The organism is Pseudoalteromonas porphyrae (assembly GCF_001298125.1).
Lineage (GTDB): Bacteria > Pseudomonadota > Gammaproteobacteria > Enterobacterales > Alteromonadaceae > Pseudoalteromonas > Pseudoalteromonas neustonica.
This window is the reverse complement of the sequence record NZ_LHPH01000026.1, coordinates 1-57,671: the sequence shown is the minus strand read 5'-3', so window position 1 is coordinate 57,671 and position 57,671 is coordinate 1. Positions and strand designations below refer to the sequence as shown.

Below are 57,671 nucleotides of genomic sequence, written 5' to 3'. Positions count from 1 at the left end.
TATCAAACTTCATAATACTTACTTCATGGTGACGGTGACTAAGCAAGTATTTGCAACTTTCAGACCAAACTGAAACTTAATTTAAGCTCATGATATTATTGGTTTAAATTTAAATGGCTAGTTTTTAACTCGTTAAATAAAACGAAAAACGTTAAATATCACGAATCCCTTTCTATTCCCAATTTTCTCATTTTAGATCGTAACGTACTTTCATGTAGCCCAAGCTTAGTAGCTGCTCCGTGTGCACCTGATATCTTCCAATTTGATAGTTCAAGTACAGACACTATATGACTCTTTTGTGCCTCATCGAGGGTTAAGCTGATGTTAAATGCCGTGTTCGGTGGCATGCTCAAAGGTTGACTTAAATGTAAAATAGGCTGTTTGCTAAGAATAGCTTCACGTTCGAGTACATTTTGTAGCTCACGAATATTACCTGGCCAATCATAAGCTTGCAGCTGGCTAATAGCTTTTTTACTTAACCCCTTCAGTTGCTTACCAAGGCGTTTATTCAATTGCGCAATTAAGTTGGTACATAATAATGGAATATCTTCTTTGCGCTCTTTTAATGCAGGCACTTTAATTGGGAATACATTTAAACGATAATAAAGATCCATTCTAAACGCACCTTGCTGTACCATTTGCCAAAGATCGCGATTGGTTGCTGCGACAATGCGAATATCAACTTTAATTGTATGGCTAGAGCCTACCCGTTCGAATTCATGCTCTTGTAATACGCGCAGTAATTTACTTTGCGCTTCGGGCGGTAACTCCCCTATTTCGTCTAAAAATAAAGTCCCTTTATCTGCCAACTCAAATCGCCCTTTACGACGCTCATTTGCGCCTGTAAAAGCCCCTTTTTCATGTCCGAATAACTCTGATTCGAGCAAACTTGGTGTAAATGCTGCGCAGTTAACCTTTATAAACGACTGGTTTGAGCGTTCGCTGAGGCGATGTAAGTTACGCGCAACAAGCTCTTTACCAGTGCCATTTTCACCTAAAATCAGCACTGTACTAGTGGTTTGCGCTACAAGTTTAATTTGTTCAAGCATGTTTTGAAAAATATGACTGTGTCCAACTAATCCAGAATCTTGCCAATCTTCGTTAAGCTGTGCAATTAAGTAATTATTTTCGTCTTTAAGTTGCTCACTTAAATCTTTAACTTGGGTTAACGCTTGACGTAGCGCGTGTTCGGTTTGATGCTGCTTGGATACATCACGAAATATCGCGACCGCACCAATCAGTTGGTCATTTTTATAAACCGGTGTTGACGTGTATTCAACCGGAAAATTACTGCCATCTTTACGCCAAAAAACTTCATCCTTTACATGGCGGTGTTTACCATCAAACATGGTGCAATATATTTGGCATTCATCCGCGGGGTAAGGCCGCCCGTCAGCGTGGCTGTGATGATGATATTGATGTATTTTTTTCCCTAGTAGCTCAGCGGCTTGCCAGCCTGTCATTCTCTCTGCAGCTGGGTTTATAAACACGGCATTGCCACTGAGATCAAAACCATATATGCCTTCACCTACCGCATTGAGAAGTAAAGTAGGATCATTTAAAAATTGCTTTATCATTGCACACCAAATTCGTGAAATATCGCGAGCATTATGGCAAATTTACATCTTTAGTTACATTAATTATTTAACAAATAATTACATCGGCCAGTACAAACATTTAAACTAGTTAAAACAACAAAAATAGAGGGATCATATGCCACTTCAGGTTCAACAACTTAACAAACACTATCACACAGTGACCGCGGTAAATAATTTATCCTTTGAGGTAAATCAAGGTGAAATATTTGCATTGTTAGGCCCTAACGGAGCCGGTAAATCATCGTTAGTAAAAATGCTCGTCGGATTTACACACGCTGATAGTGGCTGTATTAAATTAATTGATGGCTCTCAAAGCTATAGCCAAATCCCTGCCCACCTACTTGGCTATTTACCTGAGGATCGCGGTCTTTATCCTGAAAAAACACTCAAACAAAATTTACAATTTTTTTCAAGTCTCCATGGTGTATCAAATAATGACTTTAATAAACGCTGTGAATATTGGTTAGATAAATTTAGCTTATCATCACGTATTAATGATCCATTAAAGTCTCTTTCTAAAGGTAATCAGCAAAAAGTTCAGCTCATCAGCGCTATTTTACATGAGCCAAAATGGGTTATTTTAGATGAACCATTTTCTGGATTAGACCCTATCAATCAAGAGTTGGTGGTCGAATTTTTAGCGCAATTAAAGCAACAAGGTATGACCGTTATTTTAAGTGCGCATCAAATGGCGATGGTTGAAAAGCTTGCGGATCGGGTTTTATTACTCAACCAAGGCCAAAGCGTGTTATATGGTGATTTAACCAACATTTTAACCACGCAACAAGCAAGGGTTATAAAAGTACAGTTTGCTGAGCCGCTTGATGAATTAGCGGTAAATGAACTAAAAGATAAGTACAGTGTTGAACAAATAAAAGCACAACAATTGCAAATCACCCTTTTAGAAGAGCAATCACTGAACACTCTTTTGCCGTCGTTATTAGTACTCGGCGATATAGTTGAATTAAAAAATCAGGCCCAGTCATTACACAGCCTTTATCTAAATGCCGTCTCTGAGCATAATAAAAAGTTAAAGCAAGGAGCTCAACTATGAAAGCACAGTCATTAAAAAACACCCAAATTTGGACCGTGGCAAAATGGGAGTTTTTGCACTTTTTTAAATTAAAACAAGAAATTATTTCAAAACTGATCATGCTTGTCATCGCTGGCGTTATTTATTTCTTTGCAGCAAATAATCAGCAACTTGAACAAAGTTACACTATCGCAACTGATACCGATTTCACTCTCAATGCGGGCAATAGCCAACAGAGCAACTTTAACTTTATACCCGTGAACGATCTTGATGATGTGATCAAAAACTTAAATGAAACTAAAGAGTATGATGCCGTTATTCGTTTTAACTCACCTGATGGGCGGGTCTCACTTATCACCGCAGAAAAAGCAAGCTGGCAATTACAACTAAGCAGTTTATTAAGCACTGAGCTACAGCATGCGCAATTTAATAAACTCAATTTAACTCAAGAGCAACAACTAGGTTTACGCACACAAGTACTTATAGAGCACCAGGTTTTAGATGAGTTACTAAAAAACCAAGCAGATAAAAGTCAAACTTACACTGCGTTTGGTGTATTAATTTTGCTTTTTATAGCGATGTTTGGTGTGTTTGGCCAGCTTTTTGTGAGTATCACTGGTGAAAAACAGAACCGCGTTACAGAACAAATTATGGCAACCATGACACCGCAAACATGGATTGACGGTAAATTAACAGGGCAAATATTATTAGCCGTAAAAACAATGGTCGGCACTTTGCTATCCATTGTACTTTCAATGCTATTTTTTACTGTGGTGATAAAACAACAAGCGATTGATCTGCACTTTGTGAATTGGGCGTTATTGCCATGGTTTTTTGCCTTTGCGATTGCTGGTCTTGCTATTTGCGCGGCCTTTATGGCGGCAATTGCCGCTGGGATAGACGATCCTAACCACAGTAGTAAAAGTGCATTAATGATGCTGCCTATTGCACCTATTGTAATCGCCTTTTTTGTAATGGACGCCCCGAATAGCATACTGACAGTGATATTAAGTTATTTACCAATCACTGCTTTTGCTGTTATGCCTGTACGTATGTCGCTAGTTGATTTACCACTGTGGCAACCTCTGCTCTCACTCGTACTTAGCATTGGCTGTTTTTATTACTTGCGAATAGTTGCCGCTCGTATTTTCAAAATGGGGATGAATATGTACGGTAAAGAACCTAGTTTAAAAGCAATGTGGTCAGCTATTTTTAAATAATCTAAGGTCTAATTTATTTTAACTTTTTCTTTTTGATACTTTTCTTTTTGATATTTGCAGTACTCCACATAAGACCCTAGACAGGCTGTTAATAAGCAGCCTGTCTAACCATACTCTTCGTTAATGGCTATGAGTTTTACTATTTATATAGTCGGTCAGAGCAAACAATACACCTGAGACCACGAATGTCACATGTATTAATACCTTTAACATAAGTTGTTCGCTGGTGTAGGTTGACGAAATTATAAAAACTTTAAGGAGCTCAACAGCTGAAATAGCGACAATCGCACTGATTAATTTCATCTTCAAACCAGAAAAACCAACTTTCCCCATCCATGCAGGGCGGTCTTCATGGTTTTCAATATTTAACTTCGATACAAAGTTTTCATAACCACTGAAGGTAATGATCAATAGTAACCCCGCTAATAATGCCGTATCAACTAAGGTTAAAATACCCACTAACAATTCTTGGCTTGTTGCTGTGAATGTTGATACACCCATTAAATACAGTAATTTGAAAAATTTAATGAGCAATAAAATTACAGCAAAGAGTAAACCAACAAAAAATGGAGCCAATAACCAGCGGCCACGAAATATCAACGTTTCAAGAAGATGTTCAGCTTTACCTGCTTGGCGTGGGATTTTATTTGGGTTGGGATTATCCATAGTACTCATCAATTTATAAAAACCCGACTCTATCTGAGTTTCTAGCTCGATACAAATACTTATCTACATCAGCAGCTGATTTTTGTGTTAGCTTTTTCATCCTAACGATAAAAATATTTCGTTATCTTTTATTCTCATTTAGTTTGAAAATCAACTTACCAACAGCATGCTGCTTGATTGGTTAACTCTTGTTTTTGAATGTTCAAAAACAATCGTCACTACATTTTTAGGATTAAACGAATGAAAAAAGCATTGCTAGCGCTTATGGTAGCGCCATTATTTGCGGTTTCTGCAACTTTTGCTGTTGCTGACGATGCTGTTGACGCTTCAGCCGAAACAATTAAAGAATACACAGAAATGTGTTTAAACTGGGCTAAAGACGACGATATCAGTAATGATGAGCTGAAACCATACGTTTTAAAATGCGTAAATGATGAACTTGAAGCAGAAGGCTATAACAAAGTCACTGATGTAAAAATTTAATCGTCACATTGCCATTGCACATTAATTTGACATAAAAAAACCGGAATCGGCACAAGGGTGTGCGTTCCGGTTTTTTTGCGTTTAACGAGTACTTGATTTAAACACTCGTTACATACATTTTACTCTGCGTCTTTTTTCACTTTAGCAGGTGCTTTTTTTGCAACCGCTTTTTTGGCGGCTGGTTTTTTAGCTGCTGCTTTCTTTTTAGGTGCGGCTTTTTTCTTTGCCTCTTCAACCCACTTTCCTGCGTTATAATGTGCAGTCCAGCCAGTTGCTTTACCTTCAACCTCAGTCATTACATACTGTTCTTTATTCTTTCTGCTATAGCGTACAACAGCTAAGTTACCATCTGGATCTTTTGCTGGTGCATCTGCTAGATAATAGAACTTAGGTGAAATACGATCTCTAAAACGATGTAACTCTTCGACCTTTGGTGCACGTGTTTCTCGCGATTTAGGGAACGTATTTGCCGCTAAGAAAATACCTGCAGCCCCATCTCGCAGTACAAAGTATGCTTCTGATTTTTCACACTCTAGCTCAGGCAGTTGTACGGGATCTTCTTTTGGTGGCGCAGCTTCTCCACTACGCAGTAATTTACGTGTGTTTTTACACTCGTCATTACTACAACCAAAATATTTTCCAAAACGTCCTGATTTAAGCTGCATATCAGATGAGCATTTATCGCACTCAATAATAGGCCCATCATAACCTTTAATTTTAAAGGTTCCCTGCTCGACTATATGCCCTTTACAACCTGGGTTATTACCACAAACATGCAATTTGCGTGTTTCATCAATCAGGTATGAATCCATTGCCGTTTCACAAATTGGGCAACGCTTCATTTGCATTAATGTTTCAGTTTCAACATCTTCAACATCTGCAGCGACCGCTTCATCACCCGACACTAAGTTCATAGTGGTCGTGCAGCGTTCTTTTGGTGGTAAGTTATAACCTGTACACCCGAGGAAAACACCAGTAGATGCTGTGCGAATACCCATTTTTCTGCCGCACGTTGGGCAGTCAATATCGGTTTCGACCATTTCATTTTTACGCATTCCACCTTCATCTTCTTCGCCACTGGCTAAAGTCAGTTGGGTAGAAAAATCAGCATAAAACTTATCAAGTACTTGTGTCCAGATGCGCTCACCTTCAGCAATATCATCTAAACGACCTTCCATTTTCGCGGTAAAATCGAAGTTCATTAAGTCAGTAAAATTCTCAACTAAACGGTCAGTGACAATCTCACCCATTTTTTCTGCAAAAAAGCGGCGATTCTCAACTCGTACATATCCACGATCTTGAATCGTTGAAATAATTGACGCGTAAGTAGATGGACGACCAATGCCACGCTTTTCAAGCTCTTTAACTAGGCTCGCTTCACTAAAACGCGCTGGCGGCTTAGTAAAGTGTTGCTTAGGATCAAGCTCAACAAGGCTTAATACTTCACCTTCTTTAATCGCAGGTAATGATTGATCTTCTTCATTCTTTTTACGAATAGCAGGTTGCACTTTAGTCCAACCATCAAAGCGTAGTACGCGGCCTTTCGCTCTAAGCTGAAAATCATTCGCTGCAACGGTTAATGTTGTTAAGTCATATTCAGCAGGAACCATTTGGCAAGCAACAAATTGACGCCAAATTAATTCATAAAGCTTTTTGGCATCTGGGTCGACACCATCAAGGTGGCCTGATAATACACTCACGCTTGAAGGTCGGATAGCCTCATGCGCTTCTTGTGCATTGCCTTTAGAACTGTAATTTATTGCTTCTTTTGGTAAGTATTTATCACCAAATTGCTCAGTTACGTAATCACGGCACATTGCTACTGCATCTTTCGACAAATTCGTCGAATCGGTACGCATATAGGTGATATAACCTGCTTCATACAAACGCTGGGCAAGCATCATCGTCTTTTTAACGCCATAACCTAAGCGTGTACTCGCAGCTTGTTGCATTGTTGAGGTAATAAGTGGTGCACTAGGACGACTCTTACTTGGCTTCTCTTCAACACTTACAACTTTATACTCAGCATTTTCTAGCGATGCAGTCGCAGCCATCGCCTGTGCTTCGCTAACTGGCTTAAACGCTTTATCACCTTGTTTAAATACTTCTAAACGTAATGCTGATTCGCTATTTTTAACATCTGCATGAATATCCCAGAACTCTTCTGGGATAAATGCTTTAATTTCGCGTTCACGCTCAACCAGTAAACGTACCGCAACAGACTGAACACGCCCTGCTGATAAGCCTCTAGCAACTTTCTGCCACAACAATGGAGACACCATAAAACCAACTACACGGTCTAAAAATCGACGGGTCTGTTGGGCGTAGACCATGTCGGTGTTTAGCTCTCCAGGTGCCTCAAAGGCTGCCTGAATGGCATTTTTGGTTATTTCATTGAATACTACACGTTTATACTTCTCAGGCTCGCCGCCAATAATCTCTTGAAGGTGCCAAGCAATTGCTTCCCCTTCTCTATCCAAATCCGTTGCGAGATAGATTTGGTCAGCATTTTCAGCGAGCTTTTGTAATTCTTGAACAACTTTTTCTTTACCCGGTAATACTTCGTAATGTGGCTGCCAGCCTTTGTCAGGGTCAATCCCCATTCGAGCAACTAAGTTAGTATAATCACGCTGTTTTTTATACGCGGCCTTTTCTTCAGGCGCCATTTTGCGCACTTCCGCAGGTGTTTTTGTAGCTGCAGTTTTGGTTTTGCCAGAACCTGAGGTAGGAAGATCTCGTACATGTCCAATACTAGACTTGACGATAAAATCATTTCCTAAATATTTATTAATTGTTTTAGCCTTAGCAGGAGACTCTACAATTACTAGCGATTTGCCCATAGTTGCCTATTTCTAACCAAGTATTTAAAATGTGTTTTGCCCTTTTACAGGCGCGAATATTTATAGGTATATCTACAAACACCAATTGTTACAAGCTTTTAATACAAACTTTTCTGTTTTTAATGATTAATTAAACAATTGTTGTGCTTAATTTAGGCAATTTGGTGTTTTTAACTATTTGCAGTGGAATATATAGAATAGAAACAAAAATGCCAACCTTATGGTTGGCATTTATTATTAAATCACATTACAAAACAATTAACCTAAGTCTAGAATTGGCAAACTTGCAATCGATTCAACCCCTTTCGGCGTGGTAAATTCTACCATTAAGAAGCCGCTTTTGCTTTTATTAGGCTCTGTTTCACGACTAATCGATAATGCAACACCATGTGCGCGTGTTGCGCTACTTTCTAACATTTCAAACCCATCTATACCACTGTATTTACCATTATTTGCACCAATGGTAACAGACGTTTTAGACGGTATCGGGTTGTTATAACGATCTGAGTAATACAATTCAAAAGACAATGCAGCCAATTCATTATTTTCGCTCGGCGATAAATCAATTGTACCAAGGTCACAATATGCTGTGTTTGCAGTAGGCTCTAAAGCAACGACTAAACCTGATGTGTCATCGCCCGCTTCACCATAAATTGAATTACAACTTTCAATATCTAGCGCTAATTGAACTGCATTAGAAGTTAAAATTGTATTGCCATTACCGTCTAGAATTGGATTTCCATCAGCATCTACTTCAACTGCGTTTAATGCATTAACAAACTGGTTTTGTAACTCTGTTTTTAAAACTACAAAACGGCTATATACAGCACTACCCGACATAACGATTACAAATGAATCACGTACATCGATTAAATCTTTTGTACATAAACTTTCAAATGTTGCTCCATCAGTAGGCGATGTTGCTTCTTCAGTGCACAATAAACCATTATATTTACCATCAGCAAGCGTGTGCATACCATTGAGGTCTATATCAAAACTCTCTTCTAGGTGTCCGCCGTTGGTATTTAATGGGCTACATGGATCGTTTACATCCCCTTCATTACAAAAACTTGCATCTTTAACAGTTTGTGCCGTAACAGGGTCATAAATAGCTGCTAGACCGTCGTAAATACCGTTTTCATTGTGATCGACAAATGCTTCTGGTAAATCATAGCCACTGTAATATTCGTTAGTATCGAAACGACCATTACCATTTATATCAATATATGATTCTTGACCTTTAGTTGTAGCAAGCACAGTAACTCGTCCGCCCAATGGCACGCCAAGTGGACTGGTTCTGTTATTTAAAATTCCGGCAACACAAGGCGCTGCAGCACCAAAGTAAGGGTCGCAATTAATAGAACCTGTTTTAGGGTTAATTGAATTAATTCTATTGCCCCATTTAGCTTCGGTAAATGGCTTCGGATTTTGACTACGCCATTGTGCGTTGCATGCACCATCAGTTGTACGACACTCTAACTGCGGATTAAAACTTGTGCCATCAATTGTGCCTACAGCACCGCCTTCCGTTGTTAAATATACGGCAGTTCCATCAGGTACTGGATTATTAAAGTGATCAGCTAGATAAACTGAGATTTCATTAATATCTCCAATATAGTCAAGTGCTTCAATATTGATTGTATCAGCACCTGCGGTAAAGCTATTTCCATCTGGTAAACCTGAGCTAATGGAGACTAAATCAGAGACTGTGATTACTTGTTCATCAAGACTAAGTAAAGATAAATTACCAATTGGACATGATACATTTGGATCTCGGATATCAACAGCTTTAGCACATTCTTGAAAAACTTCTTGCCAACAAGTTACATTATCATTTTGATTTGCTGGAATTTGATCGCTTGGAATAAAGCAAGCTTGCACACGAACAGCCATTGGTACAAAGCCCGCATTGACCTGTACTCTTGCTAAGCCTTCAGCATCAGTAAATACACTAGTATGGGATAAGCTAATGCCGCCATTTGTTGAACTTAGCCTAAAGTCCATACGACTACTCGGTACTGCTTTCCCAATTTTATCTAGTAATTTAAAGGAAACTTCCGATGTCTCAGAGCGCCCTTGTCCGCCAGTCCCCTTAAGTGCAATTACAGATTGCGTAGCATCTATAAACTCAATAGATTCAACAGGAGCTGTCGATACAGGGATATTAATCGATTTAACTACTGCAGCCCCACCAGTAAGAACGGTTGCTGTCACGGTATCACCTTGCGCCGCATTACAGCCATCAGTTCTATATGTAGCTGTTGCAACACCACTGATACTCGTTGTTTTTTGATCCATTATAGATTTGCCAGCTTGCACACAACCAGATGTAAACTCTACATCTAATGGTGAAACTACACGAGCTCCATTGGCATCAAAAATATCAACAGTAATAACCGTTGTAGCCCCAGCAGCTAATGGCACAAATTCTCCCACAATTGGGTTGCCATCAACATCTAGCTTGTTATATAAGCCGTTATCAATCGTGATATTTAACTCTGCCGTTGCAATTTCAAAGGCTTTTTGACTAGTCGCAGATTTAGAGGTTGCAGTTATTTCTCCTGCGCCACTGTTTGCGCCTGGTTGAAGCTTTAATATTGCAAAGCCAAAGTTATCAGTAAGCGCCTTACCTGAATCTGGTAATAAACGACCTAAATCCGTCGTGACTTCTGTAATAATCCCTACAAAACCATCACCAGAACTTGTATCTGTCACTTTTACTAATATATCGACTAACTCATCAGACGAAAATTTATTAACAGCTTTACAACCAGAAGTTGCGTAGGTTGAATCCAATGATATCGTGTTTCTATTTGTATCCCACCCTTCAACACAACCTGATAATAATTTAATATCTACATTCGCGACTGCTTTATCAACTGATGCATCATCACCACTTGATACAAAGCCAATTGTTTTGGTGACCGTTCCATTATCTTCGGATTCATAGCTTGCAATAACCTGTCCGGCGCCTTTAAGAATACCACTGCTAAGAGTTACTTTTGCAACGCCCTCAGAGTTTGTTAGAGCAGTTCCCAATTCTGGGGTGATTTTACCCGTATATTTAGAAACAAACCTGATTAACTGCCCTGAAACCGGTACGTCATCATCGGTTAATGTCGCTGATACTACGCCTTTGTTATCTTTGCTTACCGGGTTATTTTCCGAAAAAGGTTGGCCATTTTGATCAACTATTTTTAAAACCAATGCCACAGTGCCTATAACGCCCGTGTTATCGCCTTGGCCACCTGATGAAGTAAAAGCAAAAGTACCTTGATATGATACATTGCCAACAGAGTAATTTGCAGTAACAATACCAGCACCAGCGACTGAGCCTGCTGTGAGTTCTATTCTTGCAATACCATCAGAACCTGTTAATGCACTACCCGAAGTTGGATTTAATAAACCAATATCATCAGCTAAGCTAAACGTCACTCGCTGCCCACTCACCACTTCGCCTTCATTTAACAATGTAGCGCGTAGCTCTAGTGGTGCAATGTTCGTGACAGAATTTGATTTTGCCGCTGTTGATTTTGAAAAACCCTCTACTGTTAGAGTATATTTCTCTTCACTGTTATCATCGCCTTGACCACCTGATGAAGTAAAAGCAAATACACCTTGATGCGAGGTACTGTCTTCAATGTAAGTTGCTGTCACTTGGCCAGCTCCAACAATTGAACCGGATTCGAGCGCTATTTGCGCAACACCATCACCATCAGTCAAGGCACTGCCAGAAGTTGGTTTTAATGAGCCGATTCCATCAGCAAGACTAAAAGTTACACGTTTACCCGTAACAACTTCGCCATCTTTTAAAACGGTTGCACGCAAAAAAAGCGGTACATCTTTAGTTACTGAGTTTGATTGCTCATTCGTTGCTTGATTAAACCCTTGAACTGTAACGGTATAAGTTGGTGTGTCTGGTGTAGTTCCACCACCACCAAGATCACCTCCATCCTTTTCAAGTGAACCACCTCCACCACAAGCCGTGATTAGAAAACTGAATAGCACAACACTGAGCCATCGCATTAAAGGCATTGACCTCTCCCTAGCGTTTGTTATTGATTATAAAATTCGAAATATTTACCCAATGTTAACCTATATTCAGATTTAAAATCACAACTTTTATTATTTTTTTGTTGTTTTTTTGATCCACACTTTTTTTTCATATTTATCGATTTTTTCTGTATAAAAATTTGCATGCTGGTAGGCTATGGAAAATTTATAACAAATAGATTATTACTATGTCGAAAATCCGTTCAATGAGTTTAACCACCCGCATCATGATTGGTATGTTGCTGGGGGTTGCTGTAGGCTTTATTTTTCAGGCTATCTTAGCTGGCGAAGACGATTATCTAATCCCTCTTGGGTTATTCTCTTTGCCAATTAAGGGCTTTTTTGTAGATGGTTTATTTCATATTGGTGGACAAATTTTTATAGCCAGTTTGAAGATGTTGGTCGTCCCCTTAGTATTTGTCTCTCTCGTTTGTGGAACATGCAGCTTAAGTGACCCTAAAAAACTAGGTCGCCTTGGCGGAAAATCTATCGGCCTTTATCTACTGACCACTGCAATTGCAATAACGGTTGCAATTAGCTTGGCTTTATTAGTAAACCCAGGTGAAGGAATAAACTTACCTTCAGAAGCGACTTACAGCGCAAAAGAAGCCCCTACACTCGCTCAAGTGATCATTGGTATGTTTCCAACCAACCCAATTGATGCCATGGCCAGCGGTAATATGCTACAGGTTATTGTGTTTGCATTGTTATTTGGTATTGCAATGGCCCTTAGCGGTTCGGCGGGTAAGCGAGTTGCAACTGTTTTTGAAGATCTAAACACTGTGATTTTAAAGTTGGTTACATTATTAATGAACGTCGCCCCTTATGGTGTATTTTGTTTAATGGCCAAGTTATTTACCACAATTGAGCTAAATTTAATCGTTAGCTTAGCTAAATACTTTGGTGTTGTGGTTGCAGCGCTTTTTATTCATGCATTTATAAACTACACATTATTATTAAAATTTTTAACGGGCCTAAACCCAATTATCTTTTTAAAGAAAATGAAACACGCGTGTTTATTTGCATTTAGTACATCGAGCTCAAGCGCTACGATGCCAATTACATTAGAGACAGCAACTAAGAAATTAGGAGCAAATAACTCTGTAGCCTCTTTTACCATCCCGTTAGGCGCCACCATAAACATGGACGGCACAGCCATTATGCAAGGTGTAGCGACTGTCTTTATTGCACAGGTATTTAGTGTTGATTTAACTATTTCTGATTACCTAATGGTTATTCTAACTGCAACTCTTGCATCTGTAGGTACCGCAGGCGTGCCAGGCGTTGGTTTGATAATGCTTGCAATGGTACTTAACCAAGTTGGCTTACCTGTTGAAGGTATCGCTATTATCATTGGTGTTGATAGATTACTTGATATGACACGTACAGCGGTCAATGTTACGGGTGATTGTATGGTGACGTGCGTCGTTGCTAAATCAGAAGGTCAATTAGATGAAAAGATCTTTAATGACCCTAACGCAGCTAAAGATTTAGAGGATTACCATAAATCAGCTGAATAATACTTTTACTTTCAACACTAAAAAACCCGCTTAACTGCGGGTTTTTTATTAGGTTAACCTACGGGTTTAAACTTTTAAAACGCGAGTAAATGGATACCCCCGCTTTATTAATACCCCCACTAAAACCTATAGCAAGTTTATCACTGAGTGTCTTTTTAACTTTGTATTTTACTTTATAAATTTGACGCTCATCCTGATATTTTAATAAAGTATCATCACTTGTTTCAATCGTATCTACCAAGCCTTTATCAAGTGCTTGCGTTGCAAACCAATGTTCCCCGGTTGCAACAAGATCAATATCCAGTGACGGGCGCTGCGAACTAACAAACTGCTTAAATAAGCCATGTGTTTGCTCTATTTCCTCTTTAAATTTATCGCGCGCTTTATCCGTATTTTCACCAAATAAGGTCAATGTACGCTTAAATTCGCCTGCTGTTATTTGCTCAAAATCAACATCATTTTTCTTCAATATTTTATTAAAATTTGGGATCTGCGCAATCACACCAATAGATCCAACAATAGCAAAAGGTGCTGCAACTATCTCATCTGCAACACATGCCATCATATAACCGCCACTGGCTGCCACTTTATCTATTGCTACGGTTAAGTGTATGCCTTTATTTTTAAGACGTTGTAATTGCGATGCAGCCAAGCCATAACCATGAACAACACCACCACCACTTTCAAGGCGAATTAGCACTTTATCTTTAGTTGCATCTGCAATAGCAACGATTGCCGTGATTTCTTCACGTAAACTATCCACTTCATTAGCATCAACACTGCCATTAAAATCAATTACGTATAATCGAGGCTTGGTCTCTTCATTTGCAGCTGCTTTTTTAGCGTCGGCTTTTTGCGTTTTATGAAATGCTTTTAACGCTTTACCCGATAATGTGTGCTCTAAAAAGCTATGTTTTAAATCCTCTAATTGCTCTGATATATCCTCTATATCAATTTCGCCTTTTTTTACTTTGGGTTTTACTGCAGCCCCCACAAAAATTATTACCACAGCGGCAATTGCGATAACCAGGGTCACTGTTTTGGCAAGAAAAATGCCGTACTCATAAAGAAATTCCAATTCTATTCTCCAAATAAAAATTTGCATCAATTTAACCGAACTCGCGCTAACTTACCATTCAAACACAAAAAAGCCACATTTCAGTGGCTTTTGGTTTACTTAACTACAAAAACTTAGTCAGTAACAATCTCTGTATTAGCAATTGATAACGCTCTTCCGCGTGTTGCTAAGTAAGATGCTATTTGTAACTGCATCTCGGTGGTTGTTGCTGCGCTGTCTTGTGCATTTGACCCTGCGCCTACATCTGGGGCTGGCGTCAATACTGAACCATGATGCCCTTTAGTAAACTTAACAACGTAGCTCATAGGTGCCTCAGTTAGTGGCTGCGACTGAGCGACCGTCGTTAAGCCCATTAGACGCGCTAAAGGAAGCGAACCTGCAATAGGGTTATTCACAGTCATCGGTGGAATTACTTGATCAGCTTTGTTAAGCGCGCCATCACCCACAACCACATTCATGTAAATAGGTGTGCCAAGCGCCGCAATGGAGCTTGCATAGTTTGTTGGATCACCACTATCTAGGGCTGTTTGTGAAGCAAATGCAAATTGCGTCATAACACCTTGTATATTTGCTATTTTAGTCGTTTCACCCGCTACCGTTAACGCAGCAGTAAATTCTTTGTATGCACATGAAGTAAATGCACGACTATAATCGGCTTCACCACAGTTTGAAATTGCAGGGCCTTGTGTGTACGCAGCAAATTCAGCAGACTCAGCAGTATCCGCTGAAAGTAACACAGAACCTTGTACAAATGGACCAAAGCTTGCGGACTCAAGCAAGAAGCTAGCGATACCGCCGCCGCCGCTTGCTAAAGCAACTGTGTTCACTTTAAATAAAGGATCTACTTGTGGTGCCAATGGTGTATTTGTTTGTGTAACAAATGCAGGCGCGACAATTGAGCCTAACGAGTGACCAATGTATGTTACATCTTGCGTGTTAAGAGATTCATCATTAACAAAGTTTAAGCCTAAACGTAAGCCCAATAAATCTGCCGCTGATTGTCTTAAGTTATCACGTGCTACAAGCAACGACTGTAGATTCATATACGCAAGCACAGAACCTGTGGTTGCATTAAAATCATCTTCACCATCGCCATCAACATCTATGCCACGCTCGCCATGCACTGGGTGGTCAATTGCTACTGTCGCAAAACCTTGTACAGCTAAGCTTGCAGTCAATGCTAGCATCGACTCTTTTTGTGTTGTAATACCGTGTTGTAAAATTACAACAGGCCAACCCTCAGCTGGCATTGTTAGTTCGCCCATCCCTATTTGTGCTCTAATCATATTAATAACGGGTAAAATAGGTTTAGTAACTTGCACTGGCACATCTGCCATACTCTGTACTTTAGGTATTGAGTTATATTTAGTTAAATGTTTAGTTGTATCTAAACCTAAATCACGTAAACGCCCTTCACTCAATGCAGCACATGTGCCGTCATTAACACTTATAGGTTCTGCTGGGAAAGCATCACCTGCAGCCGCTTTATATCCAAGTACAGCTACTGCACTATCACACATGCCTTGCCAATAGGTGTCTGCTAAATCAGTAATTGCAGTACCCGTTGGGGTTGATAAATACATAGGTAACATTACATTACCTTTTTGATATTGCACACCAGCAAAAGCAGGTGAAAGCCCTGTAATATTTTTCGCAGCAAACACTTGCTCAACGGTTAACATTGGTTGTTCTGGTACTTGTACTGCAGGCCTTGGCAACGCTTGGTTTTGTAAACTAGCAGCCAAAAGAGACTTAATAGTGCTAAGAACAGGCCCTACTGATTGAATCGTCATAGCAGCAGAGTAAATAATATCATCTTTACTAATTGCACCGCCTGAAGTAACAACATTTTCGTAACTATTAACTGCACCTTGCAAGGCAAGTTGAGACGGTGTAATTAAGGGTGTTTCTTGTTTTACTAAACCATACGTTGATGAAGGCTTAATTGAACGCCCTTCTGAATCCTTTAAACTGGTCGTTAAAACGTTAATGTAAGAGCTACCGGCTTTAAATGGTTTAAGTGGAATAATGGCAACTGCATCACCACTGCCTTTAGTTACAAAATCAACACCAAAGGTAAGTTCACCTACTAGCTTACATGCTGCGCCAGCAGGTGCCACAGAGCACTGTGCATCGGTAAGACTTGCGCCCATAATAACTTCAAATATCCGCACAGCACCAGGAGTTCCGGCTGAGGTTGCATCAAGACTAATACTTGGTGGAAATGCTAAGTCGATTTTAAATGGTACTTGGCTTGACCAGCCATCCAGTGCGCCTAATGCCATTGATGGATTTGCATAGGCAGCTCTGCTAATAGATACGCCATTGGCATCTAGCTCACCTGGAATATTCAGCGTACCATCTTTAGTGCCGCTCATTAATAAGTCATTGGGGACTGAAATCACCCCATTGGCAGGGTCAAATTTCACTGTAGCAGCGGGGATCACTGCTGGAGTCTCTTTTTTAACGTCTTCTAATGTTTCACCGCCGCCGCAACCAGCTAAAGCAGCTGTAATTGCAAGTGAGAGTAGCATTTTTTTCATGTTGTTTGCTCCGCACAAAATCTTATTTTTATAGTGTGTTCAAATAAATAAGTGTAGTTAATGTTTTACTAAATTCTTAAACGTGATAGATAAATATTAGTTAAAATAATGTAATTAGGTTATTAACAAGACATTAGACCAGTTAAAGTTAACGTAAAGTTTCAAATTTCGCCACCTTATTTTACAATAAATTCGATAACTTGGTGTTTTGCTATGTTAAAATCATTGAAATAAATTCTTTTGGACCTTTCTTATGCAAACTTACAAAGCGGCTGAAAATGCCCTGCAAGACAAAGTGATCTTAATTACTGGTGCCGGCGATGGCATCGGCCGAGTTGCTGCACTTACTTATGCAAAGCATGGCGCAACAGTGATTCTTTTAGGTAAAACCACCAGCAAGCTTGAAGCCGTTTATGATGAAATCATCGCATTAAGTGGTCCAAAGCCTGCAATTGTACCGATGGATTTAAAAGGTGCAACAAAACAAAACTTTAGAGACTTAGGTGTCACGATAGAGCAGCAGTTTGGTAAACTTGATGGCTTACTTAATAATGCCGGTATTATTGGTTCATTAGGGCCACTTGAGCATTTTTGTTCATCAACGTTTGACAACATCATGAAAGTTAATGTCACGGCTCAAGCAATGATCACTAAATACATGTTCCCAGTACTGAGAAAATCACCAAGTGCATCGATTATCTTTACTTCATCTGGTGTTGGCCGCCAAGGCCGTGAATTTTGGGGTGCATACGCAATCTCTAAATTTGCTGTTGAAGGTATGATGCAAACGTGGGCGTGTGAAGTAGGTAAAACCAATATTCGTATTAACTGTATCAATCCAGGTGCTACTCATACTGCAATGCGTGCTAGTGTCTATCCGGGCGAAGACAGAGATAAACTGGCATGCCCTGAAGACTTAATGCCAACGTACTTATATTTAATGAGTGATGATTCAAAAGACGTGAATGGCCAATCATTAGACGCACAAGCTAAGTAATACCAATCAACTTAAATATTTAACTATTCTAGCGAGTTAAATAAAGCGCTAACTGCGTTATAAATGGTCAGTAACTTAATACGATTGGTATAACCTAAACTTCGGACAATAGTCCCGATCGAAAAAGCCGCTATTTAAGCGGCTTTTTTAATGCTAACAAAACAATTAGCGACGTTTTGTCTGCTTAACACGATTATTATGTTTTTTAACCGCTTTACGAATTTGGTTGATTTTGGCGCGCTTATCTTTACGCTTTTCTGGCATAACTGACAATTTAGTCTGCGTTTCACGGCCCAGTTTTACCGTTTTACGTAAGTAATTGACTGTTTCTAAATCTAATTCAGCCCAACCACCTTGTGGTAAGCGTTTATCGAGCTCTAGCTTGCCGTAACGAATACGAATAAGACGAGATACTTCGACATCTTGTGATTGCCATAAACGACGCACTTCACGGTTACGCCCTTCAGTTAACGTAACATTAAACCAACGGTTAATACCTTCACCGCCCAGCGGTTTTATATTAAGGAATTTAGCCATACCATCTTCAAGTTCAACACCTCTGGTTAGGTTTTTTACTGTTTCAGCTGTTACCTCACCAAATACACGTGCCGAATATTCACGCTCAACTTCATAACTTGGGTGCATTAGGCGATTCGCTAATTCACCGTCGTTGGTGAATAACATTAAACCCGCCGTGTTTATATCTAAGCGGCCCACAGCAATCCAACGTTCGCCATCAACACGTGGGAGACGATCAAATACTGTTCTGCGTCCTTCTGGATCTTTACGTGTACACAATTCGCCCTCAGGCTTGTTATACATAATAACACGGCAAATTCGTTCTGCTTTTTCTTCAATTTTAACAGTGTGGCCGTCAACACGGATCAAATCGGTTTCTTCTACGCGATCGCCTAACTTTGCCACTTTGCCATTTACACTCACGCGATTTGCATCAATGTATTTTTCCATTTCACGACGAGAGCCAACACCTGCTCTTGCCAATACTTTTTGTAACTTTTCACCTTGTATACTCATTCGGATAGTTCTCTCACAGAAGGATCACTCAATAGCTGGTCGATTTTGCTTTGTTGCTGCTTAGGCAACGGAGGTAAGCTATCTAAACCCGCTAACGAAAAATAATCTAAAAATTGTTTAGTTGTTGCATATAAAGCGGGCCGCCCCGGTACTTCTTTATGCCCAACGACTTTAATCCACTCTCGCTCGAGCAGATTTTTAATAATTCCCGAGCCAACAGTCACACCTCGTACTTGCTCAATCTCGCCCCGAGTGATCGGTTGTCGATATGCAATAAGTGAAAGGGTTTCTAATAATGCTCGAGAGTATTTTGGTGCACGCTCTTGCCACAGGTTACTTAACCACGGACCTAGACTCGCACACGCTTGAAATCGAAAACCACTCCCAACTTCTACCAAACGAATTCCGCGTGTTTGATAATGCAGCTGTATTTGTTCTACAGCGTGAGTGATCCGTGCCATTGAAATATTTAAATCAATTAACACCGTGTCTTTTATATGCCGTTTAGTGAGGGGTTTTCCAGCAACAAATATCGCCGCTTCAATGATCTCAACAAGTTGCTCATCACTAATTCGCCGACCCGCCATACCTACCCTTTATCTAACAAGCTTATGTAACGCATTATTATGACAGATCTAACTGAAACTAGGAAAAACAATCGTTAAAAATACATAAAAAATGCCAATAACGAAGCTATTGGCATTGGTATGATTTAATAAGCGTAAATAAATTAACTATTTTTGATCATTTCAAGTGCTTCATCTTCAGCAACATCGCTACCATAAGTTTGAATATAACCTATAAACTCTTGCTGACTTATACGTTTGTCTTGGTTTGTATCCATATAACCGAAGTGGTTTGCTATGTCATCATCGTTTGCTTCACTGATAGAGATAAAACCATTACGGTCATTATCTAAAGAACTAAAATCGTTTTCAATCGGATCAAATTTGGCAATGTCGGCTTTAAAAGCAGAGTCAGCAACCTCTGTATCGCTGGCAACTTTACCGGTATTGAGTTGCATATAACTATTAAATTCTTTACGGCTGATCTGCTCGTCCATATTTGTATCAATGTTTGAGAAATGTTCCCAAATATTGTCATCATCAGCCTCTACTTTTGAGATGTAGCCATCATCGTCATTATCTAAACTACCAAAATTACTGTCGATTTTTGGCATTGAAGATGTCGAACATGCTGATAAGCTCAGAGCGGCTAAAATAGTAGATGCTAAAGTTAACTTTTTCATAAGAAATTTCCTTGTAATTGATTAATTTCAATCAAATACAAACAAGTTAAATGCCAACTTTAAAAACCTTAAAAATCAATGAATTAATGAAATGCAGGTCATTCACCAACCTGCCTCACTGCAACCATTTCATACAAGCATGTAAAAATTGCATGCATTGCAAATACTTAAATTGCGGCGTTTTGATAACGCTTCACAAAATCTGTTACTACTTCACCATTACATTTTAGTGAATTTAAGTTACCAATTTTTTCTTTAACGGGTGCAAGTCCTTGCTTTAAAGCTGTAATGCATAACTGAGTTTCTTGCTGTGTATTTTTAGCAAACACCTCGATCACTCTCGCTTGTTGAGCATTATCATTGATTTTTTTTGCAATGTTACGAATATCGTCACCATTGCACAAAATGCTTTTTGAAAAACGAGATAGGTTTACACCATGTTGCGCTGCCACTTTTCTGGCTGCAGAAAAACCTTCATTAGCACTAATAGAGCATAACTTAGACTCAATTTTATGATCCGCTGAAACATACTGCGCCGCGCTGACTGAATGTGAGAAAGAAACAGTTGCTACGAACAATGCTAAAAGTTGTTTTTTCATGATGTACCTTTAAAATGAATAAATAATGAACGGGTGGTTTGCGCGCATTATATATACACAAACATACAAATCAACTGGATTATATATTTAATTTTTTATTTAATATGGTATTAACAACGCTTAATGCTTGGTCATCATTTGTTCAACAAAACAGCAGTTCATTTTTATTAATAACCGCATGTGCCATCCGCTATTTGATGATAGAATTTAGCCCTCATCTAAAAGAAGATAATTATTTAGGGCCATCTTATGAAAGTTATTTCATTTAACATTAACGGGCTGCGCGCTCGCCTACACCAATTACAAGCAATTATTGATAAACATCAACCTGACATTATTGGTTTGCAGGAAATTAAAGTTCATGATGAAGCCTTTCCGTTAGAAGATGTGCAAAAAATGGGTTACCACGTTTATTTTCATGGTCAAAAAGCCCATTACGGGGTTGCTATGTTGTGTAAAGCAGAGCCTAAATCTGTATTTAAAGGGTTTGCAACTGACACTGATGAATCGCAAAAACGGATGATTAGCGTCACCGTTAGCCAAGAAAATGGCCGTGACTTAACCGTTATGAATGGCTACTTTCCACAAGGCGACAACATTGCACATGAAACTAAATTTCCGTACAAACGCCAATTTTATCAAGACTTAATGACCCACCTTGATACAAACCACAACAGTGATGAAGACGTCATTGTTATGGGTGATATCAATATTTCTCCAACCGAGTTAGATATTGGTATTGGCGAGCCAAATCGTAAACGTTGGCTAAAAACAGGCAAATGTTCCTTCCAGCCAGAAGAGCGTCAATGGCTTGCAACGTTACTTGATTGGGGCTTCAAAGACACGTTCCGTGAACTTCATCCTGACACTGTTGAGCAATATTCATGGTTTGATTACCGTTCAAAAGGGTTTGATGATAACCGAGGATTGAGAATTGATGTTGTTTTAGCAACCTCGGATTTAGCTGCGCGCTGTATCGATGCTGGTATTGATTACGAATTACGAGGCATTGAAAAGCCCTCAGATCACGCACCTATTTGGTCAACGTTTAGCTAGCACATAACTAAATGACTGAACTAAAAATAATGCCAATAATAAGCCTCGAATTGCAATCTATTGCGTGGTTTATTGTTGGCTGCCTTTTTTTACTCAGCGTCAATAAAACGCAATATACCGCATTGATGACAACACCTGCGCGTCAAACTGGTTTATTTGCTTGTACAGTAGTAATGGCATTGCTGTGGCGTATTAAAGCAGGCATATTACCGGGCCTTGAATTACATATACTCGGTGTCACTGCTATCACGCTTATCTTGGGCTGGCGCCAAGCTATACTGAGTGCTTCGCTTGCTACTTTGCTATTAGTGGCTTTTAAGCAAATCACTGTTACTCAATTACCCATACATTTATTACTCAGTGCCTATTTACCAATATTATTGAGCTATGCTTTTTTTATTCTATGTTATAGCCTTCTACCTCGGCATTTTTTCGTCTACGTATTTGTCTGTGCGTTTATCTGTGCAGCAATTATCGCGTGCTTAAAAATACTCTCTATTAGTCTTTTTTACTATTTCACGCTCAGCTATAACTGGTTTGAATTAACTGAAAACTACCTGTATTTATGTGCCATAATTTGGTTTCCTGAAGCGATGCTAAATGGCATGGCTATTACGTTACTGATCACCTATCGCCCCCAGTGGGTAAAAACTTTTTATGATAAGGATTATTTAGACTCATGAGTCTCAATTATCAATGCCCGCTGTGCCAACACGCCCTTGAGTTGAACGCAAACACGCTTAAATGCACTAACAACCACAGTTTTGATTTCGCCAAAGAAGGTTATGTAAACCTACTACCCGTTCAACAAAAAAACTCAAAGCAACCTGGCGATAACCTAGATATGGTGCAAGCAAGACGCGATTTTTTAAACACGCAGCATTATCAGTTTTTACAATCAACTATTGCAGACCACGTCCATACCCTTGCTCCAAAAACAGTGATAGATTTAGGCTGCGGAGAGGGTTTTTATACCCAAGCAATTGCTAACGCCTGTAATATTGAAGTGTATGGTGTAGATATTTCAAAATCAGCCATCAAATACGCGGCCAAACGTTATAAACACTGTAATTTTAGCGTTGCATCAATTAGCCAAGCGCCCTTCGCTGATGATTCGGCTGATGTGCTAGTCAGTATTTTTGCGCCTTTATTTGATACTGAATTAGCGCGTTTAGCAAAACCAGGAGCAGCACTTATTGTTGCAAGTCCAGGTCCTTGGCACTTAAAAGAATTAAAAAACAAGATTTACCGTGAAGTAAATGCACATACGCCAATTGACATACCTGAAGGGTTTGAACTCGTCGAGCAACGTTTACTAGATCAACAAATTGCTTTGCCGTTTAAAGATGTAAAAAATCTAATTACAATGACGCCTTTCGCATGGAAATTTAGACCAGAGCATTGGCTGGAGCTAGAACAACAAGGCGAGCAAATTGTCACCTTATCGTTTTATGTAAGCCAATTTAAGCGCCTTACAGATTCTCTTTCGTAAAGGCAAGATCCATTTTTTCAAACATATCGTTGAGCAAACGCGCCAAATCAGCGTATTTTGGATTTTTGCTATTGACCTGGCCTTGGTAGCCATTTGCTACCATTTTCCCATGTAGTTCTTTATACCAATGCATCATCGCGGGTTCAAGTTGAGTTTGAGCCCGTTTTCCTAGCCACAGCAGGCCTTGAAAAGGTAAAGACAGAAAAAATAATGCCATTGCAATTGCTTGAGGCAAAAAATCACTGCCTAAATAATTCAACTGCATAAACAACGTAAGCATAGCGATAATTGGCATTACCGTAATCGCAAGATCGGTAGCTTTTATTACTTTAAATTCGATAAATAGCGGCGCCAGCTCTCTGCGAAGAGGCCATTTTTTTGCATATTCACGACCAGTTTGAACTTGTGACATCACACTCTTTTGCATCATGGCTCCTAGGTATCGCTGGTTTATCAATATAATATTTACTGTTTGAGTGTACCACACTCGCGGTAACATTCCTGTGTAAAATCCATTCCACCTTTTTACCTTAAAACTTGTTTTTGATCATGCTTATCACTAACGTTAAAACAATAAATGAGGTAAAATATCCATGCATTAAGTCAATTAGACTTTATATTTACTTAGCATTAAAAATAGCCTTTAGCGAAAATAACTTACTTTTTAACCAGCTAAACAAACCGTTTTTAATGCAAGCCAGTATTTACTTAAGCATAGCAATATATCGGCCGATTACTACTTTGCTTTAATTTACATTCTTACTCTTAATGCTCACTTACTGATATTGTCAAAAATGGGATCTTGTTATGCCTTCTCAACCAGCTCTACCTCGCCATGTTCTTGTTCTTAACTGTGGCAGTTCAAGTTTAAAATTCGCAATTTTAGATGCTTTAACCTCTGAAGAAATTATTTCAGGTCTTGCCGAGCGTTTAGGATCTTCAACCCCCTTAATTAAGTACAAATATCAAGGTGTAAAAAAACAAATTGAACTTGAGGCAAACCAAGCTCACGGCGCCGCAATTGATACGCTGGTTGCGCTGATCAACGATCATCATTTAGCTGATCACTTAATTGCGGTAGGTCATCGTGTTGTTCATGGTGGGGAACATTTCACCCAATCAGTTTTAATTGATGATGATGTAATAAAGGGCATTACCCAAGCGGCAACGCTTGCGCCTTTACATGGCCACGCAAATTTATTAGGTATTTCATCGGCTCAGGCATCATTTAAAGGCTTACCACAAATTGCCGTTTTTGATACTGCCTTTCACCAAACGATGGAAAAAACAGCTTATCTGTATGCCTTGCCCTACAAACTTTATACAGATTATGGCGTTAGGCGTTATGGCTTTCACGGTACAAGCCATTTTTATGTTGCTGAACAAACAGCTAAATTATTAAATCAATCGATTGAACATAGTAACTTTATTAGTGCACATTTAGGTAATGGTTGCTCGGTGTGCGCAATTAAAAACGGTAAAAGTGTCGATACGAGTATGGGACTTACACCACTCGAAGGCTTAATGATGGGAACTCGCAGTGGTGATATTGACCCTGGCCTATTTAACTTTTTAACCACACAGCTTGATTACAGCGCACAGCAAATCGATGATTTACTCAATAAGCAAAGTGGCTTACTGGGTATTAGTGAACTCTCCAACGATTGCCGAACAATCGAAGAAGCTGCTGTAGCAGGTAACGAAAAAGCAATTCTCGCACTCGACATGTTTTGTTATCGATTAGCAAAACAAATTGCAGCTTTTATGGTGCCATTACAACGCCTAGATGCTTTGATTTTTACAGGTGGCATTGGTGAAAACTCAGATATAATTCGCGCAAAAGTAATCGCGCAGCTCTCATTTTTGGGCCTAGACTGTGACAATACAGCAAACCTTGCAGCGCGTTTTTCAAAGCAAGGGATTATTAGCTCTACAGCAGCAAATGTCAAAGCGGTCGTAATGCCTACGAATGAAGAGTGGGTTATTGCCCTTGATGCTGCAACCATTGCGCAGGAGCACTAATTATGGCTCGTCGAATTATGTTAGTGCCCATTTCAACAGGCGTTGGATTGACCTCTGTCTCTGTTGGTTTGGTTCGTGCTCTTGAGCAAAAGGCAGTCAAAGTTAACTTTTTTAAACCCATTGCACAGCCTCGTTCTGGTGAAACAGGCCCAGAAAAGTCAACCCAAATTGTTACTCAAGGTTCGCCTATCACACCACCTACTCCATTTGCGCTTGCGTATGCAGAGCAAATGATTGGTGATGGTAAAGGTGATGACTTACTTGAAGAGATTGTAGAGCGCTTTGAAAATGCGATAAACAGCGATGAAGTCGCTATTATTGAAGGTATGGTGCCCACCCGCCGCCAACCTTATGCAGGGCGAGTAAATCGCGAGATTGCCCAAACTTTAGGTGCAGATATCGTATTTGTGCTTACACCAGGCAACGATACTAATGATCAAATTGAAGACCGATTAGAAATTGCTGCAGGCAACTATGGCGGTGTTGATCATGCCCGCGTACTGGGCTGTATTTTTAATAAAGTAAACGCCCCTTTAGACGAAGAAGGCCGAGCTCGCGCTGATTTAGTGGATACACATAACCCCGAACAACTTGAAAATGAACTCAATAGACTTGCCTCACTGCCCATATTTAGAAAACACCCATTTATGTTATTGGGTTCTATACCGTGGGACTTTGAGTTAGTCGCTCCTCGTGTAAAAGATTTATGTGCTTATTTAAAAGCTGAAATAATCAACGAAGGCGATATGGCGCACCGACGTTTACGCCGTGTCACTTTTTGCGCGCGTACTGTGTCAAATATTCTCAACCACTTTACGCCAGGTGCGTTATTAGTTACGCCCGGCGATCGCTCTGACGTATTAGTTGCAGCGTGTTTATCAGCCATGAACGGCACTAAAATTGGTGCTATTTTACTCACTGGTGGATTTAGACCTGAGCCTCGTATTATGACTTTGTGCGAACAAGCAATGGCAACCGGCTTACCTATTTTAATCACTGACGCCGATACTTGGCGAACATCTCTATTACTACATAACTTTAATATGGAAGTACCATGTGATGATGAACAACGAATCGATAAGGTAAAGCATCATAATGCGAGCAACATCGATTCTGACTGGCTCGATACCCTTGCTAAAAGTGTCGGTAAAACACGTAAAATGTCTCCACCAGCATTTCGCTATTTACTGACAGATAAAGCCCGACAGTTTGCTAAAACCGTGGTGCTCCCAGAGGGTAATGAGCCACGTACTATCAAAGCTGCCGCTATTTGTGGTCAACGTGGTATTGCAAAAACAATTTTACTTGGCGATCGCGAGGAAATCGAACGCATTGCCATACAACAAGGTGTTGAACTCAACGAAAATGTAACAATTATTGAGCCTCATAGTGTGATCAATGATTATATCGCGCCAATGGTTGAACTCAGAAAAAGTAAAGGCCTCACCGAAGTTGTAGCACATGAACAACTACAAGATAACGTTGTACTTGGCACCATGATGTTAGAGCGCGGTAAAGTTGATGGCCTTGTATCTGGCGCGGTCAATACCACAGCAAATACTATTCGCCCTGCACTTCAGTTGATTAAGACTGCACCGGGATCATCATTGGTCTCATCGGTATTTTTTATGCTATTACCTGATCAAGTACTTGTTTATGGTGACTGTGCAATTAACCCTGATCCAACGGCCGAACAACTCGCTGATATTGCGATTCAATCTGCTGACTCCGCCGCGGCTTTTGGCATTGAACCTCGTGTAGCCATGATAAGTTATAGCACCGGAACATCAGGCACAGGCGCAGATGTTGAAAAAGTGCGTGAAGCCACCGCACTTGCAAAGCAAAAACGCCCCGATCTGATAATCGATGGTCCATTACAATACGACGCCGCTATTATGGAAAACGTTGCACGTAAAAAAGCCCCTAACAGCCCTGTCGCAGGTAAAGCAACGGTATTTATATTCCCCGATTTAAATACCGGTAACACAACCTACAAAGCAGTGCAAAGAAGCGCTGACTTAATAAGTATTGGCCCTATGTTGCAAGGTATGAGAAAACCAGTAAACGACTTAAGCAGAGGCGCGTTGGTTGACGACATTGTTTACACAATTGCGTTAACTGCCATTCAAGCATCACAAGTTAAAAATAACGAGTGAGACATCAGTAAAGCACCTTAATTAGGTGCTTTACTTTTTGCAGTAACTAATTTTAACGCAGTTAATGAAGTTATTTTAGTCCTAGAATACCTCGGAATCGCAGTCTGCCACTTACCTCTATCGCTTTTAACTCCAACGACGCTCGCATCTTGAGGTGGCTTGGGTATATACTATTAATAAGTGACTTACTGCCAAAGGGTTTAAAAATGTCAAAGCAAACATTGCAGCTTCATAGTACAGCCTTTACGATTCATAGCCTTGATGTTAATAGTGATATTCCTGCTGCGCTATTTAAAGAATCAATGTATTTTATCTCTAAAACAGTCGACGAATTATCCATCGTATGCCCCACTACATTTGAGATTGAGAGCCTTGATGCAGAAAACGATTGGTTAGCATTAGAGGTCGTAGGTCCACTTGGGTTTTCATTAACAGGGATCATGGCTGATATCTCAGGTGTTTTAGCCAAAGCGAGCATTTCAATTTTTGCTTTATCGACCTACGATACCGATTATGTTTTAGTTAAACGACAGCGTATACAAAACGCGATTGCAGCACTAAAAAAAGATGGCTATCACGTACTCAACGAATCCCTTTAAGCACTATGAAATACTCTGATATTAGCTATTTACCACAACGTCAATTAGATCCCAACAGCATATCAATATGCAGCCCTTTCAGTGGTAAAGTTCGCCCATTAAGTGAGCATCCTGAGCCTTTTTTTAGTTACGGCACTCTTGGGCGGGGCATCATTGTTGAACTTACAAGTCACAAAATATTAGCACCATTTAACGGCACGTTATTGCAAGTTAAAAATGCAGGCAGTGAATTTATCTTGAAAGCAAATAATGGCTTAAAAGTATTACTAACACTGCATTTAGATACACATCAACACCATATTGCCCATACCCATATTGCCCAATTAGGCGGCAGTAAAATTATCAAAGGTGAACGGCTTGCTTATTTTGACTTACGCGAGCTCAAAACGCCTCTACTTGCGACAATGATTTTACTCAATGGTAATAGGTTGGGAGCTGTACACTATGGTTTATCTCATGTCACAGCTGGGGTAGACTCTTTATTAACAATAACTAAGAAGTAATTTATATGACCACTCTTTACGGTATTAGCAACTGCGACACCATCAAAAAAGCCAAAAAACATTTAGCCGATCACAACATTGATTTTAAGTTCCATGATTACCGTAAAGACGGAATATCTCATGAAATGGTGAGCGAATTTGCACAACATATTGATTGGCAAGATCTGGTAAATAAGCGCGGCACGACTTATCGCCAATTATCTGATGAGCAAAAAGAAAATTTAGATAAGCAAAGCGCTTTGGCTATTTTAGTTGAGCAGCCAGCTATGATCAAACGCCCTGTACTTATCCATAACAGTAACTACCACTTAGGCTATAAAGCGGCTCAATATGATGAGATTTTTGCATTATGAATGATCCCGTAATTAAACTTGCTCAAGATCTTATACAAAAGCGCTCAGTCACCCCTGAAGACGCTAATTGCCAAGCGATGATGAATGAACGTCTGGCAAAGCTAGGTTTTAATATTGAATCACTGTTTTTTACAGACACCCTTAATACTTGGGCGCGCAAAGGAGATCGCTCTCCGCATTTTTGCTTTGCTGGTCACACTGATGTTGTCCCCACGGGACCGGAAAAAAACTGGCAGCACCCTCCCTTTTCAGGCCTGATAACAGAGGGCATGTTACATGGGCGTGGTGCAGCCGATATGAAAGGTTCATTAGCGGCCATGATTGTTGCAACAGAGCGATTTGTAACTAAACACCCAGATCACAAAGGCTCTATTTCATTTTTGATTACCTCTGATGAAGAAGGCCCTTTTATTAATGGCACAACCCGCGTTATAGACACATTAGAAGCCCGTGGTGAAAAAATCGACATGTGCTTGGTTGGCGAACCTTCATCACGTGATGTACTTGGTGATGTCGTTAAAAATGGCCGTCGAGGTTCTCTTACAGGCTTTTTAACCGTAAAAGGAATACAAGGCCATGTGGCCTACCCGCAACTGGCGTTAAATCCTATCCATATTGCAGCTCCTGTACTTACTCAGTTAAGCCAAACTGTATGGGATACTGGGAATGAGTTTTTCCCTGCCACTAGTTTTCAAATTTCAAATATTAATGGCGGCACTGGGGCTGGAAATGTTATTCCTGGCGAATTAGAGATTCAGTTTAATTTTCGTTTTAGCACTGAAGTCACCCATCAACAATTACAGCAACGCGTCATTGATATTCTTGACGAATATGATTTTGTCTATGAGTTAAACTGGATTGTGAATGGCCAGCCTTTCATCACTGAAGGTGGCCCACTAATTGATGCCACAGTTGCGGCGATTAAATCAGTGACTGGTGTAGATACAGCTCTTGAGACTACTGGTGGTACATCGGATGGGCGCTTTATAGCGCAAACGGGCGCAAAAGTGATTGAACTTGGGCCTCGAAATGACACTATCCATAAAGTAAACGAGTGTGTAAGCACTGACGATCTTATTGCCTTGGCCGATATTTACGAGCAAATTTTAGAGCAATTATTAACATGATTTATCAACAACTCTCATCTCAGCAGCTCAGCGATTGCGCTTGCGGTCAAAGCGAGTTGTTACTCAGTGAACATAACGCTCATAAACTGCATAAAGAGATTATTGTCGATTTTAACCAACTACAAGCAGCCGCTGCGCAAGCTGGCTTTGAGCTTGCGATAGTCTCTAGTTTTCGAAGTTTTGAGCGCCAAGCACACATTTGGAATGCAAAATTTAGTGGCCAGCGCCCAGTATTAAATAAACAGCAACAAGTCGTTGATCTAACGAGTCTAACCGACATTGAAAAATGCCACGCTATTATGCTTTACTCTGCGCTACCGGGTACAAGTAGGCATCATTTCGGGACTGATCTCGATATTTTTGATAAAGCAGCCGTTCCGGCTGATTACCGATTACAACTAGAAGCGCACGAGTATCAAGATGGTGGGCCTTTTTCAGCGCTCACTCGTTGGCTTGATAAAAACCTCGCTCTGTATGGTTTTTACCGCCCATATCAATCTGATTTAGGCGGCGTTGCGCCTGAGCCTTGGCACATCAGCCATGTAAAACATTCGACAACGCTAATGCAACATTTAAATATCACCGCACTAAGAGGTGTGATAAATAACAGTGAGTTACTAGGAAAAGACGCTATTTTGACTCATCTGCCAATGCTTTATCAGCGCTATGTGTTGAATGTAAGCTCTGCGGTTGCTTAGCAAGTAAAAATACCATCACAGCGCCTAATATAAAGGCGCTGGCAATAATAAAACGCGCTGATAATACCTCATCTAAAAATATTGCCCCTGCAATAGCTGCAATCACTGGCACACATAATTGTACAACTGCAGCTTGTGTGCTTTTTAAAAGTGGCAATGCAATATACCAAATACTGTACCCGATGCCAGATGCTAATGCCCCCGACGCGCATGCAAGCGCAATTCCCTGCCAATTCAATTGTGCCACACTAGCGAAACCAACAATAAAAAATACGGGCAGTATCAACACGCTTCTAAAAAAATTATACGATGTAGCACGCAGTGGTGACTTGCATGCTTTACCTCTAATACTGTAAACCCCCCATGCAATACCACTTGTACACATAAGAACAGCAGGTAAAACTGAAGGCACTGTTGCTGAAGGGAGCATGAGATAAATAAATCCCATCAACGCACACATAAATGCAGCCCATTGAATCGCACTTAAGCGCTCTTTATTTATGATCCCCCACCCAATCATCGTTAATTGGACAGCACTGAATAATATTAACGCCCCACTACCTGTATCTAACTCAATATAAGCAAGCGAAAAACACAATGCATACACAACTAAACTAATGCTACTGCGCCAACTGCCATTATCTGGTGCGTATTCAGTATTTACTAAACGCAAGGATGATTTTGATTGCCACAAAAGAATGACTCCCAAACACAACGCACCACTTAATAAGCGCAGCGCTGTAAAATTCCACGCATCTATATACCCATTGGCAAGTGCAATTCGGCACAACAATGAGTTGGCAGCAAAAGCGATTAAAGCTAGCAGTGTGTAAAGTATTGCTTTCAAAAATTACCCTTTAGAATTGTTTTAACCAACCTCTTTCAAGCCAGCTGTTAATTTTTCCAATTAAGAAACCCGCGATCAGCGATGGCTCTAGTTCATTTAAACAGGATTGGCATAATTGCGCAAAAGGTGTCTGATTTTTTATCAGCGATAATAAACGGAACTCTTGTTGATCAACATAAACATATTGTGTACGGCGCTGTAAATCCCGCGCTATAACCCAACATTTTGATGATTGATGCTGAGGTTCAGGCGGTGACTGTTGCTCTTTAAGTGCCTGCCATGATTCAACCGCATTGGTATTAAAACACACTAATTGTACACTAGGCTGTAATACTAACTGCAAACTAGGCCAGTTTTCAGGTGCAATGCTTTCAAGTGCTTCAACACGTAAATGCGCAGCATCCATTGCATCAAATGCAGTTAATAGCATTCGTTCAAAAGTCGCTATTTCAGCCAATATAGGATGCTGTATAAACGGCTCCGTGGCACTTAAAAATTGCGGTAATTGATCGCAAAAATTTCTTAATGACGTAAATTTAGATGGAAAATGTTGCAAGTATCCCTCTACCATTAGTTCAAATAGGTCATCTCCTAAATAACGTCCTAACTGTTCATGATCTTGCTCTATCACTGCACGTAAACGAATTTTATAAGCATTTTGATAAATAGATAAACGTTGATTGGTATTTAATTCACCTTGCTCGGTTATATGATCTGCAAGCTTATCACTCGTCCCTTGAAGTAACGCCATAAAGTGTTGCTGTAATTGTGCTAAATCACTCATTTTTAGCCATACCTTGCCAAAAAGGCTGCACTAATTCGCGAGCCTGATCCAACTCTTTAATCAACGCCTCTAATGTGCCGATATTATCATCGCGCTCAATCATGGTGCTGACTGGCCCTAACTGCTGAGCATAGCGAGTAAATAAATCCCACACCGGCGGTGACACATCTTCATCGTGCGTATCTATAATGTGGCTACCAAAATCTTGGTGTCCTGCTAAGTGGATTTGTGCAATCGCTTTTTTTGGTATTGCATTTAAATACGTCATCGCATCAAATTGATGATTACGTGCACTGACATAAACATTATTTACATCCATTAAGTAGCGGCAACCTGTTTTATGATGTAAAGCTGCTAAAAAATCCCACTCAGTCATTTGAGATTCTTTATAAGTAAGATAACTTGAGACATTTTCAAAAATCATCTCAGTTCCTAAATACGCTTGTACTTGATGGATCCGTGATGCTAAATGCTCAAGCGATTCTTGTGTATAGGGCATAGGTAATAAGTCATGGCTATTAATATCTCCCACTTGGGTAAAACATAAATGGTCAGATACCCACTGTGGCTCAACACGGGCAATTGTTTCTTTTAATGATTTCAAGTAATCAATGTTCAACGCATTTGTTGAGCCTATCGACATCGAAACACCATGCATAACTACGGGGTAATTTTCACGAATTTTATTTAAGTAATACCAAGGCTTACCACCCGCTACAAAATAGTTTTCAGAAATAACTTCAAACCAATCTACCGCTGGTTTCTCTGTAATTATTTGTTCTAAATGGGGTGCCCGCAAACCCAAACCAAAACCTAAAAATTGCTCTTTCATACACATCCTTTCATATCTAGGCGGTAATACCACCTAGATTATTACAACCCATTTATGAATCGACTGAGCCACCAATATCACCACATGATTTAGCGGGCATTGAAACAAAGCCAGTTCCTTTACATGATGCTTGACCTGCACACGCATTATCAGCTGTTTTACAGTCATTATGGCCGCCACACACATTGACGTCATTACAATGCACTAAATCCGTTTGAGCAACAGTCCCAACCCATTTATCTTTAATTGCACCACCAACATCACCACAGGCTTTCGATGGCATTGCCACAAAGCCAGTGCCTTTGCACGATGCTTGACCAGAACAGGCATTATCTGCCGTTTTACAGTCATTGTGACCGCCACACACATTTACATCGTAACAATGCACTAAGTCTGTTGTTGAATTCATATTTGCAACCGATGCTGCTGAGGTGTCTGCTTCTGTGCTATTACAGCCAACTAAACCTGCAACCATCACGGCCATTGCTGCTCCAGTAAATTTTTTCATTTTTTATTCCTCTGATTATTTAATTGTTCAAACAGCAAGACCGCTCACATCGCTGATCTATTTCAGCTTAGTGCAGTAAATGTAAAATAGTTACTACGATTTCTTACATTGTTTATCATTAACCAATCAAAAGATTATGCTAATCTATATTGAATTAATAAAAGGAGTGCAATGTGCAGCGCAGTATTTTATTTAGCTTTTGTTTCATTTTAGGAGGATGCAGTAGCATTGGTTTTAATGATCTCTTTAGCCATTACGCTCATCAAATGGCTCCTGTGCGCCACGCAGTTAACTCTAATAATATGGCGCAAGCACAAAAACTGTTACCGAGTAATGGAAAAAACCATAGCAATTACCTACTAAATCAATTAGAAAGCGCACGATTAAGTGATTTAAATAGTGAACAGGATACAGCTCAAAATTATTATGAGTCAATTTATCAGCAGATGGAAACTAAGCGTCAAGCTGCAAAGCTGCAATTAAGCGCAGGCCTTGAGCAAACAAGTGCATTACTGACGAATGACTCGGTGATAGGTTATGTACCTGCTCCCTATGAAATGAGCATGCTGCATAGTTATAAAGCTCTTAATTTCATATACAAGCGAGATATTGAAGGTGCGTTAGTTGAAGTTCGTCGAGCAAATAAAGTACAAATAGACGCGCTCGCTGAACAAGGCAATGTACTTGATGCCGTTGCCAAAGAAGCACAGCAACATTACCCAAGTATGGATGCGTTAATAAAGGATGCTAAAAATGGCTATCAAAATGCCTTCACATTTTATTTGTCTGGATTACTTTATCAATCCAATAAGCAATTTGATGATGCGTATATAGATTATAAAAAAGCCTTAGAGATTAACCCTAATAATCCATATTTACAGCAAGATGTTATGCGTCTAGCTAAACAGCAAGGATTTGAACAAGATTATGAGCAATATACACAGCGCTTCGGGCAATTAAATAGTCGAACTAATGGGGGCGAAGTTGTCATTCTCATGGAGCAAGGTTTAGTTGCACAAAAGGATGAATTTGTCCTCAGGCTGCCCATTTATACATCACGCGGGGATGCGCGTTTTTATAGCTTAGCAATGCCTGTATATAAAGATAAAGCATTTACTCCAAGTTACAGCAATATCAGTGTCAGTGATCAGGAGTTAGCATTGAGTCCATTAGTCAGAATTGAAGCATTGGCAGCCAAAACCCTTGAAGAACAAACACCAGCGCGAGTTTCAAGACAAGTATTAAGGCTTATAGCCAAAGAAAAAGTGCGTGCTGAACTTGCTCGCAGTGGCGGTGATGTTGGGAATATATTAGCAAACCTTTACAATTTGGCGTCAGAGCAAGCAGACACACGAAGCTGGCTAACATTACCAAACCAAATAAGTGTCGCGCGGACACAACTAAATGCAGGAGACCACAGCTTACAATTAAGTGGTCATAAAAATATAAATTTCACGGTTAGTAAGCAAGGGTTAACCTTAATTTACCTAACCTCTATTAATAACTATTTTAATTACCATGTAGTGCAACTTTAGGAGCAGCCATGAAATATCTAGTGCCTTTATTAGCGGTGTCTTTACTTACAGCATGTGCTGGCAGACCCACTACATCGGGAATTGCTGTAGAGAACGCATCTGCGCAATATCAGCAACAACTCAAAGTAAATAACCCACAACTTGGTAAGCGATTAGTTATTAGCGACGTAAAAACACGCCAAACAAATCAACTCACTGATGTGGTTGTTACACTTTCAAGCCAATACAAAAAGTCTCAATACTTACAGTATCAATTTACTTGGTTTGATGGCGATGGGTTTGTTATTAAAGGAAATCATTCACCTTGGCAGGCGCTTACTTTATTTGGCTTTGCCAATATACAACTGCCCGGGCTTGCACCTACACAGGAAGCGGTTACATTTTCACTTGCTGTGCGCGAAGTATCGACACAAGCTCAAGAATTTAAAGAATAAAGGAAAACATAATGAACACAGTAAACACACCTAACAAGCCATCTTTAAAAGCACTCTCTGGCTATGCCTTAATAGGCCTAAGTGCCTTGGCGCTTAGTGGTTGTGCAAACAAAGCCGTCGTTAGTTATGGCGATGCACAAGCAGTAGAAACAACCGATATTAACTTTGGATCAACCGACCTGCAAAAAGTAGCCAGTCAAATGACTGACTCATTACTTGCTTCACCGGTTGTTGGCACAATGACGGCAAATAGTCGCCCAATCGTTTTTGTTGAACGTATAAAAAACAAAACCAGTGAGCATATTGATAGCGAATCAATTACTGATTCAATCTCTACACAATTACTCCGCAGCGGTAAATTTCGCTTTGTTGATATGACCCGTGTAGAAGCTGTTCGAGAGCAACTTAATTTTCAAAATGACGACGCATTAGTTAATCCATCTACAGCCATCGCATTTGGTCAACAAGTCGGTGCTCAGTACATGCTGTACGGTAACCTTTCAAGTATTGTAAAATCGAATAAAGATAAAGCCGATGTATATTACAAATTTACAATGCGTTTGATGGATTTAAAAAGCGGTTTAGTAGAGTGGGCTGACGAAACTGAAATTCGTAAAACACGCGAAAAATCAACATTTGGTTGGTAAAAATCAACAAAAACTTATTAACTAGCCATTATAGCGACTGATAATTAGCTATCTGCTCACTATAAATATCGCTGTTTAATTATTTGTTTTGAAAACAGTCTGGGAGATGCGTTATGAAAACTCTAACCTTTGCATTTATTTGTACACTACTTGCCAGTAGCCCAAGTTTTGCAGCCTATGAGCGAAACAAAGCGGTGCCTGTACAGCAAGTGTTATTTGGCGAAGTAAAGTCTGTTCGTAACATCACGCAACAAGAGTTAGTACAAGACAAAAGTAGCGGCTGGAAAACCTTTGGTGGTGCATTGCTTGGGGGGGTTATAGGTAACCAATTTGGTGGCGGAAGCGGTCGAACAGCTGCAACCATTTTAGGATCTGTAATTGGTGGTAATATTGCGCATAATAAGCAACGCAGTAGCTACTATGAGCAGTACCACCTAGTTGAGTTAATGATCCGTGTTGAGAACGGTGAACAATTTATGGTGGTTCAAGATAAAGATAATCAGATGCACTTTAGCACTGGTGACGATGTTCGCTTAGTTTACCTATCAGACAACACCGTGCGCGTAGATAAAGCCTTCTAAGTGACTAATAAAACCAAAAAGCGAGCCCATTAGCTCGCTTTTTTAATAGGCTTTGCATTTAGCCTTGGCGATAACCATTAAAAAATCGCTGCATTTTCCCCATCGCCACACTTAAGTCATCTTTATTAGGTAAAAATACTAATCTAAAGTGATCTGGGTTTGGCCAATTAAATGCCCTACCGTGTACTAATAAAATTTTCTCGGCTTTGAGTAAATCTAAAATCATTTTTTCATCATTTTTGATATTAAAGCGCTCGGTGTCTACTTTGGCAAACGCATACAGTGCGCCTTTTGGTTTAGTACACGAAATACCTTCAATAGCGTTTAGGCCACGCCATGCAATATCTCTTTGCTCGTATAAGCGCCCACCAGGATCAATTAGGCTATCAATAGACTGGACACCACCTAGAGCTTGCTGAATGGCATATTGTGCTGGTACATTTGCGCATAACCGCATTGATGCAAGAATATCTAGACCTTTACGAAGATCATCCATCAAATCGGTCCGACCACTTAATACCATCCACCCCATTCGTAAGCCTGCAGCTCGGTAAGTTTTTGCTAAGCCGTTGAACGTAATAATTGGTACATCATCACACAATGCGCCAATTGAGCTATGCGTAATGCCGTCATATAAAATTTTCTCGTAAATTTCATCACTCAACAACAGTAACTTATGTTCACGAGCGACATCAATCAACTGCTGTAATAGTGCATCATCGTAAACAGCACCTGTTGGGTTGTTTGGATTTATTAAAACCAACGCTTTGGTTTTTGATGTGATTTTACTGCGAATATCGGCAATATCAGGAAACCAATCTTGCTCTTCATCGCATAAATAATGAACTGGATTGCCACCTGCTAACTTAACTGACGCAGTCCATAATGGGTAATCAGGCGCAGGGATCAGCACTTCATCATCATTATTGAGTAAAGCTTGGGTAGTCATTTGAATTAACTCACTGACCCCATTCCCAATGTATATATTGTCAACATCTAAATTGAACAAACCACGTTGCTGATAGTGCTGATAAATAGCCACGCGGGCTGAGTAAAGGCCTTTAGAGTCACAATAGCCTTGGGCTGAATAAAGGTTACGAATAATATCGCGGTGCATATCTTCAGGCATATCAAAGCCGAATGCCGCAGGGTTACCAATATTCAATTTTAAAACTTTTTGGCCTTCGTCTTCCATTTTGCGCGCCTGAACTAATACTGGCCCACGAATATCATAACAAACGCCTTGTAATTTATGACTCTTTTTAATTTCTGACATTTTTACCTCTACTAGTGAGTGGTTAGACTAACCTAGTAAAGGGGCAAAACACCAGCCTATTTAGCATCATAAAACTGAAAAAAATTCATTTTATTTTAACGGCTTTGCAACCATTGAGTTAACTTCTCTTTAGCCCCTGCGACTTGGCTTTCAAGCTGTTCTGTTGCCATCACTGCCTGAGATAAATCGCCATTATTTAAGCTTTGCTCAATATCGCGTGCAACATCAGATAAGCTACTGGCACCAAACTGTGCCGCGTTAGACTTTAGACTATGGGCGTGGCGAGTCGCTGTTGGGACATCGCTATGGATTGTGGCTAGAATCTCGCCTCCCAAGCGCTCAAACTCAGCGCAGCAAAACATCAATGTGTCATCAAACTGCTCGCCTAATAATGACTCCATACCTTCCAACGCGCCTTCATCAATAATTACCGTGTTCATTTTTTTATCCTTTTTTTACTCGTGTTTTAATCACAAGTAACTAGTTAATAATTCTACTTTATATTTATAGAGAAAAAAATCCACTTAAAAAAGTGATTAAGCGTATAATTGCTGAGTTTTCAAACTAACAAATTACTAAATAGATTATTTTATGTCTCGTTTATTGTGTACTCATTGTAAATTTAGCCTAACAACCTGCCTTTGTGAAGATATATCACAACTTAAAAACAGCATAAAAGTTATTATCTTACAGCATCCTAGTGAAATAAAAGTGACGAAAAATACAGCTCGCCTACTTTCTTTGAGCCTCACACAGTGTGAAATTAAAGTCGGAGAAAGTGAATCTGACTTCACGAGCATATTAGATCTACCAATTCAAACGACAGCATTACTATACCCTGATAAAACAGCGTTGCTATTAGATGATAGTACAACTAATACCTCGCAATTTAGCAAAACGCTCACGCATCTTATCGTGCTTGATGGAACATGGAAAAAAGCATATAAAATTATGCAAATGACCCCCTCTCTTAACGCTTTTCAAAAAGTAAGCTTTAAAGAAATACCAAAAAACCGTTATAGGATTCGTAAAGCACCTCGCTTAGACAGTTTATCAACGCTTGAAGCCGTAGCACACAGTTTAGCGCTTATTGAGAGCATAGATCCTCAGCCACTGTACACAATGTTAGAATCACTCAATAAAAAGCAAACTCAGTTTATGCCTGAACATGTTAAAGCTCGCTATCAACCCATATGACGTATACCAATCGATTAAAAGCGGGTTTCTTTCGTCAAGGCCCTGATTACCGATTTGAGGATCAAGTCGACTTTAATGAAATTCGTGACACCTTTGGATTTAAAACCATGGTGGTTGGTAAATGGGTTACCAAAGAAGAGCGATTAGTGAGCGCCAATTTAATTTATGATGCCCTTGCAGATTTAGCACAAATTTTACAAATACCACCCACTGCAATTGGCCTAAGAGGGAACCTAAATTTTGCATTTGGCCATGGCGGGCAACAAAATGTCCAAGCACATTATAATAGTAATACCCGCACCTTAGCCTTAGCAAAAAATGCAGGCGGCGGCGCGCTTGCCCATGAATGGTTTCATGCTTTTGATCACCATATTACTAAGCACTTATTTCCACTTCACTCATCGCGTCATTTTGCATCTAAACTGTGGCTTGAACACAGTGTGGATCAATCTCACCCTATTAACCTTATATTGAGTGAATTTTATAAGGGGGTGTTTCTAGATAATCAGGGGAAAAATGCCAATCAATATGTACATCAATGCATGGTTTTTGATAAGCAGCACCAGCAATTCTATATGAGCATGCCTGAAGAGCTTGCAGCACGATGTTTCGAGGCTTGTATTAGCCATCAAAAAAACATCGTTAATCACTTTCTCGTATCAGGCATAACTAATTCAACACTTATTTACCCCGATCAGAAAATGTGTAATGACTGTATTGAACCACTTAGCAGTTATTTTTTTCAATTGGGGCAACGACTGTTTCAACATCCTTAGAAACACTTCTACTTTTTGATAACCAAGCTAAGTACTGTGTAAAAGCCATAGGTCGCGAAAAATAGTAACCCTGCCCAACATGACAACCATATTCTTGGAGTTTATTTAAGCTTGCTTTATCTTCAATGCCTTCAGCAACCACATATGAATCGAGTGATCTTGCAATATCACATGTGGCACGACAAATCGTTTGATCATTTTTAGAGTATTCAATGTTCATAACAAATTGCTTGTCTATTTTAATTTCATCAAAGCCCATTTTACTTAAATAGGCTAATGAAGAATAACCAGTGCCAAAGTCATCAATAGCAATTTTTAAACCAATTAATCTGTAATCATTTAAGGCTGTTTTTATGTTCATGCCTTCATCTAATGTGGCTGATTCGGTCAGTTCTAACATGATATTTTCAGGGTCAAGCTGATACTCATTCATTAATGTAATAAATAATACTGGTAAATCTTTATTTAGTAAGTCTTTAGCAGAAATATTAACCGACATTATATGTTCAGGATAAAGCTCAATTAGAAGTCTTTGGCATTTAAGTGCTTCAGCGACAACCCACTCAGTCAATTCTGATATCAATCCCGTTGACTCACTAATTGGAATAAATTGATCTGGCGATATATGCCCTAGTACAGGATGCTCCCATCGTAAAAGTGCCTCTGCACCATGGATTTCTCCTGTTTTTAGGTTAATCTGAGGTTGAAAATATAAGCTAAGCTGATCTTCATCAATTGCTTCTCTCAATGCTGATGCAATCGCTCGTTTATGCCGTGAAATTGTAGAGCTTTCGGCACTATACATATGCCAGCGTTCACCATGTAAAGGTTTTACACTCAAAGCCTGCAATCCTCGCTGTATCAGTTCACTGCCCGTTTTTGCATGCAATGGATAATTTGCAACGCCAAAGTCCACGCGGTCCACTAATTGTGTATTGTTATGATTAACCCCTTCAGCAAATACACCATTGGTAACGCACACAAATTGCTCTATTTGACTCAATTCAAGTAAGCCCGGAATAATAAAAGCAAAAATACCATCATCAAACCTTGCAATAAAATGGCGCACATTTAATTTTGATTCAATCCCAAGCGCATTATTCACAGCAAGTTGATCTGCTAACTTTTGCATAAAAACTTTAATTTGCTCGTTTGCATGGCCATAACCAAAATTAGCGCGGCTATTTAGTAATGCAGCAGGTCTAAATAAAACTAAACTGTGCGCTTGTTTAAGCTTAACTTGTGTAGCCAAACGCCTGAGTAAAAGCTGTTTATTAGGTAAACCTGTGTCTTCATCATGAGTCAAACTCTCATTATATTTCACAACACGGGAACGATCTTTTACCAAAATAATACCCACTAAAATAATGGAGTTAAAAATTGCAAAAACATCATTAACTAAAAATTGAGGTGTTAGCATTATGAGTGTGAGTGACCATGCTACTGCTTGTGTAAATATGCCCCCCCAAAGTAAAAGAGATAAGCCCCCATGTATTTTTTTTAACTGCCACCATTTATAAAACAAATGAACAAGTAGCCCTGTAATTACAGCAAAACAAACCGCCATCACATAATGACTATTTATATAACCTAACAAGTTATAAATAATAGCCACACAGCTAATACTTATTAAAGTAGGGTGAAGTTTCTGTTTATATGCCTTTAATAGCTGCTGTTCACAACTAATATGAGCAAGATAAAGGCACATACACGCCAATGAGAGCAAAGAGAATACAGTGTACGTTTGATCCCCTAAATTTGGGTTTTGAAAGCCCGCACTTACTAAACAAGCGAGTACAGCACAGCCGATATAACCCAAAAGGTAAAAGAATTTAAATCGATAGAGTAAAAAATTCAAACTAGCAACAATAGCAAAGTTCAAAAGCAAAATAGTGACTATGGCGCCAAGAAGAGCGGGCTTATTTTGTACCGTTTTATAAAGCGTATTATTTATTACGGGTTCTAAAGCCGGATTTTGGTTTGACGTAAGATAAGTCAATTGTGGATTATTAATCACTTGGCTCTTAAAAATAGGGGAGCGTATAGCAAGGTTTTTCTGAATATATAAACCTCTCACATCACTGAAAAAGTCCTCATGTACTAGGTTATTAATAGCAAGTGTATTTTGCACATCCAATAAACGTTGCACAGGCACGCTATGGCTATTAGGTGCAAAAATACTAAAGATTAGTACCACCACAAGCATTAACATTTGAACCAATCCGTTGTTTATCTTCACTTTCACCTCAAGTGCTATCAATTATTTTGCGAAAAATCGACTGACTACAATAGAAGTATGGTGGTATTAGGTAAAATTACCAATAAATTGGTCATTGATTTTAATGAAACAAAAAAGGCTTACCAAGTGATAAGCCTTTTTTGGTATTCATTTTAATTAATTACTATCATCACTAATGCGACTTGCAACAGCACTAGTTTGGTCTTTGTATTTCGCGTCTTTACGGGTATTGTAAGGGTTTTCAGCAGGTCCTGACATTGTCTCAAAGCTCATAGCGCCTATTTTCATCATCGGGCGCAGCGCGAGTGGCAACTTACCTGAGTTATAGAATTCTAATACAATGTTACCTGACCAACCCGGATCAATACGATGTGCAGTCACATGTACCATTAAACCCAAACGCGCTAACGATGAACGTCCATCAAGCCAACCCACGATATCAGCAGGTAACGTGACCTTTTCGTAAGTCATTGCTAATGCTAATTCACCCGGGTGTAAAAAAAACGCATCACCCTCTTTTAGCACTATTTCATCGCTCATTATCGATTCCATTGCTTTATTAAGCTGATCTTTAGGACCACTTAAATCAACATAGGCTGCGGTATGATCTTGAAATACACGAAACTTATTACCTAAACGTAAATCTGCCGTCACCCCTGAAATCATGTCATCCGTTGGGCTTGGCTCTATAATAATACGTTGTTGTGCAATATATTCTTTAATATGGGTATCTGATAATCTCATTATTTAATCATCCGTAATCACGATTTCTACTGAATCATGATGTGGTTGTTGATAGTAAAGCATACTGGCAATCAACCGCGCAGTATCAGCATAAATTTTACTGACTGTCGTTTGATTATCCAGAGCAATTAATTTTCCTTGCTCTGAGTATTCGCGGATATTGATCGCTAAAGGAATATGTGACAGCACAGGAACACCGTGACGCTGCGCTAATTTAATTGCACCATCTTTACCAAACACATGGTTTGGTTCACCACAGTGTGAGCATAAAAAGTGGCTCATATTTTCAATTAAGCCAAGCACTGGTACATTAACTTTATTAAACATTGCAATGCCTTTTTGCGCATCAGCAAGGGCTAAATCTTGTGGGGTTGTCACTATAACAGTCCCACTGGCGGGTACTTTTTGGCTCATCGTTAGCTGAATATCGCCAGTACCTGGCGGCATATCAACAATTAAATAATCCAACTCGCCCCACGCAGTTTCATTAAGCAACTGATTAACTGCACCCGACGCCATAGGGCCACGCCACACAGTAGCGTCATCGCTAGGGACTAAAAAACCAATTGATTGTGCCTTAATTCCATTCGCATCAAATGGCATTAATTGCTTATCGTCTTTTGAAGAAGGCTCTGCGCCGACTAAACCCAAAAGCATCGGGATCGATGGACCATAAATATCAGCATCTAAAATGCCCACTTTGGCGCCTTCTGCTTTGAGCGCTCCTGCAATATTAACCGCCGTGGTCGACTTTCCGACACCACCTTTGCCTGAGGCAATTAATACAATATGTTTAATTTTTTTAAATTTACATTGGGGAGGCAATGCTACACACGCTGTAATTGTAACAACCTGATTGAGCCTTTCGCTAACAAACGCTGCGACTGCTGGCATTTCTGATTGCGCAGCAAAAGGCAAGGTTAAGCTGATCAGCAATGACCTATCTTTGCCCAGCTCAACATCGTTAATAAATTTTTCATCAACGCCGACAGCGAAAACAGCGCTTCGATAAGCGGCTAAGGCAGTAATAATCGGTTGTTTTTGCACCGATTTAGAGGAGAATAGTTTCGACAGTCCAAACATAGCAATAAAATAGTGTTTCTTTGATGAAAATTGCCTCGGAATTATGTAACATTCAGGGCATTAACACCAGTCAATTAATGAAAATCGGCTAGCCTTGAAGGCGTTTGCTTTAGGTTTGCTGATAATATTATGATTTTCATCCGTTCCTTAACTGGAACCGTCAATTCGGAATGATTATGACACAGCGAAAGATCCTCATTACCAGCGCATTACCTTATGCCAATGGCCCTACACATTTAGGTCATTTATTGGAATATATTCAAACTGATATTTGGTCACGTTTTCAAAAACTGCAAGGCCACGAAGCTTATTATGTTTGCGCCGACGATGCCCATGGCACGCCAATAATGCTCAATGCGCAAAAGCAAGGGATCACGCCAGAAGAAATGGTTAAAAATGTCAGTATTGAGCGTCAACGTGACTTCGCTGATTTCAATATCAAATTTGATAACTACCACAGCACTCATAGCCAAGAAAACAAAGAATTAAGTGAACTGATTTATAATCGCCTTAACGACGCCGGTCATATTAAAAAACACACTATTTCACAGTTATTTGACCCTGAAAAAGGCATTTTCTTACCCGACCGTTTTGTAACGGGTACGTGCCCAACCTGTAAGTCTGAAGATCAAAATGGTGACAGCTGTGATGCTTGTGGTGCAACATACAGCCCAACAGAGCTAATCAACCCGCGCTCTGTTATGTCAGGTGCTGAGCCTGTATTAAAAGATTCTGAGCACTACTTTTTTGACTTACCCGCATTTGAAGGCATGCTAAAAGAGTGGTTACACTCTGGTAGTATCCAACAAGAAATGGCAAACAAGCTAGACGAATGGTTTGCCGATGGCTTACAACAGTGGGATATCAGCCGTGATGCACCGTATTTTGGTTTTGAAATTCCAGGTGCGCCAGGTAAATACTTTTATGTATGGCTAGATGCCCCAATTGGTTACATGGCCAGCTTTAAAAACCTATGTGATAAACAAGGCATCGACTTTGATGCATTTTGGCAAGAAGGCTCTGATGCTGAGCTTTACCACTTTATCGGTAAAGATATCATCTACTTCCACAGCTTATTTTGGCCAGCAATGCTTGAAGGCGCAAAATTCAGAAAGCCAACCAATGTATTCGCCCACGGTTTTGTAACGGTTAATGGCGCTAAAATGTCTAAATCAAAAGGTACGTTTATTAAAGCGCGTACTTATTTAGATAACTTAGACCCTGAATTTTTACGTTATTACTACGCAGCAAAACTTAACAGCGGTATTACCGACCTTGACTTAAACTTAGAAGATTTTGCCCTACGTGTAAATTCAGACTTAGTGGGTAAAGTGGTTAATATTGCCAGCCGTTGTGCCGGATTTATCACTAAAAAGTTTGACGGTAAATTAAGTGCTACTGTAATGGATCCAAAATTATTGGCCGAATTCCAAGCAGCCACTGATACTGTAGCCCAGCACTATGAAAACCGTGATTACAGCCGCGCAATTCGTGAAATTATGTCTCTTGCTGATAAAGCCAACCAATTTATTGATACCGCAGCACCATGGGTATTAATCAAAGACGAAGCCAAGCAAGAAGAAGCGCATCAAGTGTGCTCACTTGGCCTTAACTTATTCCGCGTATTAATGACTTACTTAAAACCAGTGTTACCAGGTATGGCAAGTAATGTAGAAGCGTTTTTAAATGACGAGCTATCATGGCAAGGCGCGCAAACTGCGCTAATAAGTCACCCAATCAATAAATTTAAGCCGTTAATGCAACGTGTAGAAATGGATAAAGTAAACAAAATGGTTGAAGAATCAAAAGAAAGCTTATTAGCAGCAAAAGACAAAATAGATCCAAACAGCCCTCTTGCAAAAGAACCCATCGCTGCTGAAATCGAATTTGATGATTTTGCAAAAGTTGATTTACGTGTTGCTAAAATTGCTAAAGCAGAACACGTAGAAGGCGCTGATAAGCTACTAAAGCTTACCCTTGATTTAGGCGGCGAAACTCGTCAAGTGTTTGCGGGTATAAAATCGGCCTACGCACCTGAAGACATTGAAGGTAAACTCACTGTAATGGTAGCAAACCTAAAACCACGTAAAATGCGCTTTGGTATGTCAGAAGGCATGGTGCTAGCCGCAGGCCCTGGTGGTAAAGAAATTTACATTCTCAACCCAGACGATGGTTCAGAGCCAGGTATGCGTGTAATGTAAATGTAATTCGACTTACGAATACTAAAAAGCCGTTGTTTAAAAACAACGGCTTTTTTAATGATTAGCCACTGAGTCATCGGTTTTCATATTGGGTATTGGGTATAGCTTATTTCAATTCCTTTCGTTTTCCATCCTGTTAACTTAGGCTTACTGTTTTTGTAGGTCAAGCCTACGATCACTGCGTTAGGTAACTCTAAGCACTTTGATATTTTTCGCACCTCGATATAAATAAACCAAACCAACAATAAACGCCAGGTTGTAAGGTACATCTACATACATATCAAGATATTGACTGTCTACCCCAATACTAACAATAAGAATTATTGTAATAAAAGAAAGCAAGCTGAACAAAGTCGATACCCCAAAAAAGAGAAAAGCCTTTGAGAAATGTAATATATAAATATCATTTTTGAATTTAAATGTTTTTTTCAACGAAAAATAAACATAAAAATTAACCAAAATAGCTATCACTAATATAAAAAGATCTAAAAAATAGTCCGGCGTAAAAATATTAATCTCGTCCAAAATACGACTGTCCTTGTTCTTAGTGAGTAAATAGAATTACTCGCTTGTKATTTAATTATCTCGATAAAATATATCATTTCTCATTTAAATTCAATAGATTGCTTTATTTCATACATCAATCGGCATTATCATATTTTACGGGACTCAGCAATATCCTCTATACAAATAAAAATGCCAGAGTGTAAAAATTAGACCCTGACATTTTATTAAACGAAGTTTAGCCTTGGCTAAAGCGTATCATCCAACCACTTAAAGAACTCACGCTGCCATACAATGCCATTTTGCGGCGTCAGCACCCAATGATTTTCTTCAGGGAAGTATAAAAACCGGCTCTGTAAACCACGTAGTTTTGCAGCTTGGAAAGCAGCAATACCCTGCTCTAACGGCACTCTGTAGTCTTTGCCGCCATGAATAACAAACATAGGTGCATCCCACTTATCAACATAGCTGATCGGATTAAACTGACCGTATGACTTTTTAGTCGCGGCGTTATCCTCCCAATACGCCCCCCCTAGTTCGTTATTTACAAAGAATAGCTCTTCGGTTGTACCGTACATACTGCGTAAATCGAAAATACCACAATGCGCTATAAACGTTTTAAAACGCCCCTCATGGTTGCCCGCTAAATAAAATGCGGAATAGCCACCGTAACTTGCACCGATAGCACCAATACGGGACTTATCAACATATGATTCTTGTGCTATATCATCAATGGCATCAAGGTAATCTTGCATTACCTTCCCACCCCAATCTTGGCTTATATCATCATTCCATTTAACACCATGACCCGGCATACCACGACGATTAGGGGCTACCACAATATAACCTTGTGAAGCCATTACTTGGAAATTCCAACGAAAAGAATAAAACTGAGATAACGCAGACTGCGGGCCACCTTGTAAATAAAGTAAAGTTGGGTATTTTTTGCTTCTATCGAAATTAGGCGGGTAAATAACCCAAGTTAACATCTGTTGGCCATCTTTGGTGTTTACTATACGTTTTTCAACATTGGGTAAGTCCAGATCGGCATAAAATGTGTCATTTTCTTTCGTCAACGCAGTCAGCTTTTTGCTATCCAGATCAAATCTGTAAATTTCACGCGCGGCATTCATGCTGTTACGTGTTACCACAAGCTGATTATCTAATACTGCAACTATGCTATTTACATCAAACATGCCGTTTGTAAGCTGCATAATTTTCGGCTTAGTTTTTGTATTTACAGATACTTGGAACAGCTGAATAGTGCCGTCAACTGGCGCTACAAAATAAATATGCTTAGCGTCATTGCTCCATTTAAAGCTATTTACGGTGCCATCCCAGTGTTCTGTTAGATTAAAGTCACGGTTTTTCACCTTAACAATAATATCGTTTTTATCTGCTTCATTGCCTGGCTCATCCATTTGTAACCATGCTAAGTCGCCTTTTGGCGAGAACGCGGGGTACTTATCATAACCCAAATTGCTTTGTGTGATGTTTGTCGTTTTTTTGCTAGCGAGGTTGTAGCGATAAATGTCAGTATTAGTGCTGCTAACGTACTGCTCACCAGTCAGTTTTTTACTGACATAATAAATATTTTCGCCCTTGGGTCCCCACGTATAATCAGCAGCACCGCCAAATGGTGACGTTGGGCTATCAAATGGCATGTCCTTCATGATGTCGACTTTTTCTTCTGTCTTTAAGTCTTGATAAAAAACATGTTTAAAGCTGCCGTCTTTCCACGTATCCCAATGGCGATAGTTTAAATCATCAAACACATAAGCGTTAGCTTGACCAAGCTCTTTATATCTGTCTGATGCCAAAACCTTTTCTAGTTTTACTTTTTCATGAAGAAGTTTTTTGCTGCCATCCGGCGAAATACTGCTATCAATAAAAAGACCTTGATAGGCTTCTAACAACTGAGACTTACCACCTTTTAGTGGCACTTGATAGACCTTGCTATTGAAGTTATTGTTCTCAACACTTGGCGTCGTTACTTTGTAAATTATATGAGTTTTATTTTGGTTTAAACCCAGCGCACTCACACGTTTTACTTGCCAAAGTTTTTCAGGGGTCATAACCTCACTGGCATATGCCCCCATACTTACACACAATCCCAGGCTTACAGATAATATCGTTCGCAACATCGCGAAATTCCTCCAAAAATAAATCCGGCTTAGGTTACACAATAAAATGGCAACTGAATAGTAAGCGAGATGACAAATAGGTTTCATGAAATGAAAAAATTACCCCATCACATTATGCAACACAAACTGCATGTCGCTTTGGTCCACCTACTTTTACTGCGTGAATATATCATTTTTAAGGTAAACAGCTGTTGAGTGGAAAACACAGCAACTAAGTTAACAGTATTGAAAAGTAAGGGAATATAACTATTATGATTTGCGGTGAAAACAACGTTGAACGTCTTAGGTGGCCCGAAGGGGGGAGCGCCATGGATAACAGCAATAATAATGGCTTTATCATTAAATCTATTTATTTTTTATCATCAACTAAGCACTAAATGGCTGTACTTCAGGCGTCCTGACTTTCGCCCTTCGGGCCAGCTGCGCTGTTGTTAAATGTTCCTGACATTTTGCTGGTTACTCATGACTGCACAGGCACACACATCAATGCAAAATACCTTCGCTAATGCGAGTCGCTTATCTTCAACCCAGCCTCTGCGATGCTCAAAAGACTTCCCTGTAGAACGGTCTTCCCCGCACAAAAAAGCACGACGAACGCAACGTGAAATACAGTGATAATAATTTGTATCAACCAAACTTATTTGACTTTTTCTTGCAGTTGCCATGTGACATCCAGGTCACTTTTCATGCGAATTAAAAGTTAGTAAAAAATATAAACTTTAGGATGGGTGTCATCGTTGTTTTCATCTCATCGTTGTTTTCATCTCATCGTTGTTTTCATCTCATCGTTGTTTTCATCTCATCGTTGTTTTCATCGTTCTGATTTGGTTTAAATCTACATAGGCCATACAAGTGTTCATAAGGCTTTCACGTAAAACAGTCTTCACCACATAAAAATGCTCGGCGAACACACCGAGAAATACAGTGATAGTATTTTGTATCAACCAAACTTATTTGACGTTTTCTTGCAATTGCCATGCATCACTCTGTTTTTTTCACACTCATTTAAAGCGAGTAAAAAATATGAAAATACAAAATTTAGGATAGGTGTTTTCCTATTTTTTTTGCTCTTTCTTTGTTTTTTGTTGTGTAACCACCTTCTACCTTGCTGGTACTCTTTTTATTTTCGATTCACCTTCATTGCTATACATCCAAGCTTCATCCCCAAGCCGTGATATTACAATGTAACCATTTAAATCTTCCCAGAAAAAAAACTCTAACGCACTCGCCTCTAGTTGCAAATCATATTGGTCGACCCTCCACTCTACAGCCCCACTAGGGAATTCAACTAAATCAGACAGTTTTTCTGGTGTTTTGTTATTTTCCAATCGGTATTTTTCTATCCCATTCACGACAACCATCAACTGTTGAGCCAAGGCAAATTCGGGCGCTATTCCTTTATCTTGTTTAGGGTTGAAAAAACTAGTAGCGATAATAATAAATACCAAAAAAATTACGATACTTAAAACTTTACGGTGTTTTTGACCAACAATACCTTCAATTTTCTTTTCCTGTTTGGGTGAATCTTCAATCCTAGTCGAATTAATTATTTGGTGAATCGTCTTCGCTGATTCATCTCTACTAGATGAAGTATGTTGCTGAAAAGACTTAGAATGACTTCCTATATTGACCAAATCATCTAAACCTGGCAAATCACAAAGAGAGGCAGAATTGGCAACACTGGGATTCACTTTTTGTTTTTTCTTATCTTTATTCAGTATTTCATCAAGGCTTTGGGGAGTCATAGAGGTACCATTATTGGCACCTCTATTGTTATAGCTACCACTTACTTTGTTTGCGTTACTATTCGTTTTCAAAATATCATTCAAGCTAGGCTGGTGAGTTCCATTGTTAAATGATTGTTTATCCTTTTTATCAGCCATACTGAAACCTACCTTTAAGGAGTATTAAACTGATCAGGTAAATCCGTTGACGATTTACCATCACCCCATGTCGCTGGATGATCTGGAACGGATTCAAGATTACAAGCATCACCATAGCAAGCAAATGTACATTTAAAGTGAGCGTCTTGTAGCACTACAACATTATAATTTTTGCAATTTGCATTGCCTTTATTGTACTTGTCAGCTTCAAATGCCTCTTGCTGTGTAACACAGCCTCTTGTTACATAACGGGAACCATCTTTTAAATTTTCAATAAAATTGGCAGCATAAGGAGCATCAACTGTACAGGCAGCCCCTGTGGTGACATGGCTTCGCTCACAAATAAATTTAGGGCCTCGACAAGTATGATTATTTGTTGAAGGGGCTAATGAGCACTTTGAAGGTTCTTTGGGATTAAAAACAAAACCGTTTTTACATTTTGCGACGCATTGTGCGGGAACGTTCGTAGTCTTAGTTGCATAATTATTTCTGCTTCCAAAAGGGTTGTGTTGATCGCGTACAGCGACTGAAGTTTCCCCTATATATTCTTGTCCCGCTATTGAACATTTAGGATCATGATGCCCACAGTCTTGACCCACGGGACATTGTGCCGGCAAAGGGGCACTCGATGTATGGCACCTTCCATCCGAACCTAATTTTAAAGTGCCTGGACATTTTTTAAGTTGTGGTTTTACTATTGGTATTACACTTGGCGTTAATTGTTGTAACTGTGGTTGTGCTTGTGGTTGCAACTGTGGTTGTAGTTGTGGAACGACCTGAGGTTGTTTCTGTGTCTTAGGTAGCTGGCAGACTTGTTGCTGTTTACCGTTAGCATCTTTCACTTGTACTTTTTGTGTTCCAGAGGGGCAGCCCGCAGGCACATTAGGGTGTGCAGCCAAAAGTCCTGCTCCGTTAAGGCAGCTACTTGGGAGATACTTGTCATCAAGCGCTTTATTGGTAGACACTGCGCCACGCCCAATCGCATTGGCAGCATTAACGCAACGCCAAGAGCCATTATAAAAATACTCAAGTGCAAACGTATCTCTCACCCCAAGGCCTTTTAAATCCATAGTAGGAAGAATATACCCGATAACTGAATTTTCGACTGGGTTGTTATTCGCTACAGGCACCCACTTCAAAGAAGTCATATGTACTTTTGGTTCAGAAAATGTTGCAATATCAAAGTTGGAGCTTTCAATACGTTTTTCAATGACCTTAATTCTTTCCGCATCGGCAAAAACAAAAGCTTCTGTAACCTGCGCACGTATTATGTAATCATTATACAAAGGAACCGCCACAACCGCGAGTATTCCAATAATCGCTACAACAACAATTATTTCTAACAAAGTGAAGCCCTGATTAGTGTTTTTTCGTAATATTTGAGCGTTCATACTAGAGTGTTCCTTTAGTCAGTATACTTTGTAGCTTATTAACGATTTCAGTAGGAGAGGTCATATTTTCATCGTATTCCATCGCATGCGCATGGAATTTATTCAACAATATTTTGGTTTCATTTTGATTTTGGGGGATTAAAAATAGCACAGGAGTCCCCGACCAAGCCAATTGCTCTCTCAGCTTTCCAAGCCATTTTTCTGGAGTAGACTGCATAAGGGCAGCATCAATTAAAATGGCAATAACTGAAGTATCTTTTTTCAAAATTTCGGAAGCCTTGTGTTCATTATTAACAAAGACTATTCCATATTGAAAACTTTCAGCTAGCATTGATTGAAGCTCTTTATTATCAGATATCAACAAAACTTTGAGACGATCCTCTGAAAGCGAGTTTGACCTTGAAAAATTATCTAGCAACATATTTGGTACTTTATTATTAACCACTGCAAGTTCACGCCAAAAATGTAAGCCCAGCTCACGCCCGACCTCTTGGACTGTTGTTTCACCAGAAACTATCCATTGCCCTGCGCTAACGGCCATCTGCGTCTGAAAACTGTTATTAGCCTCTGTTAAGTCATTAACGTTATTACAGCCACTTAACATTAATGTGCGCATCTCTGGTGATACTTCCATGACTTCAGTAATAGGAAGGCGGCCCATGTAGCCAGTATAATGACACTTATCACATCCTATAGCACGACAACCAGGCTGCTCACCGGTGATACGTTCATATTCTAATTCTTCAGGAAGGAGTGGCTTAGTGACCTTTACTTTACAGGATGAACATAGCTTTCTAACCAGACGCTGGGAAACGACACCAACCAATACATCAGCCAAAACCGATGGATTTATTCCAAGATCCAAAAGTCTAGGTACTGTCGCCATTGCGTCATTAGTATGCAACGTAGACAATACCAAATGCCCCGTTAACGCCGCTTGAGATGCGATTTTTGCCGTTTCAGCATCACGTATTTCACCAACCAAAACAATGTCAGGGTCTTGCCTTAGTATTGATCGCAACGTATCACCAAAAGAAAGACCTTGAGCATCATTGACTTGCACTTGTGATATACCGGGTAAAACGTATTCCACCGGGTTTTCCAAGGTCATAATATTGACATCTACACTATTGAGTTCTGAAAGCAGGCCGTACAGTGTTGATGTCTTCCCCGACCCAGTAGGCCCCGTCAGCAGTACAATTCCCGAGCCGTAGGATACAAGTCGTTTTAGTGCATGATAATCAGAAGGGGAAAAGCCACTATTAACTAAAGAAAACTGCTTGCCTTGCTCAAGAAGGCGACACACGATTCTCATGCCATCAAATACGGGCAATAAAGACAATCTAACGTCAATTTCACGTTGACCATAAATTAATCGCATTCGTCCATCTTGAGCAGTTAGGGGGTTCAGCTCTAGCCCTGCATTCATAGTAAAATAGCGAGACAAGCCTTCGTGCTGCTGCTTGGGAAACGATGCAATTCGCTCTAAAACACCATCAACTCGAAATCTAATTGCAGCCCCACCAACCATCGGGTGTATATGTATATCAGATGCCCTTTTATCTATAGCAGAGCGTAAGATGGCTTTCGCTAACTGGGGAATTTCACCTTCATCGACTAACGCAACGGTTAGATCAATAGCCCTATAGTCGTGGTTAATTGTCGAAAAGAGCCGTGTAAGCCCAATATCAAATTCTTCAGGAGACAAAATAGCCAGTTTAAAGTCACCCATCAGAATAAAACGTATTTGATCATAGTACTCGGGAAGTCGACGAGGATCATAAGTTGCAATAACCGGTTTATTAACACTCAAATCAAAGGGCAATATGCCCATATCACGACAAACCTTTTCACTAAAAGGGTTATCTCTGGGAGGTTTAAATTCTTGTATATTAATACTGTCTGTAGAATAAGTTAAAGAAAGTGCGTTACAAATTGCGCTAGCAGGTAATCTTAGTGTTGTTTGCAATTGATGCCAAGCTTCACGGGCATCCATTGAAAGATTATAGTTATCTGGTAGTACAAGCTCAGGTTTTGAACTAAGCAGAGCATCCAGAAGCCAATGTGTTGATGTTCGTACCATTAGAGCCTCCTGCCTTTATTTACTAGACATCACTTTATATAACGAGCCTGTAGAATAACTCGTTTTTAATTTATTTTTATTGATGCTTTAAACATAGTTGAGCTCTCATTTTAATTCAATCGGCTACTTCGATTTTACGTAAATATAAAAAGAGGACTGATGTTGTTTTAATGGGCGTTTTAGAAGGTATTGCAGGTGTTTAAGTGGCTTATTTAAGGTGGTAAGGGGTTACCCTTATTAATGTATCGTGTTTCTCAGCTTTTCTAGATTATGAACAAGGCAATACAGTTGCCATTGCGCATTCACTTTCGTTTGTCCGCGTAAGGTCAATTTGTTCATGCCTTTATTGACTGTAATATTCCGCTGTTTATTTAGAGGAAAGCAGGCTCTATACAGCCTAGTCGTTTGCCATTCCTTCAATAAAAAGCTGCCGTCGCCCCATTGGACTGTCTATTTTAACTTTCATTTTGTCGATATAGCTTAGCTTTTTACGCGACTCATCATTTTTAAACTGCACTTGTCGGCCTGTTTTTATTGGTGGCTTTCACATGCATTGCTGTTGCAGTGGGCATACTTTGCAATCTTTTAAGTAACCGCAGAATCGCGTGTATTCTTGATTGTGACTCTTTACATTAATCCCGCTTCGCCACATACCATTGCCTGCGGGGCAGAGGCAGGTTTGGGTTGCTTCATCATAATGAAAGTCCTCTGAGGTAAATAAGCGAGGCTTGCCATTACGCCTTTTTAGTCGGCGCTTTTCTTGCTCTGTTTCATACGTTTTACTGTCTTTAAACAACGTTTCGTTTTCTAAATTGATTATCCGCAATGTAAGTATCAAAGCCACTTTGCGCCATAAACTCAAGATTCACTTCGCTGTTAAACCCACTGTCTGCGGTAAACTTTATGGTGTGATTATCTGCTTCTTTTTTTGTATTGAGCTTAGCGAGCTGTTGTTGTAATTGCTTAACCGCTGGCTGCAAGGTTTGTTGCTCGCCCACTGAACCCCATGCCTGTGTTTGCCATTATTTACCCAATGCAAGTATTTGATGTTTATCGTCATTAATCGCAATGCCATTGTAGCCTTGGATTGTCCCTTTTGACGTGGTCATTTTCGCGCTTTACTCGTCCTATCCATGGACTCGCCTTTCAGGCCAGCTACGCTGTTAAAATTCATTCCCTATAAATTTGTCTTTGCTCGCATTTGATTTTAATTTACAGCCATCAATGGCAAACATATTACGACCTATCAACACTTCTTCATCACATATCATCAGTGCTTGCGTAAATAATGGCTCAATCTGTTCATGCATTTTCGCCACGAAGCCCGCTATCGATGTGTAATGCGGTTGGATATCACCCGACACACTCATGAATAAGATATTGTTCTCACAGGCTTTGGCAATACGGCGACTACTGATTAATCCATGCGCATAACCGAGTAAAATAATCTTTAACATCACCGATGGCGGATACGCCGCAGCCCCCGTTTTATCGTTGTTTTACCACACATCGAATCCTGATAAATCGATCTTATTTTCGACAATATAACAAAGGGCATACTCAAATGTACCTGGCAGGATTTACTCAGAAAAATTAATAGGACTGAATTTATTTTGGCAGGATAAGTCAGGCTTGTAGTTGGCCATAACAGTTTACCGTGGGTGAATAATATCTATTAGATCACAGTAACCCTGTGGGTTCAGGTTAAAAAACAATCAATTATAAAAGTACCGAATTAGTTCCTGAAAAGAGTAATCCTACAGTCACAACCCCCACTAAGAGGCAAAAAATTGTTGCCTAAATTTAGCGACGCAGGAGCAAAAAGCCAACTGTTTTTTGTCCTTTTAAGTGACTTGTTATATTTTTTATACCATAATATATTATATATAGGTACTTATGAGGTTTTACATCATGGCTAAAAATACAAGCGTTACACTAGGCGATCATTTTGATCAGTTTATAAACCAACAACTTAACACTGGCCGTTATGGCTCAGCAAGTGAAATCGTTAGAGCAGGATTAAGAGCCTTAGAAGATCAAGAAGCTAAGCTTTTATATTTACGTAGTATGTTAATCCAAGGCGAACAAAGCGGTGTTGCCGAGTACAGCTATGAAAGCTTATTGACTGAATTAGATAAAGATAACCATTAATGAATAAGTTTGTATTATCTTCGAAAGCCAAAACAGACTTAATTAAAATAGCTAAATATACCCAAATAACTTGGGGGTTAGCTCAACGGAATGATTACCTAAAAATATTAGATAACACGTTCCATTTATTAGCTGGTGATCCCGAGCTAGGTATTAACTGTGATTATATAAGAGAAGGTTACAGCAAATACCCACAAGCTAGCCATGTTATCTATTATAAAGAGTATAAAAACAATCAAATATTTATCGTGAGAATATTACATAAAAGTATGGATGTTAACTCCGCAATCTAGAAAAATATAACGTGGCTGTAGAATAACTCTAACAGCCAAATTCAATTAAAAAAACAACAAAAACAAATTAGACAGCCATTCTAATTGAGCCAACATCACTATTCCACTAGATTTACTTTTTAGGTTATGAATTTACTTTTTATTAATGGGTTGCTTTCATTCCATCCATTAAATAAGTTATTAGTACTCTAAAGCCTAAATTACGCGCATAATAATAACTGCATAATTGCAGTTTTAACTTTTTACTGAGGACTTTTAACTTTATGCCAGCAGCTTTTCGCTGTTACTGACGTTGCTACGCCGTTTTCTGCTCAAGTGTTCACAGTAACTCTCTTGTGAGGTCGTCCTACCTACTGCGCCATGAAATACRCGCGTAAATTGCGTGGTCAATTTTAACCAGTTTTCTGGGGAGATATTGACTCTTTCTAGTAAAGGTAAATGTGTGCTTTCAATATACCCGCGTTTGCCTTCTCGTATACAACGCCCTGTTAATTCAACCAATTCAAGGTAAGATTTAAGTTCAAACGGTAGCCCTTTTGGCATAATTTGACGTGGCATACCGGCAAAACGCAATAATTTTTTTGGTTGCTTGCCCTCTGTTGCGTTTTCAATGCGTTT

Annotated in this window: 51 protein-coding genes and 3 pseudogenes (1 of these 54 running past the window's edge); 24 read left to right on the top strand and 30 right to left on the bottom strand. The window is 39.6% G+C overall.

Features of this window, described 5'->3' with window-relative positions; genetic code table 11:
• Both ccoG and ADS77_RS18120 read right to left on the bottom strand, forming a co-directional pair.
• A protein-coding gene (gene ccoG, locus ADS77_RS18125; protein ID WP_054206541.1) for a cytochrome c oxidase accessory protein CcoG crosses the window boundary here: on the bottom strand, positions 1-13 show its 5' end (the start). Its footprint begins 1,370 nt before the window's first position; 13 of the gene's 1,383 nt are visible here — the first part of the coding sequence; the start codon lies at positions 11-13; its stop codon lies off the left edge, out of view.
• Between the two features lie 145 nt (positions 14-158).
• Positions 159-1,577 carry a sigma-54 interaction domain-containing protein gene (locus ADS77_RS18120; RefSeq protein ID WP_054206540.1) on the bottom strand — a complete coding sequence of 473 codons (1,419 nt, stop codon included), beginning with the start codon at positions 1,575-1,577 and terminating at the stop codon, positions 159-161.
• Positions 1,578-1,713: 136 nt separating this feature from the next.
• Here ADS77_RS18120 and ADS77_RS18115 point away from each other — a divergent pair, with 136 nt between their 5' ends.
• Complete coding sequence (locus tag ADS77_RS18115) at positions 1,714-2,652, top strand: ABC transporter ATP-binding protein (protein ID WP_054455682.1); 939 nt, start codon at positions 1,714-1,716, stop codon at positions 2,650-2,652.
• Positions 2,649-3,851: an ABC transporter permease gene (locus tag ADS77_RS18110; protein WP_054206538.1), complete on the top strand. Its 1,203-nt coding sequence runs from the start codon at positions 2,649-2,651 to the stop codon at positions 3,849-3,851. The genes ADS77_RS18115 and ADS77_RS18110 overlap by 4 nt, the downstream gene beginning before the upstream one ends.
• Positions 3,852-3,971: 120 nt before the next feature.
• Here ADS77_RS18110 and ADS77_RS18105 read toward each other — a convergent pair whose 3' ends face one another.
• Positions 3,972-4,517, bottom strand: coding sequence for a TIGR00645 family protein (locus ADS77_RS18105; RefSeq protein WP_054206537.1), 546 nt, complete (start codon positions 4,515-4,517; stop codon positions 3,972-3,974).
• A gap of 240 nt (positions 4,518-4,757) precedes the next feature.
• Between ADS77_RS18105 and ADS77_RS18100 the strand changes: the two genes are divergently transcribed.
• The gene (locus ADS77_RS18100; protein WP_054206536.1) at positions 4,758-5,000 is read left to right on the top strand and encodes a hypothetical protein; all 243 of its coding nucleotides are present in this window, start codon (positions 4,758-4,760) and stop codon (positions 4,998-5,000) included.
• A 119-nt stretch (positions 5,001-5,119) separates the two neighbouring features.
• Here the strand turns inward: ADS77_RS18100 and topA are convergent, their stop codons facing one another.
• Complete coding sequence (topA, locus tag ADS77_RS18095; protein WP_054455679.1) at positions 5,120-7,840, bottom strand: type I DNA topoisomerase; 2,721 nt, start codon at positions 7,838-7,840, stop codon at positions 5,120-5,122.
• A 258-nt stretch (positions 7,841-8,098) separates the two neighbouring features.
• Entirely contained in the window at positions 8,099-11,875 is a 3,777-nt protein-coding gene (locus ADS77_RS18090; RefSeq protein WP_054455678.1) for a hypothetical protein, read from the bottom strand.
• Between the two features lie 206 nt (positions 11,876-12,081).
• Between ADS77_RS18090 and ADS77_RS18085 the strand changes: the two genes are divergently transcribed.
• Positions 12,082-13,413, top strand: a complete 1,332-nt coding sequence (locus tag ADS77_RS18085; protein WP_054206533.1) for a dicarboxylate/amino acid:cation symporter — start codon at positions 12,082-12,084, stop codon at positions 13,411-13,413.
• A 58-nt stretch (positions 13,414-13,471) separates the two neighbouring features.
• On the opposite strand, the gene sohB is transcribed toward ADS77_RS18085, so the two are convergent.
• Both sohB and ADS77_RS18075 read right to left on the bottom strand, forming a co-directional pair.
• Positions 13,472-14,491 carry a protease SohB gene (sohB, locus tag ADS77_RS18080; RefSeq protein ID WP_054206532.1) on the bottom strand — a complete coding sequence of 340 codons (1,020 nt, stop codon included), beginning with the start codon at positions 14,489-14,491 and terminating at the stop codon, positions 13,472-13,474.
• Positions 14,492-14,604: 113 nt separating this feature from the next.
• Positions 14,605-17,034 carry a VolA/Pla-1 family phospholipase gene (locus ADS77_RS18075; RefSeq protein WP_054206531.1) on the bottom strand — a complete coding sequence of 810 codons (2,430 nt, stop codon included), beginning with the start codon at positions 17,032-17,034 and terminating at the stop codon, positions 14,605-14,607.
• A 253-nt stretch (positions 17,035-17,287) separates the two neighbouring features.
• Between ADS77_RS18075 and ADS77_RS18070 the strand changes: the two genes are divergently transcribed.
• Positions 17,288-18,031 (top strand): YciK family oxidoreductase, encoded by a 744-nt coding sequence (locus ADS77_RS18070; protein ID WP_054206530.1) that lies wholly within the window; start codon positions 17,288-17,290, stop codon positions 18,029-18,031.
• A gap of 165 nt (positions 18,032-18,196) precedes the next feature.
• Here the strand turns inward: ADS77_RS18070 and rluB are convergent, their stop codons facing one another.
• From rluB to ADS77_RS18050, 4 genes are all read right to left on the bottom strand, one after another.
• Complete coding sequence (gene rluB, locus ADS77_RS18065) at positions 18,197-19,066, bottom strand: 23S rRNA pseudouridine(2605) synthase RluB (protein WP_054206529.1); 870 nt, start codon at positions 19,064-19,066, stop codon at positions 18,197-18,199.
• The gene (gene scpB, locus ADS77_RS18060) at positions 19,063-19,653 is read right to left on the bottom strand and encodes an SMC-Scp complex subunit ScpB (RefSeq protein WP_054206528.1); all 591 of its coding nucleotides are present in this window, start codon (positions 19,651-19,653) and stop codon (positions 19,063-19,065) included. Before scpB ends, rluB begins: the two co-directional genes overlap by 4 nt.
• A gap of 143 nt (positions 19,654-19,796) precedes the next feature.
• A complete protein-coding gene (locus ADS77_RS18055; protein ID WP_054206527.1) occupies positions 19,797-20,315 on the bottom strand; it encodes an EF-hand domain-containing protein in 519 nt (172 codons plus the stop codon).
• Between the two features lie 167 nt (positions 20,316-20,482).
• Positions 20,483-20,914, bottom strand: coding sequence for a hypothetical protein (locus ADS77_RS18050; protein ID WP_054206526.1), 432 nt, complete (start codon positions 20,912-20,914; stop codon positions 20,483-20,485).
• A gap of 249 nt (positions 20,915-21,163) precedes the next feature.
• Here ADS77_RS18050 and xthA point away from each other — a divergent pair, with 249 nt between their 5' ends.
• From xthA to rlmA, 3 genes are read left to right on the top strand one after another with little or no spacing between them, the layout of a single operon-like run.
• Positions 21,164-21,970, top strand: coding sequence for an exodeoxyribonuclease III (gene xthA / locus ADS77_RS18040; protein ID WP_054206525.1), 807 nt, complete (start codon positions 21,164-21,166; stop codon positions 21,968-21,970).
• 35 nt (positions 21,971-22,005) lie between these two features.
• Entirely contained in the window at positions 22,006-22,653 is a 648-nt protein-coding gene (locus tag ADS77_RS18035) for an energy-coupling factor ABC transporter permease (protein ID WP_064435982.1), read from the top strand.
• Positions 22,650-23,462, top strand: a complete 813-nt coding sequence (gene rlmA, locus ADS77_RS18030) for a 23S rRNA (guanine(745)-N(1))-methyltransferase (protein ID WP_054455672.1) — start codon at positions 22,650-22,652, stop codon at positions 23,460-23,462. The genes ADS77_RS18035 and rlmA overlap by 4 nt, the downstream gene beginning before the upstream one ends.
• On the opposite strand, the gene yfbV is transcribed toward rlmA, so the two are convergent.
• Positions 23,443-23,889 (bottom strand): terminus macrodomain insulation protein YfbV, encoded by a 447-nt coding sequence (gene yfbV / locus ADS77_RS18025; RefSeq protein ID WP_054455670.1) that lies wholly within the window; start codon positions 23,887-23,889, stop codon positions 23,443-23,445. The genes rlmA and yfbV overlap by 20 nt on opposite strands.
• A gap of 380 nt (positions 23,890-24,269) precedes the next feature.
• Between yfbV and ADS77_RS18020 the strand changes: the two genes are divergently transcribed.
• From ADS77_RS18020 to ADS77_RS17990, 7 genes are all read left to right on the top strand, one after another.
• Positions 24,270-25,484 (top strand): acetate kinase, encoded by a 1,215-nt coding sequence (locus ADS77_RS18020; protein ID WP_054455668.1) that lies wholly within the window; start codon positions 24,270-24,272, stop codon positions 25,482-25,484.
• A 2-nt stretch (positions 25,485-25,486) separates the two neighbouring features.
• Positions 25,487-27,640, top strand: coding sequence for a phosphate acetyltransferase (gene pta / locus ADS77_RS18015; RefSeq protein ID WP_054455665.1), 2,154 nt, complete (start codon positions 25,487-25,489; stop codon positions 27,638-27,640).
• A gap of 206 nt (positions 27,641-27,846) precedes the next feature.
• Positions 27,847-28,239: an ACT domain-containing protein gene (locus ADS77_RS18010; RefSeq protein ID WP_054206520.1), complete on the top strand. Its 393-nt coding sequence runs from the start codon at positions 27,847-27,849 to the stop codon at positions 28,237-28,239.
• Positions 28,240-28,244: 5 nt separating this feature from the next.
• Entirely contained in the window at positions 28,245-28,742 is a 498-nt protein-coding gene (locus ADS77_RS18005; protein WP_054206519.1) for a PTS glucose transporter subunit IIA, read from the top strand.
• Between the two features lie 5 nt (positions 28,743-28,747).
• The gene (locus ADS77_RS18000; RefSeq protein WP_054206518.1) at positions 28,748-29,095 is read left to right on the top strand and encodes an ArsC family reductase; all 348 of its coding nucleotides are present in this window, start codon (positions 28,748-28,750) and stop codon (positions 29,093-29,095) included.
• Positions 29,092-30,222, top strand: a complete 1,131-nt coding sequence (gene dapE, locus ADS77_RS17995; RefSeq protein ID WP_054455663.1) for a succinyl-diaminopimelate desuccinylase — start codon at positions 29,092-29,094, stop codon at positions 30,220-30,222. Before ADS77_RS18000 ends, dapE begins: the two co-directional genes overlap by 4 nt.
• The gene (locus ADS77_RS17990; protein ID WP_054455661.1) at positions 30,219-30,920 is read left to right on the top strand and encodes a M15 family metallopeptidase; all 702 of its coding nucleotides are present in this window, start codon (positions 30,219-30,221) and stop codon (positions 30,918-30,920) included. The genes dapE and ADS77_RS17990 overlap by 4 nt, the downstream gene beginning before the upstream one ends.
• Here ADS77_RS17990 and ADS77_RS17985 read toward each other — a convergent pair.
• The 4 genes from ADS77_RS17985 to ADS77_RS17970 are packed head-to-tail and all read right to left on the bottom strand — an operon-like array spanning position 30,853 to position 33,891.
• Positions 30,853-31,767, bottom strand: coding sequence for a DMT family transporter (locus tag ADS77_RS17985; protein WP_054206515.1), 915 nt, complete (start codon positions 31,765-31,767; stop codon positions 30,853-30,855). The two genes, ADS77_RS17990 and ADS77_RS17985, sit on opposite strands and share 68 nt — an antisense overlap.
• Positions 31,768-31,777: 10 nt before the next feature.
• Entirely contained in the window at positions 31,778-32,551 is a 774-nt protein-coding gene (locus ADS77_RS17980) for a DNA-binding domain-containing protein (protein WP_054455660.1), read from the bottom strand.
• Positions 32,544-33,383: a DUF692 domain-containing protein gene (locus ADS77_RS17975; RefSeq protein ID WP_054206513.1), complete on the bottom strand. Its 840-nt coding sequence runs from the start codon at positions 33,381-33,383 to the stop codon at positions 32,544-32,546. The genes ADS77_RS17980 and ADS77_RS17975 overlap by 8 nt, the downstream gene beginning before the upstream one ends.
• Positions 33,384-33,435: 52 nt before the next feature.
• Positions 33,436-33,891, bottom strand: a complete 456-nt coding sequence (locus ADS77_RS17970; RefSeq protein ID WP_054455658.1) for a hypothetical protein — start codon at positions 33,889-33,891, stop codon at positions 33,436-33,438.
• 173 nt (positions 33,892-34,064) lie between these two features.
• On the opposite strand from ADS77_RS17970, the gene ADS77_RS17965 reads away from it, so the two are divergent.
• The 4 genes from ADS77_RS17965 (at position 34,065) to ADS77_RS17950 (ending at position 37,088) form a co-directional block, all read left to right on the top strand.
• On the top strand, positions 34,065-35,426 hold the full coding sequence (locus ADS77_RS17965) for a COG3014 family protein (RefSeq protein ID WP_054455656.1): 1,362 nt from the start codon (positions 34,065-34,067) through the stop codon (positions 35,424-35,426).
• A gap of 8 nt (positions 35,427-35,434) precedes the next feature.
• Positions 35,435-35,860, top strand: coding sequence for a YcfL family protein (locus tag ADS77_RS17960; protein WP_054455654.1), 426 nt, complete (start codon positions 35,435-35,437; stop codon positions 35,858-35,860).
• 11 nt (positions 35,861-35,871) lie between these two features.
• Entirely contained in the window at positions 35,872-36,507 is a 636-nt protein-coding gene (gene lpoB / locus ADS77_RS17955; protein ID WP_054455652.1) for a penicillin-binding protein activator LpoB, read from the top strand.
• A gap of 113 nt (positions 36,508-36,620) precedes the next feature.
• A complete protein-coding gene (locus ADS77_RS17950; protein ID WP_054455650.1) occupies positions 36,621-37,088 on the top strand; it encodes a glycine zipper 2TM domain-containing protein in 468 nt (155 codons plus the stop codon).
• A 58-nt stretch (positions 37,089-37,146) separates the two neighbouring features.
• Here the strand turns inward: ADS77_RS17950 and ADS77_RS17945 are convergent, their stop codons facing one another.
• On the bottom strand, positions 37,147-38,364 hold the full coding sequence (locus ADS77_RS17945) for a pyridoxal phosphate-dependent aminotransferase (protein WP_054206507.1): 1,218 nt from the start codon (positions 38,362-38,364) through the stop codon (positions 37,147-37,149).
• A 95-nt stretch (positions 38,365-38,459) separates the two neighbouring features.
• Positions 38,460-38,804: an Hpt domain-containing protein gene (locus ADS77_RS17940; RefSeq protein WP_054455648.1), complete on the bottom strand. Its 345-nt coding sequence runs from the start codon at positions 38,802-38,804 to the stop codon at positions 38,460-38,462.
• A 151-nt stretch (positions 38,805-38,955) separates the two neighbouring features.
• Between ADS77_RS17940 and ADS77_RS17935 the strand changes: the two genes are divergently transcribed.
• Both ADS77_RS17935 and ADS77_RS17930 read left to right on the top strand, forming a co-directional pair.
• The gene (locus tag ADS77_RS17935) at positions 38,956-39,561 is read left to right on the top strand and encodes a tRNA-uridine aminocarboxypropyltransferase (RefSeq protein WP_054455646.1); all 606 of its coding nucleotides are present in this window, start codon (positions 38,956-38,958) and stop codon (positions 39,559-39,561) included.
• Positions 39,558-40,337, top strand: coding sequence for a CLCA_X family protein (locus tag ADS77_RS17930; RefSeq protein ID WP_054206504.1), 780 nt, complete (start codon positions 39,558-39,560; stop codon positions 40,335-40,337). Before ADS77_RS17935 ends, ADS77_RS17930 begins: the two co-directional genes overlap by 4 nt.
• Here ADS77_RS17930 and ADS77_RS17925 read toward each other — a convergent pair.
• The 3 genes from ADS77_RS17925 to apbC form a co-directional block, all read right to left on the bottom strand.
• Positions 40,288-42,549 (bottom strand): putative bifunctional diguanylate cyclase/phosphodiesterase, encoded by a 2,262-nt coding sequence (locus ADS77_RS17925; RefSeq protein ID WP_054455644.1) that lies wholly within the window; start codon positions 42,547-42,549, stop codon positions 40,288-40,290. The two genes, ADS77_RS17930 and ADS77_RS17925, sit on opposite strands and share 50 nt — an antisense overlap.
• 183 nt (positions 42,550-42,732) lie before the next feature.
• Complete coding sequence (gene dcd, locus ADS77_RS17920) at positions 42,733-43,320, bottom strand: dCTP deaminase (protein WP_054206502.1); 588 nt, start codon at positions 43,318-43,320, stop codon at positions 42,733-42,735.
• A gap of 3 nt (positions 43,321-43,323) precedes the next feature.
• Positions 43,324-44,403 carry an iron-sulfur cluster carrier protein ApbC gene (gene apbC, locus ADS77_RS17915; RefSeq protein ID WP_054455642.1) on the bottom strand — a complete coding sequence of 360 codons (1,080 nt, stop codon included), beginning with the start codon at positions 44,401-44,403 and terminating at the stop codon, positions 43,324-43,326.
• A gap of 176 nt (positions 44,404-44,579) precedes the next feature.
• Here apbC and metG point away from each other — a divergent pair, with 176 nt between their 5' ends.
• Complete coding sequence (gene metG, locus ADS77_RS17910; RefSeq protein ID WP_054455640.1) at positions 44,580-46,604, top strand: methionine--tRNA ligase; 2,025 nt, start codon at positions 44,580-44,582, stop codon at positions 46,602-46,604.
• Between the two features lie 183 nt (positions 46,605-46,787).
• Here the strand turns inward: metG and ADS77_RS17905 are convergent, their stop codons facing one another.
• The 8 genes and pseudogenes from ADS77_RS17905 to ADS77_RS22975 all read right to left on the bottom strand — a co-directional run bounded on the left by ADS77_RS17905 (position 46,788) and on the right by ADS77_RS22975 (position 56,255).
• On the bottom strand, positions 46,788-47,129 hold the full coding sequence (locus tag ADS77_RS17905) for a hypothetical protein (protein WP_054455638.1): 342 nt from the start codon (positions 47,127-47,129) through the stop codon (positions 46,788-46,790).
• A gap of 227 nt (positions 47,130-47,356) precedes the next feature.
• Positions 47,357-49,252, bottom strand: a complete 1,896-nt coding sequence (locus ADS77_RS17900) for a S9 family peptidase (protein WP_054455636.1) — start codon at positions 49,250-49,252, stop codon at positions 47,357-47,359.
• Between the two features lie 443 nt (positions 49,253-49,695).
• A pseudogene (locus ADS77_RS21800) lies at positions 49,696-49,917 on the bottom strand (hypothetical protein); the annotation flags it as partial.
• A 205-nt stretch (positions 49,918-50,122) separates the two neighbouring features.
• Positions 50,123-50,230: pseudogene (locus ADS77_RS22235) on the bottom strand (transposase); the annotation flags it as partial.
• 122 nt (positions 50,231-50,352) lie between these two features.
• Complete coding sequence (locus ADS77_RS17895; RefSeq protein ID WP_054455633.1) at positions 50,353-51,135, bottom strand: hypothetical protein; 783 nt, start codon at positions 51,133-51,135, stop codon at positions 50,353-50,355.
• A 14-nt stretch (positions 51,136-51,149) separates the two neighbouring features.
• Positions 51,150-52,526 carry a prepilin-type N-terminal cleavage/methylation domain-containing protein gene (locus ADS77_RS17890; RefSeq protein ID WP_054455630.1) on the bottom strand — a complete coding sequence of 459 codons (1,377 nt, stop codon included), beginning with the start codon at positions 52,524-52,526 and terminating at the stop codon, positions 51,150-51,152.
• A 1-nt stretch (position 52,527) separates the two neighbouring features.
• Positions 52,528-54,609, bottom strand: a complete 2,082-nt coding sequence (locus tag ADS77_RS17885) for a GspE/PulE family protein (RefSeq protein ID WP_054206494.1) — start codon at positions 54,607-54,609, stop codon at positions 52,528-52,530.
• Between the two features lie 237 nt (positions 54,610-54,846).
• A pseudogene (locus tag ADS77_RS22975) lies at positions 54,847-56,255 on the bottom strand (transposase).
• Positions 56,256-56,520: 265 nt separating this feature from the next.
• Here ADS77_RS22975 and ADS77_RS17875 point away from each other — a divergent pair.
• Together ADS77_RS17875 and ADS77_RS17870 are read left to right on the top strand one after the other, a co-directional pair.
• Positions 56,521-56,760, top strand: a complete 240-nt coding sequence (locus tag ADS77_RS17875; RefSeq protein WP_054455629.1) for a type II toxin-antitoxin system ParD family antitoxin — start codon at positions 56,521-56,523, stop codon at positions 56,758-56,760.
• Complete coding sequence (locus tag ADS77_RS17870) at positions 56,760-57,053, top strand: type II toxin-antitoxin system RelE/ParE family toxin (protein ID WP_054455627.1); 294 nt, start codon at positions 56,760-56,762, stop codon at positions 57,051-57,053. Before ADS77_RS17875 ends, ADS77_RS17870 begins: the two co-directional genes overlap by 1 nt.
• A gap of 261 nt (positions 57,054-57,314) precedes the next feature.
• Here the strand turns inward: ADS77_RS17870 and ADS77_RS17865 are convergent.
• A partial coding sequence (locus tag ADS77_RS17865) for a hypothetical protein (RefSeq protein ID WP_082355709.1) occupies positions 57,315-57,671 on the bottom strand: 357 nt, incomplete at its 5' end.

Coding starts and splice junctions, on each gene's coding strand:
- dapE (WP_054455663.1), top strand. CDS start 29,092: ATGAATGATCCCGTAATTAAACTTGCTCAAGATCTTATACAAAAGCGC.
- ADS77_RS17960 (WP_054455654.1), top strand. CDS start 35,435: ATGAAATATCTAGTGCCTTTATTAGCGGTGTCTTTACTTACAGCATGT.
- ADS77_RS18070 (WP_054206530.1), top strand. CDS start 17,288: ATGCAAACTTACAAAGCGGCTGAAAATGCCCTGCAAGACAAAGTGATC.
- metG (WP_054455640.1), top strand. CDS start 44,580: ATGACACAGCGAAAGATCCTCATTACCAGCGCATTACCTTATGCCAAT.
- ADS77_RS17980 (WP_054455660.1), bottom strand. CDS start 32,551: ATGAGTGATTTAGCACAATTACAGCAACACTTTATGGCGTTACTTCAA.
- rluB (WP_054206529.1), bottom strand. CDS start 19,066: ATGAGTATACAAGGTGAAAAGTTACAAAAAGTATTGGCAAGAGCAGGT.
- apbC (WP_054455642.1), bottom strand. CDS start 44,403: ATGTTTGGACTGTCGAAACTATTCTCCTCTAAATCGGTGCAAAAACAA.
- ADS77_RS17950 (WP_054455650.1), top strand. CDS start 36,621: ATGAAAACTCTAACCTTTGCATTTATTTGTACACTACTTGCCAGTAGC.
- ADS77_RS18050 (WP_054206526.1), bottom strand. CDS start 20,914: ATGAAAAAACAACTTTTAGCATTGTTCGTAGCAACTGTTTCTTTCTCA.
- ADS77_RS17935 (WP_054455646.1), top strand. CDS start 38,956: ATGTCTCGTTTATTGTGTACTCATTGTAAATTTAGCCTAACAACCTGC.
- ADS77_RS18000 (WP_054206518.1), top strand. CDS start 28,748: ATGACCACTCTTTACGGTATTAGCAACTGCGACACCATCAAAAAAGCC.
- dcd (WP_054206502.1), bottom strand. CDS start 43,320: ATGAGATTATCAGATACCCATATTAAAGAATATATTGCACAACAACGT.
- ADS77_RS17940 (WP_054455648.1), bottom strand. CDS start 38,804: ATGAACACGGTAATTATTGATGAAGGCGCGTTGGAAGGTATGGAGTCA.
- ADS77_RS17925 (WP_054455644.1), bottom strand. CDS start 42,549: ATGTTAATGCTTGTGGTGGTACTAATCTTTAGTATTTTTGCACCTAAT.
- ADS77_RS18055 (WP_054206527.1), bottom strand. CDS start 20,315: ATGAAAAAGTTAACTTTAGCATCTACTATTTTAGCCGCTCTGAGCTTA.
- ADS77_RS18005 (WP_054206519.1), top strand. CDS start 28,245: ATGAAATACTCTGATATTAGCTATTTACCACAACGTCAATTAGATCCC.
- ADS77_RS17990 (WP_054455661.1), top strand. CDS start 30,219: ATGATTTATCAACAACTCTCATCTCAGCAGCTCAGCGATTGCGCTTGC.
- ADS77_RS17890 (WP_054455630.1), bottom strand. CDS start 52,526: ATGAACGCTCAAATATTACGAAAAAACACTAATCAGGGCTTCACTTTG.
- yfbV (WP_054455670.1), bottom strand. CDS start 23,889: ATGCAAAAGAGTGTGATGTCACAAGTTCAAACTGGTCGTGAATATGCA.
- ADS77_RS18010 (WP_054206520.1), top strand. CDS start 27,847: ATGTCAAAGCAAACATTGCAGCTTCATAGTACAGCCTTTACGATTCAT.
- ADS77_RS18085 (WP_054206533.1), top strand. CDS start 12,082: ATGTCGAAAATCCGTTCAATGAGTTTAACCACCCGCATCATGATTGGT.
- ADS77_RS18090 (WP_054455678.1), bottom strand. CDS start 11,875: ATGCCTTTAATGCGATGGCTCAGTGTTGTGCTATTCAGTTTTCTAATC.
- ADS77_RS17900 (WP_054455636.1), bottom strand. CDS start 49,252: ATGTTGCGAACGATATTATCTGTAAGCCTGGGATTGTGTGTAAGTATG.
- ADS77_RS18100 (WP_054206536.1), top strand. CDS start 4,758: ATGAAAAAAGCATTGCTAGCGCTTATGGTAGCGCCATTATTTGCGGTT.
- ADS77_RS18110 (WP_054206538.1), top strand. CDS start 2,649: ATGAAAGCACAGTCATTAAAAAACACCCAAATTTGGACCGTGGCAAAA.
- scpB (WP_054206528.1), bottom strand. CDS start 19,653: ATGGCGGGTCGGCGAATTAGTGATGAGCAACTTGTTGAGATCATTGAA.
- ADS77_RS17930 (WP_054206504.1), top strand. CDS start 39,558: ATGACGTATACCAATCGATTAAAAGCGGGTTTCTTTCGTCAAGGCCCT.
- ADS77_RS17885 (WP_054206494.1), bottom strand. CDS start 54,609: ATGGTACGAACATCAACACATTGGCTTCTGGATGCTCTGCTTAGTTCA.
- xthA (WP_054206525.1), top strand. CDS start 21,164: ATGAAAGTTATTTCATTTAACATTAACGGGCTGCGCGCTCGCCTACAC.
- ADS77_RS18120 (WP_054206540.1), bottom strand. CDS start 1,577: ATGATAAAGCAATTTTTAAATGATCCTACTTTACTTCTCAATGCGGTA.
- ADS77_RS18105 (WP_054206537.1), bottom strand. CDS start 4,517: ATGGATAATCCCAACCCAAATAAAATCCCACGCCAAGCAGGTAAAGCT.
- topA (WP_054455679.1), bottom strand. CDS start 7,840: ATGGGCAAATCGCTAGTAATTGTAGAGTCTCCTGCTAAGGCTAAAACA.
- ADS77_RS17875 (WP_054455629.1), top strand. CDS start 56,521: ATGGCTAAAAATACAAGCGTTACACTAGGCGATCATTTTGATCAGTTT.
- ADS77_RS17945 (WP_054206507.1), bottom strand. CDS start 38,364: ATGTCAGAAATTAAAAAGAGTCATAAATTACAAGGCGTTTGTTATGAT.
- rlmA (WP_054455672.1), top strand. CDS start 22,650: ATGAGTCTCAATTATCAATGCCCGCTGTGCCAACACGCCCTTGAGTTG.
- lpoB (WP_054455652.1), top strand. CDS start 35,872: ATGAACACAGTAAACACACCTAACAAGCCATCTTTAAAAGCACTCTCT.
- ADS77_RS18075 (WP_054206531.1), bottom strand. CDS start 17,034: ATGAAAAAAATGCTACTCTCACTTGCAATTACAGCTGCTTTAGCTGGT.
- ADS77_RS17895 (WP_054455633.1), bottom strand. CDS start 51,135: ATGGCTGATAAAAAGGATAAACAATCATTTAACAATGGAACTCACCAG.
- ADS77_RS17970 (WP_054455658.1), bottom strand. CDS start 33,891: ATGAAAAAATTTACTGGAGCAGCAATGGCCGTGATGGTTGCAGGTTTA.
- ADS77_RS18115 (WP_054455682.1), top strand. CDS start 1,714: ATGCCACTTCAGGTTCAACAACTTAACAAACACTATCACACAGTGACC.
- pta (WP_054455665.1), top strand. CDS start 25,487: ATGGCTCGTCGAATTATGTTAGTGCCCATTTCAACAGGCGTTGGATTG.
- ADS77_RS18020 (WP_054455668.1), top strand. CDS start 24,270: ATGCCTTCTCAACCAGCTCTACCTCGCCATGTTCTTGTTCTTAACTGT.
- ADS77_RS17870 (WP_054455627.1), top strand. CDS start 56,760: ATGAATAAGTTTGTATTATCTTCGAAAGCCAAAACAGACTTAATTAAA.
- ADS77_RS17975 (WP_054206513.1), bottom strand. CDS start 33,383: ATGAAAGAGCAATTTTTAGGTTTTGGTTTGGGTTTGCGGGCACCCCAT.